Raw genomic sequence first — 45,882 nt, forward strand, 5'->3', positions numbered from 1 at the left:
AGTGACTGAATTGATTAATCTTTCTTGAACCCTATTAAAAGATAAGGTTTTTCTTAAAGTATAATCAACAGATAAGTTTATTAAAGAAGGTATTTTGTTAGAGGGATAATCTAACCAATCATCTGCAGAATAGCTAAATAAATTTGAATAGTAAATTAATTTTGTGTTAAATTCATCAAAAACATTTCTATTATTATTTATCTCAGTAATATTTACATCCAAACTAGAAGATTCACCTTTTTCAATAATAATTGATTTAAAAGTGGACCTTTTACCAAAATGTTGTCTAATAAAAATTTCATCATTTACTTTATAAACTATAATAATTACTGAAAATGGTGGATGATTACTAGCAATCAATTTTAATAATCGCGCAATTGAAGTTTTACCGGAACCATTTTCACCAATAAATCCAGTGACCTTTCCGAAATCCTTTTCAAAAATATTTACAATACTAATGTTATTTGTTATAGTATAATTATATTTATTATCTTCGATTTTATTAATTAATATCTTATAATCTGGAGTAAAAGGTATTGTATAATCTTTAAAGCAAATAAATTCCTCTACATAAACAGCTAATAATTCCATAACATTATATTTAATAATTTCATTCTACTTACTATCTTTAAAAATATCAAATAATTCTAATCATTGAAATCCTTCTTCTTTTGCTTGTTTTATAATCCTTAAGGCATTTTTAGCTTGTTTTGGGGTGATAGCTGCCTTTCTGTTAGCTAATACACCAAGGTTATAAGCAAGTTTTCTATCAAATGGAGTAAACCTATTATTTTCCTTTGCCCATTTGGAAAGTGCAAACCAAACTTCTGCATTAATTTTTCCAGCTTCTTCAATCATTTTTGACTCTTGAGGAGAAAGCTCTTGGCCTACCAAATCGTTTTCAAGGTAGTTATCACTTTCGCTTTTTATTTCTTCTCTAATCAAACTGACATCAATAAATTTATCTTTTAGAGTTAACCAACATTCTTGTTTCTTGCACCATTCTCCGATATTCATTCCAGCTTTTGATGGATTATTAATGTGCTTCCAAGCAATATCAATCATTTGATCAATCAAATTATTAAGAGGCTCAGATATAGCTTGATTTTCCCATATTGAATCAAGATTTAGCCTTTTGTTTGTTTTAAATGATAGCCAAGATAAAATATATGAAACCATATTTGCTTTATAACCGCCTAAATTTCTTTTTGCAACAATTCGATCAATTTCCCTAAACAGAATAGCTTTAGCAATAAGTCGTTGGTAATACTTTTTACTAACTTCATTTTTTTCGCTAGCTAATTCTTTTGTAAATATTTTAAAATTATTTTCTGCCCCTTTTCCTACATCATGAGGTCTCTGCCACCAGCTCATTTCATACTTAGACAAATCCGTTTTGGAAAACTTTTGCTTCTTTGGAAATTCTGAATCAAAGGCCTTTAATTCCTTGCCTGTCTTCCTTGATTTCTCATCAAGATATTGTCCTCTAGCTCTCTCATAAAACCATTTATTCGTAGCCTTTCCACCAGTTTTAGTAGGCACCCATTCTGTTCTTGAAAAATTTTCTATTGCAACATGATAGGAACTATTAGAACTGAAATCTGAATCCTTAATTATTGTTTGAAGGTTAGCATATCTTGAAATTTTAGGAACAATATCATCCATCTCTTCTTTTTGCTGTACAATAGAAATTTTCATTTGTACAAAAACCTTAGACAAATCAGAATCTTTTTCGGTAGATGTTGCATGAATAGATGCAGTCGTTTGTCCACCATTAACAACTTGCCAATTAATAATTCGAGTTATATAAGGTACATCACCTTCATAGTCAATCTCGATATCTTCCGCAGTTGTGGATATTCCATTATTATAAGCAAAAAACATATCAGGTGTATTCCTTATGGTATCTCTTATACCTTGATTAACCTTGGCCTTAAATTGCAAAAAAGTTCTAACATTTTTCTCTAGTAATCCTTGCTTATATGTATCGTATATATTTGCAAGTATCTTACCAGGCATTATTGCAAGATATACATCTACTTTTTCACTAACATTATCCATTTTTAAGCATTTGAGCTTATAATTATAATCGTTTAAAAAATCTATTTCAATTTTTTGTTTTCCGGATCGAATTAAATACTGTTGATATACTCTTTCAATATCCCATAGTTCAAAATCTAAGAAAACACCGTTTTTCTCAATGTCTTTAGGTACTACATTTGGTGAAGATTGGCCATTTGTTAACACAAAAATTCTTACATTTTTAACAGTGTCTTTAGTCTGTTCTATAACTTGCACTACATCAAAAATAGATGTAACCATATCGACACCTTTGGAATAAAGTTTGCCTTCTCTTGATAACCAGAAGAAACTTTCTAATTTGTTAAACGCTTCCTCAATATCTTTATCTGAAACTTTAACTAAACGTTGCTCACTTTTAAAGATTGTAACAAATAAATCAATTACTTCATTTTCTTCATCATAATTCCATGCATTTATTTTAACTCCTTTAATTTTGTAATGACATAATTCAGCAGCAATCACATCACCTGAATCAATAGCATATTCCATAATATCATTTGTTATGGAATCTTCCTGAGTTAGATTATCACTTTCTACCGAAATTAAAGCACCTTCTAAAAAATCAATCGCAAATTCTTGTAAGTCCATAGTTTATGTTATATATGATTAATAATATCTGTTTTAATCTCAAATGGTGAACATGCTGAAACAACAACCGAATATTTCAAATCACCAACTCCTTCAGGTAAATCACATTGTAATAACCTAGGAAATCCATCAACAACCTCAAAAAACTTCACATCAAATAGTGAAAAACTATTTAAATATTTGTCATTATGTAATTCATTATACCCATATTTAGCAAGTTTAATCTGAAAAAGATAGGATGCTATTGGATCATCTTGAATTTGAAAGTTTATTTCCTTAACAAATGCAGGCAATGTCTTATCTGGCATATTGTTATGTACATTAAAAGAAAACAATGAAATAAAAAGATGATCAAGACCGGTATTATCCAATTGCTTCTCAGAAGAAATATTAAATTTCTTATGTTGTTTACTTGATGTAGCCTTTACCTCTATTGCATTTGACAAAATTTGAAAGTCGTGATTTGTTCGATCAGAACCAGTCCAATATAACAATGAATTAGTAAATGAATACTTTTTAAATAAGTAATCCTTTAAAAAATGTAATTCTCCAATAAGGCCTTTTTGTCTTTCAATTGAAAGAATTTCATTTTCTTGTTTTTCAAAAAATATCTTCCATTCATTAAGAACATTTATAAGAGTACTATTTAAATTATTTCTATCATTTATTTTAATTATTTTATCGCAAATATCAGAAATAACCAATTCGAAAATATTATTTGTATTAGGTATTGACTGTGTAAACTTTATAAATTCTTTATTTACATATTCACCTAATGTAGTAGCTATTATTGAGATCTCAAGACCCCTAAATTTAGGCAAATTCTCAGTTAATATTTTATGATCATCTGTAATCTTAATATAAAACAACCTAGTTCCTTTTCCAAAATCAGTTGCAAGAAAAACAGGAAATACTCCGCTTGAAGGAATCTTTCTTGCTATTTGAGTTTTTTGAGTACTATTTTTGGATTCATCATTAATTGAATTCCAAATACTAAGATAATCAATCATATTCTGTCATTTCAAGTTCTTGATAAACGGAATTTATTACATAATTAATTGGTTTGGATAAAGCAGAAGTTGGCCAACTAATTGCAAATCCTACAGGTTGAAATGCAAAATCAACTTCTTGTTTTGTTTTATCATCCTTAAGTGCCAAAACATAAACAATTAGTAAAGGTCTATTCTTTCTTGGACTTTCACTTCTCGCTGCTTTATTTGAAATACTATTATCATGTATAAACTTTCTCTGAACTACATCAAAGTCTGAATACTCAAATTTTGGATCATGAACTCTCTGTACAAAATAACGATCAGAGCTTTTATTTGTGATGGTTCTTTCAGGTAAAACGATTTGTTTACCAGCAAAAGGGGTTATTTTACTATTTGTTTTTACATCTAACGAAACCAATACGACGTTCCAATGAAAAAACTCTGGAATACCATGTAGTCTTTGCAAATCGATATATTGATTAATTCGAATAGAATTTGCTTGTGGTAAACCTTTATATGTTTTGTAATCCTTAAGGAATTCTTGAATCTTGATAACAGAAATATCCAACCATACGTTTCTTTGTCCTAATTCTTTTTCAGAAGGTTCGCCTAAAGAGATTATAAATTCTTCGGTAATTTGGTAATTTGATTTTAAAATTTTATCATCAGAAGGGATTGTGGTAGTTTCGGTAAGTGTTCCTTGATAATTTAAACGCATTGACTCAGCAGCTCTCATTTTCATAACATTAGTTACTATCATATCAGGATGATCTTCTACTCGAAGTCCAAAATCTTTTGGAGTCAATTTTAAACGACTCATTTCAATAAATTCTGCCCTTAATGTTTCAAAAGCAGTTGCAACATGTCTATACCAATCAAAAAGTTCTCTAGTTGTATAAATCCTACACAAATCTTCAAAGCCACTTCTGTAACCAAACCATCTTCCCATCTGCATTAAGGTATCATACATGGATGTGCTTCTTGTAAAATAACTAATTGTCAATCCTTCTAAAGTTAATCCTCTAGAAAGTTTATCTCCACCAATAGCAATTACCCATAATCCAGTTTGAGATTTACTCTTATAATCTAACAAATCACCAACTGTACCATTTATGACCAAACAAGAAGGTTCGATTTTTCTAACAACTTTAGCTAATAGTGGTTGAATCTGGCTCCATTCAATGGTTTGATCAAGCATTATTTTTGTTGTAGTTTTAAAATCCCTTTCGAATAATTCATTCATTGCATTTAAAACATCAATTTCATTTTCTATAATAGAATTTCTAAGTTTAGTAAATTCTCCACCATCGCCATGAATAAGATTAGCAAGGGATTCTTGAACAGTGTTATATCTCGTACAATGAATTAGCATTGTATTATGTTTATTTTCCTGTCCCCTATACCAACGAATAGCCGATGAAATAACAAATGATTTTAATGCTTCCTTTAACGAATTTGGTAATTCTGTGGGTATGTAATCTGGTTTATGCCTTATAGGCATAAAAGTGTAATTATCCAGACCAGCTTCAAGTAATGGTTGACCAGCATCATTTACTTCTCTGAATATAGGTAAGCCATTCTCGATACCATCCTTTAATCCAAAAACTTCTTTTGGCCCCAGATAATTTGATGGTGCTCCTAAAGTTTTAATAAAAGCTGATGGGAATAAATCAAGTCCTAATTTATTATCCGTATCATGTCGAATAAAAATATTTGCAAATGGTGTTGCAGTATATCCAATATATACTTTTTGTCTAAAAAGATTAAGAATTCTTCTTATACAATCGTTAATTGCAGTAGGATCTAATTCTTCACCACCTTTATCTCTTTCAGCTCTGGTATTTACAGATGCTTGATCTGATTCGTCATCTATAACAAGTAATGGCAAATTGTTAAATTGATTAATTCCTTTATTTTTAACTGTAAAATCATCATCAAATATATTTATCCAGTGTTGAAAATAATCAATTAGATTATTTAAAATAGATTTATTCTTCTTAACGACGAAAATAATAGGTCGACTACTACTTGGAGCTGTACCTCTAGATTTTTTTATATTAAAATCACCTGTTTTATTTGGTTTAAGGTTAGATTCGGTAAAATAATCAATCGGAATGTAAACTTCTCCAGGAAGCGTTGACACACCTATTCTTTTTTGCTTCTCTTCAGGATTTGTATCTATACCCAATACTTCCTCATCAATTCTTTCTTGCGTTTGTTGTCGCAAATTTTCATGCATACCTGCTAATACAATAATAATCTTGTATCCTGAATCAATAGATTTATTAATTATACCCATGAAATTTGCAGTCTTACCAGATTGCACATAGCCAACTACCAGTCCCCTCCGATCAAATGGTCTATTAGGAATAATGGGATCTTCAATATCTTCCATTATTTCATCAGAAATTATATCAATTTTGTCAACCGAAGACTCTGCCCATCCTTTTATGTGAGTTAGATATTTTTTATAACGTTTCCAAAAACGAAAATTAATTTTATCATCTGCTTTTTTTGACCTGTACCAATCAATGTGACCTTCACTATCAGAAAGTGAATAATGCACTCCTTCTTCAACAATAATATTTACTTCTACTTCTAACTCTTTACGAATATAACTTTTAACTTCTTCCATTGATGAAAATGCTTTCCCTTGCAGGATAATATTTTCAGCAGAAAAAGGGACACAAACAGTTGAAATTGCTTCTGTGATAGCCTTATCGTAATCCATTACTTTTTTGAAAGATTCAAATAAGCTTCTAGCATTTGATTTAAGTTCGTTAAAATGAATCATTTTTTTAAGTTTAATTTCTGAAATACATCCATTGAATCAAGCTGCTTTTTTGCATCTTGTTCCGAACAACCTGCATCAACAATAACTGTCAATGCGTACTCATACATTTTTTCAAGTGCAGCATTATTATTCTGCAAAGGCGTTTCAATAATAGTGTCTGGATCTGAAAAGTCATTTACGATTAAATTTACTGGTATTGACTCAGCAATAAGCTTCATGTAATTTTTGAAAACATCAGCCTCATCTGAAAGATAATCTGAAATCAATTCAAATAGTGGATGTTTATCGTTTACATAATAATTTTTAATGCCATTTTTTTGCTTTACTAACCATAAATAAACTATATCTTTCTTTTGACCTTTCCTTCTGATATAGGCACCCCTAGTTGTATATATTTTAATAGATTTATCAATGGCATTAAGACAAATATTTTTAATTTGTTTCCTAATAACATCAGGAATTTTAGCTGAAGCTTTTTTTACATCAATCTGCCATTCGGAATCAAGAGTATTAGGAATATCAATACATATCCTACAAAGTCGTTGACTTTCTTTTTTTTTAAAATTCAAATCAAGCCAAGTGCCATCTGATATTAATCTTTTGTTACGATATAAAAATATGCCCTGATGCTCAGTCCAACCTTTAATAATTTGTAGATCTTTTCTTTCTTCAGGCGAAAGTTTAGATTCATGAGGAAGTACATATGGTTGAATTATTATTTGCTGATTATTAATTGAAAGTTGCTCTTCTTGTAATTCTTGAGAAGGAATTTCAATAGAAACATTAAAAGGATTTATAGCATTAATTTTTTCATTGTTTACAATTATAGAAATCTTCTTCTCTTCAATAAATCTGTGAAATATTAAGCCTAAATGCTTTCTTACATTATCAAATTTTCTATAAAAATGCTCCCTTTCAAATTTTATTTCATTGGCTTCAACTAACCTATCTAATTTCTCCCAAAGTACAATTGTTCCTTCATTTTCAAATGAAAAATCACCTACATTAACAACAGAATTTTTATCAGCACATTCTCTTAATAAAACCCAATCTTTTTTTTCTATAACTATATCTAAATCCCAACATCTAATAAAAACTTTACCGGACTTATTTCTTGTTTTGACTGTTAATCTTCTACACTGAGAAAAAGAAGCTGTTTTTAAGCCTAAACCAAACCGGCCTAAATCACTTGAATTCCTAACTTGCGTTGGACTAAAACTACCAATCTTCATTGCATTTAAAAGTTCCTTTTCAGTCATTCCTTTTCCATTATCCTCTATTCTGACATAGGATGAAAAAAGATCAATTCCATAAGTTATTGCTATTTTAGATGCTTTGGCAGTAATACTATTATCAATGATATCTGCAATTGCTGTTTCAACAGAATACCCAAATGATCTCGCAGACTGTAATAAATTTTCAGGTTCAGGTCTTACAATATCATATAAAGGAATCTGTTTTTTCATTATGTTATATTATTTCTTTTTACGAATAATTGTTTTCAAATCCTCAGCACCTAAATAAAAGTAATTCTTATGTAATACTTTGTGACAATTGCTACAAACAATAATAAAATCTTCCATTGAACTTGATTCAAGTACTGGCTCATCTTTCCATTCTTTACAATAATGTATTTCCATTATATCTTTACCCAATTCACCATAAAAAAAAGCTGAATCAAATCCACACACCTCACATTTCAAAGATTTAGTATTAGTAAACACCATCTCCTTTTTAACTTTTTCGAATAATGGATCTCTTTCTCGATTCTCATGAAACTTAAAAATAAATTCTGACTTATAATTGACTTTTGTTTCTTTAGCTTCAAGCTTATCCTCTTTCTTTAAATATAAAGTTCTAATTAAGTCTGCTTCTTTCTTTAATTTATCCCGATGACCATGAAATTCATTCCAAAGTTCTTTCTCTAGCCTTCCTCCATCTCGCATTCCTTTTCCTTTAAAATTCTGATCTGATTTTTTAAGATTTGCTAACTTTAATGACACACTATTTACACTCCTAAAAGAATCTTCATTAGAAACATCCAAATGAAAACTTAAATTTCTGAGATCTTTACTGAGTTGAATAATTTCAGGATTCCTTCCATGCATTTGCCCATAATCCATTCTGAAATATAAATCAAGTGCAAGTATTAATTCTTCTCTATTCCAATCCGGATTTTTCTTTTTTTCATTCATGTTTGTTAAGCTAATTAAATCTATTTTTTTTTCAATAATAAAGAGTTTAATTTCATCCCAAATATTTTCTCTACTTACAGAATTATACTTATTGAAAATACTTTTAGCTAATTGTGGTAACTTAATTGGTTTCCTGTTTAACTCTCGCCAACCATTCCTTGTTGAATTTTCAATATGCCCATCAAAAGCATCCCTGCAATTTTTTAAACTATTCGCAAATGATTTAATCGTTTTACTATCACCAAACCTATTATAAAATAAGCAATATGCATCTTTCCATTTTAAAGTCTTTAATTCAATTGGAGGAGAAGTTTCTTTACCCTCTTGGGTATTCCCATATTTTGAGAGAAAAAATGCCACTAGCCATATTTCTTTTGTTAAATTAGACATTTATTTGTTTTGGATTTTTAGATTAACAAATAAATAATGAAGCAATGCATACCCTGTATTAACGCTCAATGCATTTCCAGCCTGTTTATATAATTGATGCTCACTAACACCAGCTAAAATTGCATTTTGATAAAAAGACTTAGAAAATCCTTGTAATTGTAATGCTTCTTCTGGTGTTAAACGCCTAACTGGTTTTTTGAAAAGTATTTCTTTGGACGTATTCTTGTGTGATTTTCCTTTATTTATGAAGTCGTCGGAATAATAGTTATCTTGGCAAGCACGATGCATCTTTACCATCGTTGCAGTTAATGTTCTAGCTATTTCTAAGTCTATTTGTGAATTACTCTTAAAATTTTTTGATCCATCTGCAAGTATTGTATGCTTAATTTTTTCTGATAGATAATATTTTTTATCGACTTTCTTTTCTAGAATATCTAGTACATTTTTATAAGTATGTAATGAGTGATTCTTTATATTGTTAAAATTTTTAATAATAGCTTCTTCAGTTAATTCAATTTTTAATGGTTTCTTACTACAAACAAAATATATCCTAGCTCTTTTCTGGGGTAAACCGAAATGTTGGGAATCAAGAATCACATAATTAGTATATTTATATTTATGATCCTTAAAAAAATTTAGAATCTCATCCAGTGTATTTCCATTATCATGTTTTATTATATTTCTAACATTTTCTAAAATAAGAAACTCTGGCTTATTCTTTCTTAGTATTTTATCTATACTAAAAAGGATCTTGCCCCTTTCATCTTCCAATCCAAGTTTTTTACCTAACAAACTGAAAGATTGACATGGAAAACCACCTAATAATAAATCTAAATCACCTAACGATGCAATCTGTTTTTTATCTTCGACAAAACGAGTAATGTCTTGCATTCTAGTTTCGCCATTTAATTTATAATTACTGCAATATGTTTTTATTGCATGTTGATCAATTTCAGAAAAACCCGCGCACTTAAACTTCACTCTAGTGTCTTGTGAAATCAAGTCGGCTGCACTTCTGAAGCCACCTATTCCCGAAAATAATTCAGCGTATCTCATTCGTAGTATTTCATTAATTCTTTTGAAATTATTTCAGAAAGCTTTACTGGTACTGCATTACCAATTTGCTTATACCAATCATTTAAAGTTCCCCGAAAAAAATAACTATCAGGGAAGGTTTGTAAGCGTGCAGCCTCCCTAGGACTTAATCCTCTTGGCTGTTCAGGGTGAATGTACATATGACAATCATACTTCATATGAGAAGTTATTGTTTTTGAAACTTCATCACGCTTAAGTTTGTAATATTTATCTTTAAAAATATGATTACGATTTGTATAATTATTTAAATGCTGAATACTCTTATGAAGAGAATTCTCACCTTCAGGTAGTAATTGGAATATTTCTAAATCATTTGAATTATTATATCTCGATTTATGATTGAAAAGATAATCAATCTCAGTATTATTATTAATACCTTTTAAATATTTATTTTGTTTTACATTTTGTTTTTTGATAGTAAACCCGTGAAATTTACTATCATTTTCAGTATTTAGTTTAATCGGATTAGTTCCAATTATAGGTAAACCAAATAATGCATCAGAAAGTTTATATTGACTTTGTTTCTTTTGCCTTTGCAAAATATTATTTTCAACTTGCTTAATAAACATGAAATTTTTACCACCAACAAGGATATATCTTCTACGGCTCTGCGGAATATCAAAATTCTGAGCATCTAGTTCTAGAGAAATAAATGAATATTCTAGGTTTGTTTCATTTTGGATGTCTTCAATAATTTGCTTTTCTACTTTCTTCATTCCTCTTACGTTTTCCATTATAAAGAAGTCTGGCCTAATCAAACCTAAAAGCTTTACGTAATATTTGTAAAGAATATTTCTTTCATCCTCAATGAATCTTTTCGTTTTATTTTTACCTTCTAATTTAAAATTTCTCCTATTTGCCATTGAAAATCCCTGACATGGCGGGCCACCAGCCAGAATTTTTACATTTTTAAAATACTTTTCATACTTATCAAAATCATCAACTAAAGCTTTTATATCTCCATTATAAAAATGGCTGAGAGGTAACGTATGATTAAAATAATAAGTTTCAAGAGCTGCTGTATAATTATCATTAACAAAAGCCGGTTGAAATCCCGAATTTATAAGACCCTGACTTAAACCTCCTGCCCCACTAAAGAAATCCGCAAATAAATATTTGGACTTAGATTTTTGTTTTAATTCTGGTAAATATTTTTTAAAAAGTGGATGATTTGCACCATCATTTTTTCGTATAGTAAAATAAATATCGTTTAACTTATTGTATATTTTGTTATCTAATAATTCCAAATATTCAACTGGAATGCTTTCAATTTCTGATAAAATAATTTCTATTTTTTCATTTTTTAGAACAAATGTTAATTCTTTCGCAAGTTGTTGCGATTTCTTTCTAAAAGTTTTAAAATAATGTGTATAATAAAATTCAAGCATTAAATTACAAAATATTATTTTTAGTTTTTATTCTACACTTCAATGATTCGTATATTATATTTTCACTTTTCATATTTGGGTCTATTTTGTCAAATGTAATAAATTTATCCGAAACAATACATTAATTTATTATATTGATTTTCTTTTACTTATATGTATTTTCATCTAAATATCTACTCGAAATTGAGCAAATGTTGCAGATTTATTATTATATTTTTTTTGATTACAAATTCATTCTAAACAGCATTTATTTATACGATTCTATTTTAGCAAAACAAGTGCTATTATCCAACCCTCTTTTTAAATCTCTTGATTCTAATTTAAATTTTCGTAACCACTATTACTGTAACAGTGGTTACGAAGATAATTAAATTGAATACTTATTATAAATTTGCCCCATGTCTTTTCCTACCTTTTTATCTAAAAGCCTTGCATAAACCTGAGTCATTCTAATCGAACTGTGTCCAAGCATCTTTGAAACTGATTCAATAGGAACATCATTATTCAAAGTAACTGTTGTTGCGAAAGTATGCCTTCCCATATGCGAAGAAAGATTTTTATTTATTTCGCACAGATCTCCTATCTCCTTCAAATAAGCATTTATCTTTTGATTTGAATAAACAGGTAACAATTTATCCAAAATTGCACACTTAGGATTAGATTTATATTTATCGAGTATTAGTAAAGCAATCGGCAGCAAAGGAACATGACAAATAGTTCCTGTCTTTGTTCTACGAGTATGAATCCACATTTTATCTTCTTCGTCTTTTACAAGATTTTTAGAAGTAAGTTTAAATAAATCTGAATAAGCTAGTCCTGTAAAACAGCCAAATAAAAAAACATCCCTAACAAATTCCAGACGTTCAATTGTGAATTTCTTATTCATAATTTTAAAAAGTTCTTCTTCAGTCAGAAAATCCTTATCAACTTTTTTTAAACTATGCTTAATACTTGCGAAAGGATCCTTAGTAATCCAACCATTCAAAAAACATATTCTTATAATTTTTTTAAAATTCCGAATATATTTAACTGTTGTGTTATGATTACAATTTCTGGTAGTTTTTAAATATAATTCGAAACCACTAATAAAATCAGGGTTTATTTTCTTAAGAAATATATCTTCTTCATTATACTTTTGTTTTATATAGTTCTTAAGATGCAATAAACATGTTTCATACCTTTGAGATGTAGCTTTTGCAAAATCCTTACCAATCAATTTTTTGACAGACTCATTATGGTCCTTAAAAATGGGAACAATAGTTTTATCATCAGTATTAATTCCTAAATATGCATTTCTCAAACCTATTGCAGTTATATCTTTGTCCTTTTCATGCATTTCAACAACATAATCGTTAAATAGTCTCCTTACATATTCAATATATTTAATAGTTTCAGTAATTTCTTTTGATTTGTTAAGATTACAACTTTTAACAAAACTCCAAAGTTCGGGTTTTATTGATCTATAAACAGACATTTCAGTATGTTGTCTTTCAACGGTTATCCTTACCATTATTGCGGCTTCGCCATTTTTAAGCAATCTGTTTCTTCTTATATAAAACATTAATGAAATTTTTCTTCTTGACATAATTTTCCTCCTTATTTAATTTTAGAAACCTCTTATTGGTTTGTAGTTTGAATTAAGAAATTTTTCTATATCAGAAGCTTTAAAAAAATACTTGTGATTAATTTGCGTGTATGGAATTAAAAAGTTGTCTCTATATTGAAACAGCACTTTTTTTGAACAATTTAATATCTGAGTAGCCTCTTCGACATTCAACCATCGTTCATTTAATGGATAATTTGCCTTTTTTACAATTCCTTCGAATTTCAATTCCAATTGATCGATTTTATTTACTAACCGATTAATCATTTCTTCTTCAACTAATGTAACTTTCATAATAAATTAATTTTAATTAAACATAATTGGATCCACTTTGAACCCTGTTCAATGTTATTAATTTTAGGAATAATTAAAAAAGGCAATAGTTTAACTATTGCCAATTTTTATTAAGAATCGTTTATTTATCTGTTCCGTTCCACATTAAAATGGAACACCAAATTGAAGAACAAAGCTTGACTATCTCATTATCAACACAAAACTACTGTTCCACTTTTGTTCCACTGAAGTTGATGTACCATTTGTTCCATTCGTTCCATTTGTTCCAATTGTACCATTTGTCCCACTTGTACCATTTTGTACCACTATTTAAAAATGGAACACTTTCAAATATTTCTCCTTTCATACAGCTGATTTACTGCAATATAATTTAATTTATTACTGTTCCATTTTAAAAAGGACATGTTCCATCTGTTCCATTTGTTTCACCTTGAAAGGAATTTTCGTTTAAATTTTTTGTCCAACGGTGAATTGTAGTAACCGGGACACCTAATTGTTGAGAAATTTCACGAACAGATTTTCCTTCTCTACGAAGTTCACGAGCTGCTTCTTTCTGTTCTTCCTTCTGACTAGCCGGATCAAAATTTAAATGTTCATTTTCAGTAGTAAAAGTAAGAAGAGTAAATGTCAGTAAGCTATCTTTCTTGGCAATCTCACAACAAATTACATTATTACTATCATATACCACCTCACTGCTACGACTTTTTAGTTGTTTAATATATCTGATGTTGGTTCCCTGAACACTTTTACCAATAGTAGAAACACTATCGGCGAAATTACTTAAATGTTTACTACCAGCAAGATCATTTATAGTTATTGGATAACTCATACTACGCTTTGGAGTATGAGCTAACACTAAAATTGATAAATCAAAATCATTTTTTAAATCATTAAGGTTACGCATAACATCAAGTGCAACTTGAGTATCCTGTGTACTTTGTCCGTTTAAATAAGTTAGATTATCGATAATTAAAACATTAGCCTGATGCTCCTCAATATCAGCTTGCAATTTGTTAAATAATTTACCAGTAAAAGATCTGCCTGGATATTGCTTATCTAATTCTGTAAAATCAATCGTATCAATAAAAAAATAATTACTAAAAGAATATTCATTCCCAATGTCATCAGAATATCTTTTCCTGAATTGTCGATCAGAAAGTTCAAAATCGTAATACAATACTGTTAATGGTTCATGATGATTGTCTAAACATAATAATCCTCTCCCCTTACTAATCGCATCAGCCAAAGCTACAGCAAGTATACTTTTTCCAATGCCTGTATCAGCAAACATTAAGTGTAATTCATTACTATGCCATATCACCGAAAACAATTGTTTAACTTCTGGTTGATTCTTTGCATCAAATAAACGTTGTGCTGCATTTCGAATAGGCTTACAAATAATATTCACCGAATTCAATCCTTGATCAACATTAAATGATACTATATCACTATTTAATTTTTGCTTTGTTATAGGATCATATTTCATCATAATCGAAAAGGATTTATTTCAATGAAAGAATAATTATAACCTTTACTTGGTTTTGTATGCAATACTATTGTATGTGCAGTGAGTTGTGGATCTATTAATTCAAGCCTTTCTATTCTTCTTTCCAGGCTCTCCCAGGTCTCAAGATATTTGAGACCTGAAAGCCTGTTATAAAGATTAGTTAATTCAAGAATTAACTCGTTTTGTTTCTGGATATAAATATCACTAGCTCCTTCTTTTTGAACATAACGTCTAAGTCCATTTGATAGCTCAAGGATAATCCTTTCCAGTCCTGCAATTGCAGGTAAAACATCAGTCGCCATTATTCCTGCTTAATTTTAGCCAATAATTCTTCATTCGTGTACTTGCGACCTTTTTCAAGCCAGCCTAATAACTCAACTTTTCTAAAGAAGATTCTCTTTCCTCTCTTAAAATAAGGCAGTGTTTTTTTGGAAGTCATTGAATAAACAGTTTGCTTAGCCATTTTCAAGTAAATTGCTGCTTCATCAATATCCATAATTTCTGTGTTGTTCTTTTCATTTTCAGCCTCAGGGCTTTTAAAGTTTGCAAGAATTTCCTGATTCAATTGCATGTACTCTTCAACACTTAAAGAATACATTGGTCTGTTTTTGTCGATTTTCATATTCGTAAGATTTTTAATGAAACAATAAATATTTATTTGCAAATCTCCGGCAGTAAATTTTCATACTTGAGCAAAAATGAGCATGCTTGAATAAGAATGAGCAAAAGTGAGCAAGAATGAGCAAGACTGAACAAGCTTATTTTATAAACAATTGAATTATTTGAATATATAAAAATATCGGAAAATAATATCAAAATATTACATTGTGTTATATTCACTTACAAAACACTAAAACCATATAGATATAATTATCAGAACATCATATGATATAAAAGCAGTTACTCCTAGATTAAAGTAACTGCTTAAAATATTAAAATATTATATGAGAAATAAAACCTAAGAAACTCAAGGTTTATCGAGAAAACTATAAATTAGGTTTACCTGCCATTCACGCAACGCCCTTCTATCTAATTTTAATTCTTTTTCAATTGGTTTTATCCATTTTCGCAGAGTATTTGTGCAAATACCATATTCCGTGGCTAAAGCTGAAAAAGTTTTTACTTTGGCGGGCATAAAAAAAGTTTTTACAAATATAAATCAAGAAATCTATATTTGTATCCTTATGGCATGGTTTACCGCCGTTTACCGCCCTTTTCCACCCTCTCAATTTCATGTAATTATTAATCAACAACTTTCAAAACATGCATTTATTTTCACTAAAAGTCGTCATATAGCATAATGTTATATTAAAGCAAACATAAAAAATCACTCCAAATCATCATTTGACTTCAAACAACTTCAATAAATCGCAAATATTTGAAAAATTAACAAATGGCAAATAGATGCCAACAAGTGCCATTTAATTTTGAAAAACACTTTATTAACAACAGAAAATGAAAATTGTTGAAAAATAATATTTTAAACTTAATAACAATGACTTACCTATCTTGGCTCATCTAAAAACATTTAAATCTTTTTCACTTGCCATTCATGAAGTGCTCTTCGGGAAAGATTCAGGTCTTTTTCTATGGGTTTAATCCATTTTCTGAGTGTATTTCTGCATACACCATATTCCAATGCTAATTCTGAAAATGTTTTAACTTTTGCTGGCATAAAAAAAGTTTTCTACAAAAATAAATCAATAATCCGTAATTAATACTGTTTCAGATCAAAGCGTATCAATTTTCACATTTTTGCACATATCTTTTTTTATGTAATTATTAATCAATAACTTTTAAAATCTGATTATTTAACAGAATGTGGATATAATGAGCACGATGTTATAAGATAATTTATTTAAATATTAGCCATATAAATTTATGCATTTTCTAGGGATGTCTATATGCAGTTATTTATTTAATCGGAATGCTTTGTGTAGTTTATCTAGACAATAATGATCCTGAAATGGCACAAAAGTATTTTGAATATGGAATGACTGTAATTGATAATAATAAAGAATGTTCTAACAATGATATTGATTCATTTTTGGATCTCAAAATCGAAATCGATAATGAATTAGGAAAAAAGAAAAAATAGCTTAATAAACATTACAATAAATTTTTATTTGCTTCATCAAGCACGTTGTTTTCAAAACTATCTAAATAAATTTGTGTTGTTTTCTCAGATTTATGGCCCAGAGCTTCACTGATAATTGAAGTAGAAATTCCACTTTTTTTAAGTATTGTGGCATAAGAATGCCTTGCAACATAAGTTGTAAGCTCGATAGAAAGTTTTGCTTTTGCAGAAACAAATTTAAGATCTTCATTAGTTTGATATAAAACTTTATGTATTCTATTTCTTATAGTTTCTTCAGTTTTATGAATTTTGCTATATAGAATTGGAAATATATAATCATTTTCTCCTAAGCTAATTTTAGAATAGTGATCTAAAATATCTTGAGCTGGCTTTAAAATTCCAAGATTATATTGCTTACCTGTTTTAGCACGTTTATAAATTAACCTACCATTAATAACATTTTGCCAGGTCAATTGAGCTATATCAGTAAAGTTTATTCCGCTACAATAAAAACTAAATAGAAAATAATTAACTGAATCAAATACATCTGATTCAGGATGAAATCTATATTTCTCTATTTTCCTTAAATCTTCTCTTGAAATAGCACGTTTTACCGTTTCCAAATTAAACTTAGAAATTTTATAATCTCTGAATGGATATGTATCTCTTTCTGCCTCACCTTCTATTATAGCCTTATTATATACTGCCCTTAAAGTTCGCATATAATATGACATACTACTTTCTTTGACTCCCCTTGAAATCTTTCCATCTTTTACAGTATCATATACTTTTCTTTTATTCTTACTATCCTTACTATTCTTACTATCCTTACTATTCTTACTATTCTTACTATTCTTAATCTCAGTCCGAACTTTTACCTGTTTAACAACACTTTTCTCTCTATAATATTGCTCGTATTTCTGCAAAAATGAGACTGAAATATCTGAAAAACATAGCTCTTGTTTATTTGTAAAATTTCTTAACGAATTCTTAAGATCACCATAGACTGTTGCATTACCTAATCTATTTGCTGCCTTCAAATCTTTAATTATTTTTTCGATAAATGGAAACACTCCCATTGAACCCTGTTTCTTTTTAATTTTCTTCTGAACTTCGTTTAGGCTATAATAAGATTTCTTTTCATCTAATGATAATAAGAGTTTTTCCGCATCGATTCTTTTTTGCTTAATTACAATATCTAATAATTGTTTATTAGGATGTTTCTTTTTAGGCTCATTTTTCTCTAAATCCCACAAATCAATTGGACATGAATAACCTACAGAAACATACTTAACTTTTCTATTCATAATTATTCGTAACATTATTGGATGTTCACCATTTTTTAATACCTTTGAGGTATATAATAGAACTTTAAATGTTGCCATATCTGATTGTTAAGTTTAATATTGGTTTAAACATAGATTAAACAAATATATGAAAAATCGAAATAATAATCAATATATCAATAAACAAAAAATTCTTATAAAATTGATTTATAAGAATATATAAAAATATGAAAATTAAAACTGCTAGATTAAACATTTCTTCTAAGCTGTGGGTCAAGCGTTCGAATCGCTTCGGAATCACAAAATAAAATGCATAGAGCCTTTGAAAGAAGGCTTTTTTCATTTGTATTTATGAGCCAGATTTATCTGAGCGAATATTAACAAATGAAAAATAAATGACGAAGTCATTGTATTTTATTATGTGCTAATATCCCCCATTTGCAGATCACCGAAGGTAATCGCAAGCTAGTTTAAATAGTATGAATAGGAAATAAAACCCAGTTTGAACACCAAAGAAATAAAAAAGAAGGAATTTAAGTCCTGCTTTTTTGCTTTTGATGATTTTATTAAAATATTATTAAAAAAACTATAATTCATTATCCAGAATCATTCGCATTGACTTTTTAACAAAACACGACCATATTCGACCTGACTTTTTAACATTTTAAAGTATATTTTGCCTTGACTTTTTAACATTTATATTTATATTTGTTCAAATTTTACATATAATCACATGAATAGATACATATTACGCGAATTAGAAAAATGGAAGAAAGACCAGAAACGAAAATCGCTTCTACTTAGGGGTGCAAGACAAATTGGAAAAACATATATAATTCGTGAATTAGGCAAGCAATTCAAATACTTTTTAGAAGTAAATTTTGACTCAGAATCTGAAATAAGACAGTTTTTTGACGGTAACCTAAATCCAAATGAAATATGTACAAAACTTTCTGCTTATTATAACATACCAATTGTTGATGGAGAAACGCTTTTGTTTTTGGATGAGATACAAATTTGTAAACCTGCAATACAATCATTAAGATATTTTCACGAAAGAAGACCTAATTTACATGTTGTTGCCACTGGCTCTTTACTTGAGTTTGCTTTAGAAGAGATTCCATCATTTGGCGTTGGAAGAATAACATCATTGTTTATGTACCCAATGTCGTTTAATGAGTTTTTGGAAGCTGCTAAGCAAACAGGACTAATTAAAATGAAGAAAAAAGCTTCTCCTGAATCTTCTTTAGATGAAACGTTTCATAAGAACTTAACAGATTGGATTAAAAAATTTATGATAGTTGGAGGAATGCCTGAGGCTGTTAAAACTTTTATTGATACAGGAGATCTAATTCAAACACAAAGAATACTTGATAACATTATTATTTCGCTAGAAGACGATTTTGCAAAATATAAATCAAGAATAAATGTAGGACGATTAAAAGATGTATTCCGTTCAGTAATGAATCAATCTGGAAATAAATTTAACGTTTCAAAATCTTCTGAAAATGGTAACCAGGTTCAAAAAAACGAAGCACTTGAAATGCTTATTATGTCTGGACTTTGTTATAAAGTACTACATAGTTCTGCAAATGGATTACCACTTTCAATCGGAAAAAACTCTAAAATTTTTAAGGTTATTTTTTTTGATACAGGCATTATTCAACGTTCTTTAAAGCTAAAGATGGCCGATTTCATAACAGCTGAAAACCTTAATCAGATTAATAAAGGAAATATAGCCGAACAATATACAGGGATAGAACTCATAAAAAATTTATTTACTCATTCCAAACCAGAACTTTATTATTGGCACCGAGAAAAACGTAGTAGTAGCGCAGAAGTTGATTACTTACTTGAGCTAAATAACAAGATATTACCTGTAGAAGTAAAGTCTGGAACACAAGGCAAAATGCAAAGCCTACATATTTTTATGGAAAGTAAAAAAACAAATATTGGAATTCGTATTTCATTGGAAAATTTTTCAAAATATCAGAAAATTGAAGTTTTTCCTTTATATGCAATTGAAAGAATAATAGAAATAAACCAGAATTAAAACTCAATCTGAAAAATAAATGACGAAGTCATTGCATTTTATTTTGTGCTAATTTCCCCCTTTGCCAATCACCGAAGGTAATCGCAAATAAACGACAAAATAATCATCAAGATTTAATATCTAAAGCGCTCCCTCATCCTCAAAAGTATTGATACTTTTTCTTGGACCTTTTTTTCCTAAACCAAAATTATAACGAATATTAATTCCAATTCTGCGATTATCGGAATATCTGTCACCTGAGGTCTGAATAGCTCCTTGATTTAACTTAAACTCTGTAACCATTGTCCTTAAAACGTCTCTAACATTTACTGTTATGGTTAGGTTTTTGTTTAAAAGAGTCTGAGTAATTCCAACATTTAGTGCGCCAAAATTATTCAACTCATAAAATCCCTGTTGACCTTTTACCATCATAAAACCACTTAACGTTAATTTTGTTTGCCTTAAAAGGTTTAGTGAATGAAAGGTAAATAAACGCCAACTACCACGTTCATATGCAAATGGTTTTCCTTCGTAATAACCATTGTAATCGTTAAGATTATACTGTGCACCTAATGCAAAAAAATACTTTCCACCCGGAGGTATTCCTGCCATAGCCCTGAAATATGTTTCTTTGCTTGTTCCAAGATTATCATATGTCATTACTGCTATACTACTATTATTTTCATCACTGTAAACTACATTTGAAAAAATATCTTTCGTATAATTTTGTCCAACAGCAAATACTGGCATATCTTCAAAGCTAACATTAAACTCAATATTATCGGTAAACTGCGGTTTTAAATTAGGGTTTCCAGTTTCATACAAAAAAGGATCAATATATTTTTTATAAGGATTTAAATTCTGATAATCCGGACGTGTTATGGTTCTACGGTAAATAAGATATGATTTTAATTCAATTCCAAACATTCTGAAAAGTCTTCTGCTGATATATACATACGGAAAGAAATCTGCTCTGCTTATAATAAAATTGGTTTTTGAAGGAATAGTCTGGTTGCCTTTCATAAAAGTATGCTCCAGTCTGCAACCGGCTTTAATCATAATATCTGCAAAAATTGTTTTTGATGCTTGAAAATAAACAGCATTTATTCCTTCATTGTAATTAAAGGCATTTGTACGAATTGTATCAGGAATGCTAAAACCAACTGAATCACTAAAATAACCTGCTTTACTATTAAAGCTCTGCCATGAACTTTTTATTCCTGTTTCAATCTTTAATTTATGAGGTAATTGATAAGTTAAATCTGACTGAAAAAGAAAAAAATGTCTTTTCTGCGTATTTTCACCGTTACCCATAACATTATATAGAAATGGCAAACTATAATTTGAACTATATTCCTGCATGGAATTATTTGTTGATAAATTATAACTAAATTTAGTATCCAGGTCTGAACCTAAAGTATCTAATTTAGTATTAATTCCAAAATCCTGACTCAAATTAATAAGTTTAAAGTTATTTGTTATGAGGTCTTCACTTTCCGATAAATGCAGATAACTATAATCTTCTATATAAGTATTGGTACGAGAATCGGTATTCTTTTCAGTGTAGCTAATACGACCATCATAGCTTAAATTAGTATTTTTGCTAACATCATACCCAATACCAAAACCTAAATAACCCAGATTACTTTGTTGTCTGCTAACTGCAGCCTGATTTAAAGAGGTATCAGGTTTCAAATATCTAACAGAATTAAGATCTTCCTGTAAATCGTTTCGGTTAAAATTTGCATTAAAATAATAAGTGGTATTATTGCCACTGTTATTAAGGCTAAAACCGGCAAACCGATTACCGTATTTGCCCTGATTCATACCAAGATTAAAATTACCAAAGCGACCAATTTTCATTCCTTTCTTTAGAATAATGTTAATTATTCCTCCGGAAGTTGCCGCATCATATTTTGTTGAAGGAGTTCTTATCACTTCAATTTTCTCTATACTTCCCGGAGGAAGATTTCTAAGCAGACTCATAATATCCTGACTGCTTAATTTTTGTTCCCTTCCATTAACAAAGATCACAGCAGGAGTTGCACTTGTTAAATAAATTCCAGCTTCGTTATCTACAAATAAACCCGGAGTACTTTCTAAAACTTCCAGTGTATTAGTACTTATTCCTATCATTGGCTTCGGATCGATAATCATTTTATCTTCCTCTTGCCTTATTAATGGTTTTCCTGAAGATATTGTTACTTCTCCAAGTGATACTGCATTTTCTTTTAAGATATAATCAAAAGACCTGCTAACAGCCTTAACTGAAATTGTTTTTTCGATATTCTGAAAACCTATATATGATATTTTAACAATATATAAACCATCACTAATATTTTTAAATTCACTTATACCATTATCATTTGTTGTTCCAAGAAATTTTTTGGTAGAATCTGATACTGCTTTAAGTTGAATTGTAGCACCAAACAAAGGAGATTTTTGATTATCTTTAACTTTTATTGTAATATTCTGGCTAATGCTTATTTCGGGAAATGCAATAAATAAAATTGCAATAAATAGAACAAATAAAATATTTTTCTTCATTTAATATTAAAATATGTTATGCGAAAATAGAATAATTAATTGTAAGAAAATCCGGCTTAACATTTATTATAAATAAATATCACTTGGATAAATGATGTCGGTCAGAAATAACCCTTTTGCAGGTAAAGACATTGATGCTTTACATCTATCCTTACTCTCAATAATTTCGTATAGTTCCTCAATAGAAATTTTTCCTTTACCTACATCTAATAAAGTACCGGCAATTGCTCTTACCATGTTTCTTAAAAAACGATCGGCAGAAATTGTAAAAATTAAAATATCACCATGATTTGTCCATTCGGCCTTTGTTAACTTACAATTATTGGTTTTTGTATTAGTGTGCAATTTGCTAAAACTTGTAAAATCAGATACGCCAATTAATATTTTTGCAGCTTTATTCATTTCTTCAATATTGAGCTTTGAAAAATAATAAAATGAAAAATCATTTAAAAATGGATTTTTCTTCGTAGTAATTCTGTATTGATAAGTTCTATTAATAGCAGCAAACCGGGCATTTGCATCTGATTTTACTTTTCTTATTTTATGAAATACTATATCAAATGGTAAAAAGCTATTCATTTCTGATACAAACTCTTCTGTAATTAAAGCAGAAGTATCAAAATGAGCAACAAAAAATTCAGAATGAACTCCTGCATCAGTTCTTCCTGCACCTGTAACTTCGATGTTTTCACCCAGCTTTAAACTTAACTTTTCGTTAATGGTTTGCTGAACAGAAATGCCGTTTCGCTGAATCTGCCAGCCGGAATATCTTGTGCCCACAAAGGACAATTCTATGAAGTATCTGTTTATCAAGCTATAATACATTAACTAATTTTAACAAAATTATAACTTTATTAATTAAATGCTGACATAATTTTGGTGAATAATTTTTAACAGAAAAACAAGACAAGAAAAAATTAAATAATTATGAGTGTAACAGTTGACATTAAGGAACTTAACGAAAGAATACAACAAGAGAGTGCTTTCGTTGATTTAATTAACATGGAAATGAGTAAAGTGATTGTAGGGCAAAAGCATTTAATTGAAAGCCTTATGATATGTTTATTGTCTAATGGTCATGTTTTACTTGAAGGAGTTCCGGGATTAGCAAAAACACTTGCAATAAACACACTTGCAAATACCATTGATGCAAAATTCAGTCGTATTCAGTTTACTCCTGACCTTTTACCTGCCGATCTTATTGGAACTATGATTTATAGTCAGAAACAGGAAACATTTATTGTAAAAAAAGGACCTATATTCAGTAACTTTATTCTTGCAGATGAAATTAACCGTTCTCCTGCAAAAGTTCAGAGTGCTTTGTTAGAGGCAATGCAAGAGCGTCAGGTAACAATTGGCGAACAATCATATAAACTTGACGATCCTTTTATGGTTCTTGCAACACAAAACCCTATTGAACAGGAAGGAACCTATCCTTTACCAGAAGCACAACTCGACCGTTTTATGTTAAAGGTAATTATTACATATCCAAAAAAAGAAGAAGAACAATTAATTGTTCGCCAGAATCTTTCAAAACTTTTCCCGATTGCTAATGCAGTATTAAAAACAAAAGACATAATAAAAGCTCGTGATGTAGTTAAAGATGTTTACATGGACGAGAAAATTGAGCGATATATTCTGGATATTGTTTTTGCTACCCGCTTTCCTCAGGATTATAATTTAGAGAAATTCAAATCAATGATAAATTATGGAGCATCACCACGTGCAAGTATATATTTAGCATCTGCAGCAAAAGCATTTGCATTTATCAAGCGTCGTGGTTATGTAATTCCTGAAGATATTCGTGCAGTTTGTCATGATGTACTACGCCATCGTATAGGACTGACTTACGAAGCAGAAGCAGAAAACATAACAACAACAGATATTATTAATGAAATTCTTAATACTGTTGAAGTACCTTAATATAATATTATGAAAAATAACCTAAACATTACTATTCTACTATTCATCACATTCTTTTTAAATCTTACTTTAAGTGCTCAAAATATGGTTGGATTATCTAAGGATGAAGTGCAAAAACAAATGAATAAAAATTTCACAAAATTTGCAGCAAATTCATTTGGAATCAGTACTAATATCAACACTCTTAAATATGTTGATTCAAAAACTGACAGAACTCTAATCTTTTATTTTGGCAAAGATAACAAATGTCAATATTCAAAAATGATAGAAGACATGGATGTTATTGATACAAGAATTAAAGAATTTAATACCAAATTTAAACCAGCCGGGAATTTGCAATGGATTGAAACCAAAAACGGAAAAAACTATAAAATTAAAATAGAAAAAGAAGAATATATTTTTAACGTTATTATCTCTGATTAATTTTTTGAAAAGTGGAAGCTACTGATTTGTTGAAAAAAGTGAGGAAGATTGAGATTAAGACAAAAATGTTGTCTAATCAGGTGTTTGCAGGCGAATATCATAGCGCATTTAAAGGAAAAGGGATGACTTTTAGTGAAGTCAGAGAGTATCAGTTTGGCGATGATATAAGAAATATTGACTGGAATGTTACTGCAAGATTCAATCACCCTTATGTAAAAATATATGAAGAAGAAAGAGAGTTAACCGTAATGCTTTTGGTTGATGTTAGCGGATCAAAAGATTTTGGAACACAAGGTCAGTTAAAAAAGAATCTTATGGCTGAACTATGTGCTGTACTTTCCTTCTCTGCAATTTATAACAATGATAAAATTGGAATTATTTTTTTCTCGGATAAAGTCGAAAAATTTATTCCACCTCAAAAAGGGAAAAAACATATACTTAGAATTATCAGCGAACTGTTAAACTTTAAAGCACAAAATCAAGGAACTAATATTGGTGAGGCCATCAGATTTTTTACTAATGTTACAAAAAAACGTAGCACTGCCTTTATCATCTCTGACTTTATTGATAATGGTTTCGAAGAAGCAGTAAAAATCTCAAGCCGAAAACATGATTTAATCGCACTTCGTGTTTTTGATGAAAGAGAAACCAATATGCCATCAATTGGTTTAGCTTGTTTTAAAGATGCCGAAACCAATGAAATTCGCTGGGTTGATACATCTAGCAGTACTGTTCGTAACAATTATAAAAGCTGGTGGATTCAAAAAGATAAAGCACTTAACGAAATCTTTTTAAAATATGGAATTGATTCCTTAAAATTAAAAACCGATCAGGATTACGTTAAACCATTAATGAATCTGTTTAAAAGAAGGATTAATAAATAGAAGTTGATAAAATGAGAAGGATTCTTTTATTTGGAACATTGTTTATAATTTTTCCTGCAATTGTTTTCTCACAAATGATGACAATTGAGGCAAAACTCGATTCTAATAAATTCTTAATTGGTGATCAGATAAAACTTCATCTATTGGTTACAAAACCTAAAAGTGCTAACCTCAACTTTCCTGTATTACCGGATAGTTTAGCTGGAGGAGTTGAAATTATTGAAAGATTTAAAACCGATACAATTAGTAAAAACGGAGATTTAATTAAACTGGATCAATCCTATTTAATAACTTCATTTGATAGTGGAAAACATGCCATACCTCCTATACCATTTGAATTTTTACGAGATACTATAGTTGACACTCTCTTCACCGACTCTGTTTTCTTTTATGTTAACACCTTGCAGGTTGACACTACAAGAAAAACTATTTATGACATAAAAGCTCCAATTGACGAGCCTTTTAGCATAATGGAAATTTTAGGTTACATTATTTGGGGATTAGCCGGACTAATTGTCATTTTACTGGCATATTACGCTTACCGCAAATTCAGGAAAAAAGAACCATTAATTAAAATACCTCAAAAACCAGCTGAACTACCTCATGTAATTGCTTTAAGAGAGTTAGATAAATTAAAAGAGAAAAAATTATGGCAAAATAATTTAATTAAAAAATACCATACCGAACTTACCGATATAATCAGAAAATATATTGAAGCAAGATTTTTTATCCCTGCAATGGAAATGACAAGTTATGAAATTATCGAAGCTTTAGAACACGAAAAATATCTTTCAGGTGAGAACCATTCTGGATTGCGCCAGCTTCTTACACTTGCAGATTTTGTAAAATTCGCAAAAGCTCAGCCATTGCCTGATGAAAATGATTTAAGTATTAGACATGCATATCAGTTTGTAAATGAAACAAAACTTATTGAAAAAATACAGGAAGTAATAAGTCCTGAGAAACCAATAGAAGAAACGAAAGGAGGTACAAATGCCTAACTACGTTTTTGCAAATCCGGGATATTTATTATTACTTGTACTAATTATTCCAGTAATAGTATGGTATATATTTAAACAGAAAAAATCTGTTCCAACTATACAGTTATCAACACTACAAGGCTTTGGTGAGAAAAGAGTTTCTTTCAGAAACATTTTAAAACATGTTTTATTTGGATTCAGAATTTTATGTTTTTCATTTTTAATTCTTGCACTTGCTCGCCCACAATCTACAAATAGTTGGCAAAATGTTTCTACCGAAGGTATAGATATTATAATATCATTAGATATTTCTGGTAGTATGTTAGCTCAGGATTTTAAACCAGACAGATTAGAAGCAAGTAAAAGCATCGCTGCAGAATTTATCAATAGTCGTCCAAATGATAGAATGGGACTTGTTGTATTTAGTGGAAAAAGTTTTACTCAATGCCCTCTAACAACCGACCATGCTGTTCTTATAAATTTATTTAAAGGAATAAAATTCGGTTTAATTGATGATGGCACTGCAATAGGTGAAGGAATTGCAACTGCTGTTAACAGAATTAAAAACAGTAATGCCAAAAGTAAAACTATTATTCTGCTTACAGATGGAGTAAATAATGCAGGTTCGATAGCACCTGTTACTGCTGCCGAAATTGCTAAAACATATGGAATACGAATTTACACTATTGGTGTTGGAACTTTAGGTCAAGCTCCTTATCCATTTCAAACACCTTTTGGCACTCAAATTCAAATGATGAATGTTGAAATTGATGAACCAGTGCTAAAACAAATTGCTAAAATGACAGATGGTAAATATTTTCGTGCTACAAATAATGAGAAATTACGCGAAATTTATAAAGAAATTGATAAGCTTGAAAAAACAAAAATTGCTATAAAAGAATATAGAAAACATAAAGAAGAATTTTTTCCATTTTTATTAATTGCTTCACTTTTATTCTTCTTTGAATTGATTTTTAAATTAACATTATTGAAAAAAATACCATAATATGTTTAAGTTCGGTCACCCTGAAGTTTTGTATGGATTGCTTGCAGTTGCGCTGTTTGCAGGGTTATTTGTGCTAAATATATTTTTACGCAAAAAAGCTCTGAATAAATTCGGACAAAACTCGCTTATTAAATTTCTAATGCCTGATGTTGCTGGATGGCGAAGAAATTTAAAATTTATTCTTTTAATGGTCGCTTATGTATCCATTGTTTTTGGGTTAAGCGATCCTATGGTTGGCAGCAAATTGGATAATGTTAAACGCAAAGGTGTTGAGCTTGTTATTGCTCTTGATGTTTCTAACAGTATGTTAGCCGAAGATGTTTATCCAAGCAGACTGGAAGCATCTAAAATGGCAATTGAAAAATTAGTAGATAAATTAAGTAATGATAAAATCGGATTAATTGTTTTTGCCGGCGATGCATTTACACAATTACCCTTAACTGCCGATTATGTTTCAGCAAAAATGTTTCTTGAAGGCATATCAACTCAATCTGTTCCGATACAAGGCACAGACATTGGCAAAGCTATAGAAACAGGAATGAAATCGTTTAGCTCAATTGAAGGCGAAAAAAATAAAGTGCTCGTTATTATTTCTGATGGAGAAAATCATGAAGAAGGTGTTAATGAATTAGCTGCTGAAGCAGCAAAAAAAGGAATAATAATTCATACTATTGGAATGGGCCAACCACAGGGTGCACCAATTCCTATTACTGGAAAGTTCGGCAAACAAGATTTTAAGACAGATAAACAAGGTGCAATAATTATTACAAAAACAAATGATGCACTACTTGGACAAATTGCTTCAGCTGGTGGCGGTGTTTATGTTAGAGCAACAAACTCCCTTACAGTATTAAATGAAATTTTTGACAAGATTGATAAAATGAATAAAAAAGAAATAGAATCACAAATATTTTCAGATTACGAGCATCAATATCAATACTTTATTGCATTTGCAATTCTTTTATTATTAGCTGATTTTATGCTGATTGAAAGAAAAAGCAAAAGATTAAAAAACATTAATTTATTTAATAAAGTAGCATTATGAGAATAACATTATACATATTAATTGCATTCACCCTGTTTACAATTAACTCTTTAGCACAAACTGATAAAAAACAAATTAGAGAAGGTAATAAGTTTTATAACAATAAAAAATTCAGAGAATCTGAGGTTGCATACCAAAAAGCATTAAAAAAAGACCCGAAATCTTTTAAAGCAGGTTTTAACCTTGGTGATGCTTTATATAAGCAGGAAAAATTTGATGAAGCTACAAAACAATTTACAGAAGTTAGTTCAAAATCTGGCGATAAAACAAATTCATCAAAAGCTTTTCATAATCTAGGCAACTCATATTTATTACAAAATAAATTCGATGAAAGTATTAATGCATATAAAAATGCATTAAGGAATAATCCTAATGATAAAGCTACAAAATATAACCTTGCTTATGCTCAGGCAATGAAGAAAAAGCAAGAACAACAACAGCAGCAACAGCAACAGCAAAACAAAGAACAACAAAACAAAGAGCAACAGCAGCAGCAAAAACAACAAGAACAGAATAAAGACGACAAAAAGAAAGACGAACAACAACAACCAAAAGATCAACAAATGTCAAAAGAAGATGCTGATAGAATGTTGCAGGCTTTGCAGGACGAAGAAAAAAACACTCAGGAAAAAGCAAAGAAAATTCAGGCACAGCAAGGAAGAAAAAATGTTGAGAAAGATTGGTAAATTAAATAAAGTAAAAAGTTTAAAGTAAAACATCAAACAATGAACATAGAACAATTAACATCAAACCAATAACATCAAACATAGAATTAAAAGTCAATTATAAAAATGGTTAAATTAAAATCACATATTACATTATTAATAATATTGTTTATTCTCATAACAACTTATTTTAGTTATGCACAGGAAGTTCAGTTTACTGCTGCAACCAAAAGTTTTGTTACAGTTGGAGAGCAATTTAGGGTAATGTTTTCTGTTAATGCTAAAGCAACAACTCTAAAGCCACCATCAATGGAAGGTTTTACAGTATTAATGGGACCAAGCACTTCGACTAGCAGTAATATTCAGGTAATTAACGGACAAGTTTCTCAATCCGTAAATTATTCTTATACATTTGTATTGCAAGCTACAAAAGAAGGAAAATACACATTTGAACCTGCTGAAGTTATTGTAGATGGTAAAACATATAAATCAAATGCATTAACTATTGAAGTTTTAAAAGGAAATCCGAATAACAATCAACAGGGAAATCAGAATCAAAATCAGACAAATAATACCGGTACTGTTTCTAATGATGACATATTTGTTAGAGTTAATTTAAACAAAACAAATGTTACACAAGGTGAACAAATTGTTGCTACCATTTCAATATATACTAGATTAAATCTTGTAGGTTTTGAAGATATGAAATTTCCTTCATTCAAAGGATTCTGGAGCGATGATCTGGAAAATCCCACACAGGTAAATTTAAAACAAGAAAAATATAATGGAACTGTTTATCAGGTGGGAGTTCTTAAAAAGACTTTATTAACACCTCAGCATGCAGGAGATATTGTTATAGACCCATATGAATTAACCTGCGTTGTCCAACAAAAAGTAAATAGAAGTCGCCAAAGTTTTTTTGATGATTTTTTTGGAAGCTATCAAAATATTAAAAAGAAGCTTGTCAGTCCTGCTGTTACAGTTCATGTAAAAGGATTACCAGGAAATAAACCTGCTGGTTTTAGCGGTGCTGTAGGTAGTTTTAAATTAGAAGCAACATTAGATAATAAAAATCCGAAAACAAATGAAGCTATTTCTTATTCTTTAAAATTGTCTGGAAACGGTAATTTAAAACTAGCCGAAGTTCCTAAAATCAATTTCCCTTCAGACTTTGAACAATATGATCCAAAAACTACAAATAATGTGTCTCCTTCTGCTGCCGGCACATCGGGTTCCAAAATAATTAATTACTTATTAATACCAAGGCATCCAGGTGAATATAAAATACCTTCAGTAAATTTCAGTTACTACGACTTAACCAGTCAGAGCTATAAAACTCTTGAAACACCTGAATTCACAGTAAATGTAGATAAAGACACTAGCGCATCGTCACAATCTGCAATAGTTTCTGAGTTTACAAAAGAAGATGTTAAATTTTTAGGATCAGATATTCATTATATCAAACCAGTAATAAACGATCTTAAAGAAAAAAATAAATATTTAATTTCTGAACCCACATTTTATTTATCTTATCCATTTGCAATGGGTTTATTTATTTTTCTGATTATCTGGAGAAGAAAACAAATAAAACAAAATGCAGATATAGCTGCAACAAAGAACAGAAAAGCCAATAGTGTTGCTAAAAAGAGACTTATACTTGCCAGTAAATACTTAAAAGAAAATAATAAAGATTTATTCTACGAAGAACTTTCACGTGCATTATGGGGTTATATAAGCGATAAACTTATTATTCCTGTTGCAGAGCTGTCTAAAGATAAAGCAAACGAAGAACTTCAAAAGAAAAATATTTCAACAGAAACTATTTCTCAAATAAACGGAATTATTGATAATTGTGAGTTTGCAAGATATTCCCCTGTATCAGACAATACACAAATGAACGATATTTATAACAACGCAACAGAACTAATTGGCAAACTCGAACAAAACCTTAGATAATATGAAGAAGATTCTTATAATAATATTTACCGTTTTTGTTTCTTTTGGAAGCTTTGCTTTATCTACTACTGCTGCATTAGATTCTGCAACCTCAGCATATAAAAGAGGTGAATTTGAGAAATCGGTTAAAGTTTATGAAACCCTTCTTTCAGAAGGCATGGAGTCGGCAACATTATACTACAATTTAGGTAATTCATATTTCAGATTAAAAAATATTCCTCAGGCTATATTAAACTTTGAACGGGCAAAACTTCTCTCCCCTGAAGATGAAGATATAAATTTCAATTTAGCTCTTGCATCAGGTTTTATTGTAGATAAAGTAAATCCTATTCCAGAATTCTTCGTTTATACATGGATAAAATCGGTAATAAATTTATTTACTGTCAATCAATGGTCAGTTATAAGTTTATCATTATTTATTATTTCTCTTTTGTTAATTATTACGTTCCTTTTTTCTGGTAAAGTTTCAATGAGAAAAATGTTTTTCTGGCTTGGTATATTATTCTTTTTAGTATCAGTATTATCAACCGTTATAGCTTTAAAAAGCCGTTCGTTTATTGTTAACCATAATGCAGCAATTGTTATGCAGGCTGTTTCTACTGCTAAGAGTTCGCCAAATGATAACAGCACCGACTTATTTATAATTCACGAAGGAACAAAAGTCACAATAACCGAAGAACTCGATGACTGGACAGAAATAAAATTAGCAGATGGAAGTGTAGGCTGGATTAAATCAAAAGATATTGAAAAGATTTAATTAACAGATGCTTTAAAACTTGTACAAATAAAATTGTCTGATTTTCTTGAATTTACTTCTTCAACAATTAGAGTAACATTATTACCTTCAAGAACTGGTTTAATTAATGTATTATCAAAAATAATTGTAGCATCTGTTGGAATTTTATATCCATCAATTGTTTTTATAGTGTCAACATAAGTTTCGCAGTATACTTCACCAGCCATAAATGTACCTTTCATACCAATAATTTCATGACCTTTAGCCCATATTACTCTACCGTCGTTACCAGTAGCTCTTAAACCAATTGCAGCAATAGCACCAATAACACCATTATTTTTCTTTCCTGAATCTTCTTTTAAAAAATCGTTTTTCTTAATAAGTGCCAGTGCATCCTTTAAAGTTACAATTTTATTTTTAGCAGTTTTTGCAAATTCTATTACCTCATCAGAAACCAATTCGAGTTTTGCAAAAACAATTGCAGGTTGTGCTACTTTCTCACTATTTCTAAATACAAATTCTTTACAAAATTCAACTAACCCATCATAATTACATGCCGAAACTTCTATGCATGCAGAATTATTTCGGTTTGTATAAGCAATCTCTTTTGATAAAAAAAGTTGATGCCTTGTAATATTTAATACTTTACCAAGGTTTTGTATTTCAATTTGCTTACCTAGTTCTCTTGTAAGAAATCCTGTTCCTTTGGAAGTTTTACTATCAGTATCGTCAATGCCAATAAGAACAACGTTTTTGGGCATAATAAGAATAATTTGGTTAGTGCAAAGGTAAAGCTCTTTTTAGCGAGTTAAACTATATTTTGGCGAAAATACAAAAACAAGTGATAAAGAAAATAATTATTTATTTTTAATAAACTTCTTAAACTCCACAATGATATCTTCTACAGCAATATCAACTTTTTGATGAAGTTTATCCCAAGCTTCAACAATTTTTTTTGCTTCATCAGTTAATGTCGATGTTCCTCCACAGTCACCTCCCCTTTTTCTATCAATAAGCTGAATACCTAAGAGACTTTCAGCATTTTTAATATCGCCCCATGCTTTTCTGTAGCTAACTTTTAATTCACTAGCAGCAGCAACTAAAGAATTTGTTTTCTCTATATGTTTTAATAATGCAATTTTTCCTTCTCCAAGAATGCCTTCACCAGTTGCATCATCGAGCCATATTTTATACTCTACTCTAAAATTGTTAAGCTTGTGTGATTTCATTTAGAAAAATATATTTTCAATTAACTTTAAGTACTTTAGACACTTTAGTCACTTTTAGTACTTATTATTTATAATAACAAATATAACTAGTTTCTTCTTCAACCTTTAACTGAAATTTTTTATTTGCCTCAATGGTAAAAGTTTCTCCGTTTTTAAAGTCTTTCCAATTACTGTTATCTGGTAATTTAACTGTAAGTTTTCCAGAAACAACTGTCATAAACTCTTTCGAAGATGTTCCAAATTCATATTCTCCAGGAGCCATAACACCTAATGTTGCAGGACCTTCTTTAGGATTAAAAGCAATTGATTTTACTTTTCCGTCAAAATACTCGTTTGTTTTAAACATAATTTTTTGTTTTTGAGTTAAAAAATTAGCCACAGACTACAGAAAATAATCTGTTAATCTGTGGCTTTATTTTAATGTAATTTATTATACTGTTTTTTCGGTTACAATTGCATCTACAAGATGTTTATAACTTTCATAACGCCATTTTGCATTTTCCTCAGCAGCTTTAAATAATTCAGCAGCTTCTTTTGGGAATAAACGTTTTAATGAGTTATAACGAACTTCAGAACTTAAGAAATCCTGGAATTTAGACCAATCAGGCTCTTTTGAATCTAGTTTAAATGGATTCTTACCTTCTTTTTCTAACATTGGATTGTAACGGAACATGCTCCAATAACCTGCTGCAACAGCAAGTTTTTCCTGAATCTGAGTTTTACCCATTCCGGCAACAATACCATGATTAATACATGGTGCATAAGCAATAATAATTGATGGTCCTTTGTATGCTTCAGCTTCTTTTAAAGCACGGAAGAATTGACCATTATCTGCTCCCATTGCAACCTGAGCAACATAAACATAACCATAACTCATTGCAATCATTCCAAGATCTTTCTTGCGAATTTTCTTTCCTGATGCAGCAAATTTAGCAATTGCTCCTGTTGGTGTAGATTTTGAAGATTGACCTCCGGTATTTGAATAAACTTCGGTATCAACAACTAAAATATTAACATCTTCGCCAGAAGCAATAACATGATCTAATCCACCAAAACCAATATCATAAGCCCAGCCATCACCACCAATAATCCACACTGATTTTTTAATCATGTATTGTTTTAAATCAACAATCTCTTTAGCTAAAGCATTTTTATCTTTCTCTAATAAAGGTAATACTTTATTTGATGCAGCTTCTGAACCTTCAGCACTATCTTTATTGTTAATCCATTCCTGACAAGCAGCATTCAAATCAGCATTTTTAGATTCAGCAATTAATCTGGTCATTCTATCGGCAATTCTTTCACGTATTTTATCAATACCTGAAGCCATACCAAAACCATATTCTGCGTTATCTTCAAATAGTGAATTTGCCCATGCTACTCCATGACCACTTTCGCGATTAATTCTGTATGGTGTTGCAGGAGCTGATCCACCATAAATTGATGAACAACCTGTAGCATTTGCTACTATCATTCTTTCGCCATAAAGTTGAGTTATTAATTTAATATAAGGTGTTTCGCCACAACCTGCACATGCGCCTGAGAATTCAAATAATGGTTGTGCAAACTGACTACTCTTAAATGTTTTAAATTTATCAACTTTCTTATATGTTACTTTATGCTCAAAATAATTCCAACGATCTACTTCAGCCATTTGTGTACCTAAAGGTTTCATCATTAATGCAACTGCTCCTTCAACTTTACGTCCAGGACAAATGTTTGCACAATTACCGCAACCTGTACAATCAAGTACACTTACCTGAATTCTGAAATTATATTGCTCAAAATCTTTACCTGTAGCTTTTAAAATCTGTGTTCCGGCAGGCATATTTTTAGTCTCAGCTTCTGTCATTAAGAATGGACGAATACAAGCGTGAGGGCAAACATAAGCACACTGGTTACACTGAATACAATTTTCAGGAATCCACTCAGGAACGTTTACTGCAATACCACGTTTTTCATATTCTGTTGTTCCGGCTGGGAAAGTTCCATCTTCGCGACCTAAAAATGCACTTACAGGTAAATCATCACCTTTCATTGCATTTACAGGGAAAACTATATTTTTAATAAAATCAGGTAAATGTGAATTATCAACATTATCTTTTCCATCAAGCTTTTTCCATTCTGCAGGAACTTCAATCTTAACAGGGCATCCACCTCTGTCTACAGATTTATAATTCATTTCAACAATCTTATCACCTTTGCTGCCATAAGATTTCTTAATAGCATATTTCATTGCTTCAACAGCTTTATCATAAGGAATTACTTCTGAAATTCTGAAGAAAGCAGCTTGTAAAATAGTATTAGTTCTGTTGCCTAATCCAATTTGTTCGGCAATTACTGTAGCATTAATGGTATAAAACTGAATATCATTATCAGCCATATATTTTTTCATAGAATTTGGAAGACGTTTTTTAGTTTCTTCTTCGTCCCAAATACTATTTAATAAGAATGTACCACCTTTTTTCAAACCTTTTAACATATCATATTTGTCAAGGTATGAAGGTACATGGCAAGCTACAAAATCAGGAGTATTTACTAAATATGGCGAACGGATTGGCTGATCACCAAAACGTAAATGCGAAGTTGTTATACCACCGGATTTTTTACTATCATAAGCAAAATAAGCTTGTGCATATTTATCTGTAGCCTCAGCAATAATTTTAATAGAGTTTTTGTTTGCACCAACTGTACCATCTGAGCCTAATCCATAAAATTTACCCTGAAATGTTCCTTTTGGAGCTAAATCTATTTCAGGAACCATTGGAAGTGAATGGAAAGTTACATCATCAACTATACCTACTGTAAAATGATTTTTTGGTTCTTTCATTTTCAAGTTATCGAAAACTGAAATCATCATTGCAGGTGTGGTATCTTTTGAACTTAAACCATAACGACCACCAATAATCATAGGACGGTTTTCTTTTTCGTAGAAAATATCTTTTACATCAAGATACAACGGATCACCATTAGCACCTGGTTCTTTAGTACGATCAAGAACAGTAATTCTCTTTACAGTTTTTGGAAGTACTTTAAAGAAATATTTTGCAGAGAATGGACGATATAAATGAACTGAAATAACGCCAACTTTTTCGCCTTTTGATACTAAATAATCAACTGCTTCTGCTAATGTTTCGGTAATCGAACCCATAGCAATAACGATATTTTCAGCATCTGGAGCACCATGATAAGTAAATGGATGATATTCTCTTCCAACTACCTTTGAAATTGCATTCATGTATTGTTCTACCATATCCGGAACTGCATCATAAAATTTATTTGCAGCCTCACGAGATTGGAAATAAATATCAGGATTCTGAGCTGTACCACGCGTTACAGGGTGCTCAGGATTTAATGCTCTGTGGCGGAAATCAGAAATTAATTTTCTATCTAATAATGGTTCAATATCACTATTATCTAAATATTCTATTTTCTGAATTTCGTGTGATGTTCTGAATCCATCAAAAAAGTGAAGAAATGGTACTCTGGTTTTTAATGTAGCCAAATGTGCTACAGGTGCCAAATCCATTACTTGCTGAACAGAGCCTGTTGCCAACATTGCAAAACCTGTATTTCTGGTTGCCATAACGTCGCTATGATCACCAAAAATTGATAATGCCTGAGCAGCTAATGCTCTTGCACTAACATGAAATACACATGGTAATAATTCACCGGCAATTTTATACATATTAGGAATCATCAACAACAATCCCTGTGATGCTGTAAAAGTTGTACAAAGCGCACCAGATTGCAAAGCGCCATGAACTGCACCAGCAGCACCAGCCTCAGATTGCATTTCAGCAACTTTTACGGTTTCACCGAATAAATTTTTTCTACCTTCTGTTGCCCATTCGTCAACATTTTCAGCCATGTTTGAAGATGGTGTAATAGGATAAATACAAGCCAACTCGCTAAACATGTATGCCACATGCGCAGCCGCATGGTTTCCGTCACATGTAATAACTTTTTTTGTTTTCGTCATTTCAAATATTTTAAATATTTATATTACAACAAGTTAATTCAATAAAAATTAAAGTTCTAAATTAAATCTTTTAATAGATTTATTATATGATAAATTGCTGTTTTTTTTACAAAAACCGTAATTTATAATAAATCCAAAGATTGTAAAAACCTTGAAAAGATTGAAACTAAATAAGGTAAAAAAATCGAAATCTGTTACTAAACAGATTATTCTTCATTCATTGTAATCAAGAACTCTTCGTTTGATTTTGTTCTTGCCAGCCTGTCCTTAAAGAATTGCATAGCTTCAACAGGATTCATATCAGCAAGATAATTTCTCAAAACCCATATTTTATTTAACACATCTCTGCCATGTAAAAGTTCTTCACGACGGGTACTTGAAGCAAGTATATCAACTGCAGGGAATATCCTTTTATTAGATAATTTTCTGTCAAGCTGAAGTTCCATATTTCCGGTTCCTTTAAATTCTTCGAAAATAACTTCATCCATTTTCGAACCGGTTTCTGTTAATGCCGTTGAAATTATTGTAAGCGAACCTCCACCTTCAATATTTCTGGCAGCTCCAAAAAAGCGTTTTGGTTTATGTAAAGCATTTGAGTCAACACCACCGGTTAAAACTTTTCCTGATGCAGGAGCAACTGTATTATAAGCTCTCGCCAAACGGGTAATAGAATCTAAAAGAATAACAACATCATGTCCACATTCTACCATTCTTTTTGCTTTTTCCAAAACAATGTTTGCAATACGAACATGTTTTTCTGCAGGCTCATCAAATGTAGAAGCAATAACCTCAGCTTTTACGTTTCTTGCCATATCGGTTACTTCTTCAGGTCTTTCATCAACCAAAAGTATAATTAAAAATACTTCCGGATGGTTTGAAGCTATTGCATTTGCAATTTCCTGTAATAAAACTGTTTTACCTGTTTTTGGTTGAGCAACTATTAATCCACGCTGTCCTTTTCCTATAGGAGCAAACATATCTACAATTCTTGTAGATATTGTTGACCTTGGACCGTTAGCTAAGTCAAATTTTTCGTCAGGAAACAATGGAGTTAAATGATCGAAAGGAATTCTATCTCTAACCATTTCAGGCGAACGCCCGTTAATTTCCTCGATCTTTACCAATGGAAAATATTTTTCTCCCTCACGTGGAGGACGAAGTGTTCCTTTTATAGTATCACCGGTCTTTAAGCCAAATAGTTTTATTTGCGATTGTGATACATAAACATCATCGGGTGAGCTTAAATAATTATAATCAGCAGATCTCAAAAAACCATAACCATCTGGCATAATTTCAATTACCCCAACTGTTGAAACAATACCGTCGAAGTCATATACTTTATCATATTGACGACGCTCAACATTATTATTATATGGTTTATTTATTCCCTGATTCCGTAACTGAGGTCTGTTATTTTGTGAACCGTTTTCACCTTCTGTTTTACCATCTTGTCCTTCCTGCTGATCTCCGTTGTCAGAAGTTTCTTTATTCTCTCCATTATCATTATTGCTAAGTTGACTTCTTTTTATTAAAATCAGCCTTTTAGTTTCATTAGCTTCTTCAACAGTAGGCTTTTCTACTTCTACTGTTTTTTCCTCTTCAGATATCTTTTCTTCATCTGTTATTTTTTCTTCATCAGATAGATCTACTTTTATTTCTGCAGCTTTTTCAACAATTTCATTTTCAGCAATAATTGCAGGACTGATATAATCATCTTCTACCATAAGTTCAGAAGGAATTACCTCATCACTCATAGGTTTTGCTCTCGAAAAAAGTTCAGGTTCAATAACTTTACGTTTTCTCTTTGGCTTATCACCATTTTCTTTAGTTACAGAAACTGATTCTTCGGCAACAGGTGCATTTTCATTTTGTAAATCAGATTCAACAATTTTCCGAATTAGTTCTTCTTTTCTAAGAGTTTCGTAATTGTTTACTTGTAAAGCTTTAGCAAGTTCGCGCAATTCGGGAACAAGCTTTTTGCTCAGCTCAATAGCATTAAACATGTCAAATAATTTAAAAAAACATTGATATTAATTTACCGGATTGGTATTGCCAGAATTTTTGGCAGATATAATAACGAATTAAGTGTGCAAGTATAAGGATAAATGATGAAACTACAAATTTTAATAAAGTAATTTTTGAAAATTATTTTAAATGAGTGACAATTAACTATTAATAACAACTTTCAGAATATTGTTATCATTCAGACAATTGCAGCACGGTTTTTGCAAAGAAAATTGTTAATAAATTCATATGTTAGTAAACTATAATTAGTATATGTAACATTTGAAAATTAAGTTCGTAATTATTGTTTGAAATCAAATTAATAAAAAATGAGACAACTAAAAATTACCAGGCAGGTAACTAATCGCGACACTCCATCTCTTGATAAATACTTGCACGAGATTGGAAAGGTTGAATTAATTACTGCCGACGAGGAAGTTGAGCTTGCGCGAAAAATTAAACTGGGCGATCAAAAGGCGTTAACAAAATTAGTTAATTCTAATTTACGTTTTGTAGTTTCCGTATCAAAGCAATACCAAAATCAAGGATTAAGCTTACCTGATTTAATTAATGAGGGAAATTTGGGTTTAATTAAAGCAGCTTTAAGGTTCGACGAAACAAGAGGTTTTAAATTTATTTCTTATGCAGTATGGTGGATTCGGCAGTCAATTCTGCAGGCTTTAGCAGAACAGGCTCGTATTGTAAGATTACCATTAAATAAAATTGGCTCAATTAATAAAATTAACAAATCATTTTCAAAATTAGAGCAACAATACGAACGCGAACCTACTGCCGACGAAATTGCAACTGATCTGGACATCGGTCAAAAAGAAGTAAAAGAATTTCTTAAAAGTTCAGGAAGGCACGTTTCAATGGATGCTCCATTAAATTCTGAAGACGATGGAGATATGTATGACGTTCTTTCATCTAATGACGAAGAATTACCTGATAGTGATTTAATTTCAATGTCATTAAGAATGGAAATTGAAAGAATTCTTACTACACTTTCTCCACGCGAATCCGATATTGTTAGACTTTACTTTGGTTTAAGCGGCAAACACGCATACTCTTTAGAAGAAATTGGCGAAGAGTTTGGATTAACCAGAGAAAGAGTAAGACAAATTAAAGAAAAAGCAATCAGAAGACTAAAACACACTTCAAAATCAAAACTTTTGAAATCGTATTTAGGTAACTAACAACAAGGAAACCATTATTAAAGAGGAAATTCAATTTGAGTTTCCTCTTTTTTTTGGAAAAATTTAAAATATGGTGTCATTCATAGCAAAGCGAAGAACAGTTTCTAGCGAAGCTAAAACTAGTTTGGATTTTGAACCAGATCCTTCGTTTCGTTTCACTTCTCCGCCGCGGCGGACTGGATGACAAAATAGACTACAATAGCCACAATTAAATCTTTTGATTAAATTATTAATTTATCTAATTTTGTTAAAAAAAATCATGATTGCTCCTTCCCTGTTATCGGCAAATTTTACAATCTTAAATGATGAAATTAAAATGCTTAACCAAAGCTATGCCGATTGGATTCACCTTGATATAATGGATGGTGTTTTTGTACCGAATATAACTTTTGGTTTTCCGGTTATAAAACAAATAAAGAAAATTGCAACAAAACCACTTGATGTTCATTTAATGATTGTTCAGCCTGAACGCTATTTAAAAGAATTTAAAGAAACAGGTGCTGATATTCTTACTGTTCATTACGAAGCATCAGTTCATTTACACCGAACATTAGAAGCAATAAAAGCTTTAGGAATGAAAGCCGGAGTTTCATTAAACCCTCACTCACCTGTTAGTTTGCTTAATAATGTAATTGAAATTGCAGATTTGGTTTTACTAATGTCAGTGAACCCTGGCTTTGGCGGACAAAAATTTATTTCTGAAACATACCAGAAAATTTCAGATACTAAAGAACTTATTCTGAAAAAGAATTCAAAATGCCTTATTGAAATTGACGGCGGAGTTGATATTAATAATGCCGAGAAACTTTATAACACAGGTGCTGATATTCTTGTTGCCGGTAATGCTGTTTTTTCTGCATCAGATCCAAAGCAGATGATTAAAGATATTAGTGCTAAGAAAAAATAAGAAAATGAAATCCATTTCATTTTTCATTTTAGTTTTTTGCTTGTCTGTAATTAATTTATTTGCCCAACCTACTATTGGATTAATTCAAAATTCTGGTGGCACTTCTGACGGTTATACTCTTTTTTCGCCAACTGCTTACACACAATCATACCTTATTGATAATTGCGGAAAATTAGTTCACGAATGGAGTGGTTCGCATAATACAGGTTTAGCAACCTATCTTTCGTACAATGGAAATTTAATTAGAACAGGACTTGTTCCCGGATCATATTATGCTGTTGGCGGAAAAGGTGGTGCAATTGAAATTATTGACTGGAATGATAGTATTATATGGTCATATCAGTATTATGCAGCTACGTATTGTTTGCATCACGATATTTGCGAATTACCAAACGGTAACATTCTTGCATTAGCATGGGAAAGAAAAACTACAACTGCAGCAACTAATAGCGGAAGAGACCCTGCTTTACTCAGCGGTGATTTATGGTCGGAAAAAATAATTGAAATTCAACCTACTTTTCCATCAGGCGGAAATATTGTTTGGGAATGGCATTTATGGGATCACCTTGTACAAAATTACAGTTCTACAAAACCAAACTACGGAGTGATTGAAGACCATCCCGAATTACTTAATTTAAATTATTTAGGAACAGGATTAAATTATACCGAATGGCAGCATTTCAATTCTATTGACTACAATGCCGAGCACGACCAGATTTTAATTTCTTCACGTTATATGTGCGAAATTTATATTATCGACCATAGCACTACAACTGCCGAAGCTGCAGGTCATACCGGTGGTGTTTCGGGAAAAGGCGGAGATTTTTTATATCGTTGGGGAAATCCCGAAGCATATAACCGTGGCACTGTTGCAGACAGAAAACTATTTGATCAACATTGTGCAAAATGGATTACAGATTTCTTACTAGACTCTAATAAAATTATTATTTTTAATAATGGTGTTAACAGACCCGGTGGAAATATTTCTTCTGTTGATATAATGTTACCACCAAAAGATTCTTTGGGAAATTATTTTATTGATACTTCAAATACTTTTGGACCGGATACAACAGATTGGACTTATACTTCAGCAGGAATGTATGCTGTAAGAGTTTCTGGTGCACAAAGATTAAATAATGGAAACACTTTAATTACTCTTGGACCACAAGCAGATATTTTTGAAATTGATAACAATAAAAATAAAATCTGGGAATATATCGGGCCAGTAGATAATAACGGACCAGCTGATCAGGGAACAAATTTAATTTCTAATTCTTTTTTTAAAGCATTAAGATATAATCCCGATTTCCCGGGTTTTACAGGACACGACTTAACCCCAGAACTACCAATAGAAGTTAACCCATTACCTTATGAATGCAGTACAACAAATATTAAAATAATTAATAACAAAGAAAATAATATTTCAGTTTTTCCTAACCCAGGCTCAGATAAGATTTATATAAAAGGATTAGTAACCTCTTACAGTTATAAAATATATGATATTACTGGGAAAATATTAATTACCGGAAATTCTAACAACGAGCAGAATATTAACATCTCAAAACTAACAGATGGAATTTATTTTATTAAAATTAATTCGGATAATATAGTTGAGACTTTTAAAATTATTAAAAATGGTAATTAATAAAAATTTGATTTGTCATTCATATACTACATACGTTAGCTGTCTATTTATTATGATGTTATACATATAAACTAGTTAGCGTTAATTATTAGAAATAATAAAATAACTTAAATATAAATATTCATGAAATACATTTTAATTTGTTTATTCTTTTTTTTTAATTTATTTCTTTCGGTAGGACAGGTAAAAGTTGGTGACAATGGAATTGGATTCTATCATGCAGCTATTAATCCGCAATATTCGTTGATTGACACTAGTTCAGATGATCCCGATTTTACTATAATTGATTTAGATTTAAATGGAGATAGTATAAATGATATTTCATTGGGTACCAAATGGGAGTGGGTTCCTATTCCTCACTCAGGTGGTTTTTATTTTGTTAAATGGGGCCAATTGTTTTTAAATCCTAAGATTAATATAGTCATTAATAATAATAGCTTTTATGCAGATACAATGAGATATCATGATACTATTAATTCTGCAACTAATATGTGGAGTACTAGCAACACTGTTGGTATTTATTTTAGTATGAATAATGCCACATTTATTGATCAATGGATTGGGCAATTAGATAAATATGTTGGCTTCAAAATGCTTTCATCGACAAATGATACTGTTTATGGTTGGTTAAGAATATATGTTCCTAATTATGACAAAATTATAATAAGTGAATTTGCTTGTCAATCAAATTATTCAACAGACACAACAATTAATATTGGTATAAATGAAAATTCCATTGAGCCCTTTAATATTTTTCCAATTCCTTTCGAGAATTATATAATTTGTGAAACAAATAAAAAGATTGAGAAAGTTGAATTATTTTCAGTAGATGGAAGATTAATCTCTGGCTATAATAATCCTGAAAAAAGAATTTCAACGTTAAATTTGAATAGAGGTATTTATATTATTGTTGTTCATCTTGCAAATAACACATTAATTCGCAGAAAAATAATTAAAAATAACTAACGCTAACACTATGTTAGAATTTAGCAGGCTGTTATGGGCAACTTGACACAAATAACAAAATTCAAACATTTTAGCGGTTTGACCCCGAAGGGGCAAGCACAACTGCAAGTAAATGCACGTCGTTCCGTAGCTTCAAACGTTAACCATCATATGTGTGAAAAAACAAAATTGTAGGACAACAAATAATTATAAAATGAAAAGAATAAATTTATCAGTTATTTTTTTGATTCTTGTTTTAAATGCCTTTAGTCAAAATGCTAATAATGCCGATTCTATTTCTAAATTATATAATGAATGGCGTTTACAATATAATGAGACGATTGATTCTAAATATCAACCATCGATTGAACATGGAAAAGATAGGCTTATATTTTCTAAAGACTACAAAATAAAATATAAATCAGGTTCACATCTATTGACAGGTACTTGGCACTTCTCAAGAAAAGATAGTTCCTTGGAGATTAATGGAGAAAAAGGTGAGAAAATTCATTGCAAATTGATTTCATTAAAAGACAGCTTATTAATCTTAGAAACTGTATATCCGAATATTGGAAGTGTTAAAATGCACTCTGTACCTGTTAATTATATGGGTGATATTATTTCCCCTATACTTATAAGCGAACGTACTTTAAGCACAGACAAATACAAATTTCAAATTCAATTCCCATATGATCCTATTACTCTTAAATCATCATCAACTAATCTTTGTAAAGTTTCTGGATTCCAATTTGAATATGCTGATACAACAAGCAATAATTTGCAATTTGGTGCAATTCTTTTTGATTATCAAAATGGAGTAAACTCAAATTATAGAATGTATGATCTTAGTAACTTTGTTAAAGAATATGAAATGCGGTCTAATGTAAAATATTTAACATTAGATACAATTGTCATTTCCGACAAGAAAGCTATAAAAGTAACTTATTATAATAAAATAGGATTAATAAGTGAAAATGTTTTAACAACAATGGTATTTATTATTCTTCCGAATAGTTGTTTAAATTTATATGTAACTTCTCGGTCTGAATTGTATGGGAAAAAAGAAAGGGAAAATTATTTTAATGCTGTAAAAATAAAATAACTGCAAATAATTAAAAAAAACTGCAAGTTTAGACTTTTTTTAATAAATATATTTCAACTTGACGACTACGAAATAACTTACAATATGCAATTTGACAGAATTATAATATTACAATACATACGAATGGCTAACACCACCCACAATAACAACGAGCAGTAATGGGCAACTTGACAATTTTAACATTAAATAAAATTCTTAATAGCATGACACTGACTGCATAATAATATCCACCAAATCAAACATTGAACCGATATCTATGATATCTCCAAATATTTATTTAATATTTTTTTAAGCTGCCAAATTAAGTTTAACATATGGTGTTCCTCTTTTAACTACAGCCACAATGCGATTAAGAAGTTTATTACGAACAGCATTTATGGTTGA

39 protein-coding genes are annotated in these 45,882 nt (G+C 30.3%); 16 read left to right on the plus strand and 23 right to left on the minus strand.

Features of this window, described 5'->3' with window-relative positions; all coding sequences use genetic code 11:
• From HY951_02630 to HY951_02700, 15 genes are all read right to left on the minus strand, one after another.
• Positions 1 to 591, minus strand: a 591-nt coding sequence (locus tag HY951_02630) for a hypothetical protein (protein MBI5538925.1), incomplete at its 3' end; no start/stop codon positions are given.
• A 60-nt stretch (positions 592 to 651) separates the two neighbouring features.
• On the minus strand, positions 652 to 2,670 hold the full coding sequence (locus tag HY951_02635; protein MBI5538926.1) for an AIPR family protein: 2,019 nt from the start codon (positions 2,668 to 2,670) through the stop codon (positions 652 to 654).
• A gap of 8 nt (positions 2,671 to 2,678) precedes the next feature.
• Complete coding sequence (locus HY951_02640; protein MBI5538927.1) at positions 2,679 to 3,680, minus strand: PD-(D/E)XK motif protein; 1,002 nt, start codon at positions 3,678 to 3,680, stop codon at positions 2,679 to 2,681.
• The gene (locus tag HY951_02645) at positions 3,673 to 6,456 is read right to left on the minus strand and encodes a Z1 domain-containing protein (protein MBI5538928.1); all 2,784 of its coding nucleotides are present in this window, start codon (positions 6,454 to 6,456) and stop codon (positions 3,673 to 3,675) included. The genes HY951_02640 and HY951_02645 overlap by 8 nt, the downstream gene beginning before the upstream one ends.
• Positions 6,453 to 7,922, minus strand: a complete 1,470-nt coding sequence (locus HY951_02650; GenBank protein MBI5538929.1) for an ATP-binding protein — start codon at positions 7,920 to 7,922, stop codon at positions 6,453 to 6,455. The genes HY951_02645 and HY951_02650 overlap by 4 nt, the downstream gene beginning before the upstream one ends.
• A gap of 9 nt (positions 7,923 to 7,931) precedes the next feature.
• A complete protein-coding gene (locus tag HY951_02655) occupies positions 7,932 to 9,041 on the minus strand; it encodes a hypothetical protein (GenBank protein ID MBI5538930.1) in 1,110 nt (369 codons plus the stop codon).
• Entirely contained in the window at positions 9,042 to 10,097 is a 1,056-nt protein-coding gene (gene dcm, locus HY951_02660) for a DNA (cytosine-5-)-methyltransferase (protein MBI5538931.1), read from the minus strand.
• Positions 10,094 to 11,524: a DNA cytosine methyltransferase gene (locus tag HY951_02665; protein MBI5538932.1), complete on the minus strand. Its 1,431-nt coding sequence runs from the start codon at positions 11,522 to 11,524 to the stop codon at positions 10,094 to 10,096. Before HY951_02665 ends, dcm begins: the two co-directional genes overlap by 4 nt.
• Before the next feature lie 367 nt (positions 11,525 to 11,891).
• Positions 11,892 to 13,109, minus strand: a complete 1,218-nt coding sequence (locus HY951_02670) for a site-specific integrase (protein ID MBI5538933.1) — start codon at positions 13,107 to 13,109, stop codon at positions 11,892 to 11,894.
• A 21-nt stretch (positions 13,110 to 13,130) separates the two neighbouring features.
• Positions 13,131 to 13,421 carry a helix-turn-helix domain-containing protein gene (locus HY951_02675; GenBank protein MBI5538934.1) on the minus strand — a complete coding sequence of 97 codons (291 nt, stop codon included), beginning with the start codon at positions 13,419 to 13,421 and terminating at the stop codon, positions 13,131 to 13,133.
• Between the two features lie 391 nt (positions 13,422 to 13,812).
• Entirely contained in the window at positions 13,813 to 14,910 is a 1,098-nt protein-coding gene (locus HY951_02680) for an AAA family ATPase (protein ID MBI5538935.1), read from the minus strand.
• On the minus strand, positions 14,907 to 15,230 hold the full coding sequence (locus HY951_02685) for a hypothetical protein (GenBank protein MBI5538936.1): 324 nt from the start codon (positions 15,228 to 15,230) through the stop codon (positions 14,907 to 14,909). Before HY951_02685 ends, HY951_02680 begins: the two co-directional genes overlap by 4 nt.
• Positions 15,230 to 15,550, minus strand: coding sequence for a helix-turn-helix domain-containing protein (locus HY951_02690; protein ID MBI5538937.1), 321 nt, complete (start codon positions 15,548 to 15,550; stop codon positions 15,230 to 15,232). The genes HY951_02685 and HY951_02690 overlap by 1 nt, the downstream gene beginning before the upstream one ends.
• Before the next feature lie 345 nt (positions 15,551 to 15,895).
• The gene (locus tag HY951_02695; GenBank protein MBI5538938.1) at positions 15,896 to 16,063 is read right to left on the minus strand and encodes a hypothetical protein; all 168 of its coding nucleotides are present in this window, start codon (positions 16,061 to 16,063) and stop codon (positions 15,896 to 15,898) included.
• A 393-nt stretch (positions 16,064 to 16,456) separates the two neighbouring features.
• A complete protein-coding gene (locus HY951_02700) occupies positions 16,457 to 16,603 on the minus strand; it encodes a hypothetical protein (protein ID MBI5538939.1) in 147 nt (48 codons plus the stop codon).
• A gap of 252 nt (positions 16,604 to 16,855) precedes the next feature.
• On the opposite strand from HY951_02700, the gene HY951_02705 reads away from it, so the two are divergent.
• Positions 16,856 to 17,026 carry a hypothetical protein gene (locus HY951_02705; protein ID MBI5538940.1) on the plus strand — a complete coding sequence of 57 codons (171 nt, stop codon included), beginning with the start codon at positions 16,856 to 16,858 and terminating at the stop codon, positions 17,024 to 17,026.
• An 11-nt stretch (positions 17,027 to 17,037) separates the two neighbouring features.
• On the opposite strand, the gene HY951_02710 is transcribed toward HY951_02705, so the two are convergent.
• Entirely contained in the window at positions 17,038 to 18,390 is a 1,353-nt protein-coding gene (locus tag HY951_02710; GenBank protein MBI5538941.1) for a site-specific integrase, read from the minus strand.
• 634 nt (positions 18,391 to 19,024) lie between these two features.
• Between HY951_02710 and HY951_02715 the strand changes: the two genes are divergently transcribed.
• On the plus strand, positions 19,025 to 20,344 hold the full coding sequence (locus HY951_02715; GenBank protein MBI5538942.1) for an ATP-binding protein: 1,320 nt from the start codon (positions 19,025 to 19,027) through the stop codon (positions 20,342 to 20,344).
• Positions 20,345 to 20,464: 120 nt separating this feature from the next.
• On the opposite strand, the gene HY951_02720 is transcribed toward HY951_02715, so the two are convergent.
• Complete coding sequence (locus HY951_02720) at positions 20,465 to 22,870, minus strand: outer membrane beta-barrel protein (protein ID MBI5538943.1); 2,406 nt, start codon at positions 22,868 to 22,870, stop codon at positions 20,465 to 20,467.
• Between the two features lie 66 nt (positions 22,871 to 22,936).
• The gene (gene truA / locus HY951_02725) at positions 22,937 to 23,695 is read right to left on the minus strand and encodes a tRNA pseudouridine(38-40) synthase TruA (GenBank protein MBI5538944.1); all 759 of its coding nucleotides are present in this window, start codon (positions 23,693 to 23,695) and stop codon (positions 22,937 to 22,939) included.
• Between the two features lie 102 nt (positions 23,696 to 23,797).
• Between truA and HY951_02730 the strand changes: the two genes are divergently transcribed.
• From HY951_02730 to HY951_02770, 9 genes are all read left to right on the plus strand, one after another.
• Positions 23,798 to 24,793, plus strand: coding sequence for an AAA family ATPase (locus HY951_02730; GenBank protein ID MBI5538945.1), 996 nt, complete (start codon positions 23,798 to 23,800; stop codon positions 24,791 to 24,793).
• A gap of 9 nt (positions 24,794 to 24,802) precedes the next feature.
• Positions 24,803 to 25,216, plus strand: coding sequence for a hypothetical protein (locus tag HY951_02735; protein MBI5538946.1), 414 nt, complete (start codon positions 24,803 to 24,805; stop codon positions 25,214 to 25,216).
• 11 nt (positions 25,217 to 25,227) lie between these two features.
• Positions 25,228 to 26,100 carry a DUF58 domain-containing protein gene (locus tag HY951_02740; GenBank protein ID MBI5538947.1) on the plus strand — a complete coding sequence of 291 codons (873 nt, stop codon included), beginning with the start codon at positions 25,228 to 25,230 and terminating at the stop codon, positions 26,098 to 26,100.
• A gap of 11 nt (positions 26,101 to 26,111) precedes the next feature.
• Complete coding sequence (locus HY951_02745) at positions 26,112 to 27,101, plus strand: hypothetical protein (protein MBI5538948.1); 990 nt, start codon at positions 26,112 to 26,114, stop codon at positions 27,099 to 27,101.
• Positions 27,094 to 28,086 (plus strand): VWA domain-containing protein, encoded by a 993-nt coding sequence (locus HY951_02750; GenBank protein MBI5538949.1) that lies wholly within the window; start codon positions 27,094 to 27,096, stop codon positions 28,084 to 28,086. Before HY951_02745 ends, HY951_02750 begins: the two co-directional genes overlap by 8 nt.
• A 1-nt stretch (position 28,087) precedes the next feature.
• Positions 28,088 to 29,131, plus strand: a complete 1,044-nt coding sequence (locus HY951_02755; protein ID MBI5538950.1) for a VWA domain-containing protein — start codon at positions 28,088 to 28,090, stop codon at positions 29,129 to 29,131.
• A complete protein-coding gene (locus HY951_02760) occupies positions 29,128 to 29,817 on the plus strand; it encodes a tetratricopeptide repeat protein (GenBank protein ID MBI5538951.1) in 690 nt (229 codons plus the stop codon). The genes HY951_02755 and HY951_02760 overlap by 4 nt, the downstream gene beginning before the upstream one ends.
• Before the next feature lie 105 nt (positions 29,818 to 29,922).
• Positions 29,923 to 31,752 (plus strand): protein BatD, encoded by a 1,830-nt coding sequence (locus HY951_02765; protein MBI5538952.1) that lies wholly within the window; start codon positions 29,923 to 29,925, stop codon positions 31,750 to 31,752.
• Between the two features lies 1 nt (position 31,753).
• A complete protein-coding gene (locus HY951_02770; protein ID MBI5538953.1) occupies positions 31,754 to 32,509 on the plus strand; it encodes a tetratricopeptide repeat protein in 756 nt (251 codons plus the stop codon).
• Here the strand turns inward: HY951_02770 and HY951_02775 are convergent.
• From HY951_02775 to rho, 5 genes are all read right to left on the minus strand, one after another.
• Positions 32,506 to 33,249 carry a hypothetical protein gene (locus tag HY951_02775; protein MBI5538954.1) on the minus strand — a complete coding sequence of 248 codons (744 nt, stop codon included), beginning with the start codon at positions 33,247 to 33,249 and terminating at the stop codon, positions 32,506 to 32,508. The genes HY951_02770 and HY951_02775 overlap by 4 nt on opposite strands.
• 96 nt (positions 33,250 to 33,345) lie before the next feature.
• Positions 33,346 to 33,717 carry a LysR family transcriptional regulator gene (locus tag HY951_02780; GenBank protein MBI5538955.1) on the minus strand — a complete coding sequence of 124 codons (372 nt, stop codon included), beginning with the start codon at positions 33,715 to 33,717 and terminating at the stop codon, positions 33,346 to 33,348.
• A 64-nt stretch (positions 33,718 to 33,781) separates the two neighbouring features.
• Positions 33,782 to 34,063 carry a pyrimidine/purine nucleoside phosphorylase gene (locus HY951_02785; protein ID MBI5538956.1) on the minus strand — a complete coding sequence of 94 codons (282 nt, stop codon included), beginning with the start codon at positions 34,061 to 34,063 and terminating at the stop codon, positions 33,782 to 33,784.
• 84 nt (positions 34,064 to 34,147) lie between these two features.
• Complete coding sequence (gene nifJ, locus HY951_02790; GenBank protein MBI5538957.1) at positions 34,148 to 37,699, minus strand: pyruvate:ferredoxin (flavodoxin) oxidoreductase; 3,552 nt, start codon at positions 37,697 to 37,699, stop codon at positions 34,148 to 34,150.
• A 206-nt stretch (positions 37,700 to 37,905) separates the two neighbouring features.
• Positions 37,906 to 39,702, minus strand: a complete 1,797-nt coding sequence (gene rho, locus HY951_02795) for a transcription termination factor Rho (GenBank protein MBI5538958.1) — start codon at positions 39,700 to 39,702, stop codon at positions 37,906 to 37,908.
• A 330-nt stretch (positions 39,703 to 40,032) separates the two neighbouring features.
• Here rho and HY951_02800 point away from each other — a divergent pair, with 330 nt between their 5' ends.
• The 5 genes from HY951_02800 (at position 40,033) to HY951_02820 (ending at position 45,498) form a co-directional block, all read left to right on the plus strand.
• On the plus strand, positions 40,033 to 40,899 hold the full coding sequence (locus HY951_02800; GenBank protein MBI5538959.1) for an RNA polymerase sigma factor RpoD/SigA: 867 nt from the start codon (positions 40,033 to 40,035) through the stop codon (positions 40,897 to 40,899).
• Positions 40,900 to 41,158: 259 nt separating this feature from the next.
• A complete protein-coding gene (locus HY951_02805; GenBank protein MBI5538960.1) occupies positions 41,159 to 41,806 on the plus strand; it encodes a ribulose-phosphate 3-epimerase in 648 nt (215 codons plus the stop codon).
• A 4-nt stretch (positions 41,807 to 41,810) separates the two neighbouring features.
• Positions 41,811 to 43,451, plus strand: a complete 1,641-nt coding sequence (locus tag HY951_02810) for an aryl-sulfate sulfotransferase (protein MBI5538961.1) — start codon at positions 41,811 to 41,813, stop codon at positions 43,449 to 43,451.
• Between the two features lie 123 nt (positions 43,452 to 43,574).
• On the plus strand, positions 43,575 to 44,417 hold the full coding sequence (locus HY951_02815; GenBank protein MBI5538962.1) for a T9SS type A sorting domain-containing protein: 843 nt from the start codon (positions 43,575 to 43,577) through the stop codon (positions 44,415 to 44,417).
• A 193-nt stretch (positions 44,418 to 44,610) separates the two neighbouring features.
• Positions 44,611 to 45,498, plus strand: a complete 888-nt coding sequence (locus tag HY951_02820; protein MBI5538963.1) for a hypothetical protein — start codon at positions 44,611 to 44,613, stop codon at positions 45,496 to 45,498.
• Positions 45,499 to 45,882 lie beyond the last annotated feature (384 nt).

It is taken from the genome of Bacteroidia bacterium (assembly GCA_016218155.1).
GTDB lineage: Bacteria > Bacteroidota > Bacteroidia > Bacteroidales > GWA2-32-17 > GWA2-32-17.

Coding starts and splice junctions, on each gene's coding strand:
- HY951_02720 (MBI5538943.1), bottom strand. CDS start 22,870: ATGAAGAAAAATATTTTATTTGTTCTATTTATTGCAATTTTATTTATT.
- HY951_02685 (MBI5538936.1), bottom strand. CDS start 15,230: ATGGCGACTGATGTTTTACCTGCAATTGCAGGACTGGAAAGGATTATC.
- HY951_02750 (MBI5538949.1), top strand. CDS start 27,094: ATGCCTAACTACGTTTTTGCAAATCCGGGATATTTATTATTACTTGTA.
- nifJ (MBI5538957.1), bottom strand. CDS start 37,699: ATGACGAAAACAAAAAAAGTTATTACATGTGACGGAAACCATGCGGCT.
- dcm (MBI5538931.1), bottom strand. CDS start 10,097: ATGAGATACGCTGAATTATTTTCGGGAATAGGTGGCTTCAGAAGTGCA.
- HY951_02645 (MBI5538928.1), bottom strand. CDS start 6,456: ATGATTCATTTTAACGAACTTAAATCAAATGCTAGAAGCTTATTTGAA.
- HY951_02785 (MBI5538956.1), bottom strand. CDS start 34,063: ATGTTTAAAACAAACGAGTATTTTGACGGAAAAGTAAAATCAATTGCT.
- HY951_02815 (MBI5538962.1), top strand. CDS start 43,575: ATGAAATACATTTTAATTTGTTTATTCTTTTTTTTTAATTTATTTCTT.
- HY951_02680 (MBI5538935.1), bottom strand. CDS start 14,910: ATGATGAAATATGATCCTATAACAAAGCAAAAATTAAATAGTGATATA.
- HY951_02810 (MBI5538961.1), top strand. CDS start 41,811: ATGAAATCCATTTCATTTTTCATTTTAGTTTTTTGCTTGTCTGTAATT.
- HY951_02700 (MBI5538939.1), bottom strand. CDS start 16,603: ATGCCAGCAAAAGTTAAAACATTTTCAGAATTAGCATTGGAATATGGT.
- HY951_02670 (MBI5538933.1), bottom strand. CDS start 13,109: ATGTCAAGAAGAAAAATTTCATTAATGTTTTATATAAGAAGAAACAGA.
- HY951_02730 (MBI5538945.1), top strand. CDS start 23,798: ATGAGTGTAACAGTTGACATTAAGGAACTTAACGAAAGAATACAACAA.
- HY951_02705 (MBI5538940.1), top strand. CDS start 16,856: ATGCTTTGTGTAGTTTATCTAGACAATAATGATCCTGAAATGGCACAA.
- rho (MBI5538958.1), bottom strand. CDS start 39,702: ATGTTTAATGCTATTGAGCTGAGCAAAAAGCTTGTTCCCGAATTGCGC.
- HY951_02775 (MBI5538954.1), bottom strand. CDS start 33,249: ATGCCCAAAAACGTTGTTCTTATTGGCATTGACGATACTGATAGTAAA.
- HY951_02675 (MBI5538934.1), bottom strand. CDS start 13,421: ATGAAAGTTACATTAGTTGAAGAAGAAATGATTAATCGGTTAGTAAAT.
- HY951_02805 (MBI5538960.1), top strand. CDS start 41,159: ATGATTGCTCCTTCCCTGTTATCGGCAAATTTTACAATCTTAAATGAT.
- HY951_02735 (MBI5538946.1), top strand. CDS start 24,803: ATGAAAAATAACCTAAACATTACTATTCTACTATTCATCACATTCTTT.
- HY951_02800 (MBI5538959.1), top strand. CDS start 40,033: ATGAGACAACTAAAAATTACCAGGCAGGTAACTAATCGCGACACTCCA.
- HY951_02770 (MBI5538953.1), top strand. CDS start 31,754: ATGAAGAAGATTCTTATAATAATATTTACCGTTTTTGTTTCTTTTGGA.
- truA (MBI5538944.1), bottom strand. CDS start 23,695: ATGTATTATAGCTTGATAAACAGATACTTCATAGAATTGTCCTTTGTG.
- HY951_02780 (MBI5538955.1), bottom strand. CDS start 33,717: ATGAAATCACACAAGCTTAACAATTTTAGAGTAGAGTATAAAATATGG.
- HY951_02665 (MBI5538932.1), bottom strand. CDS start 11,524: ATGCTTGAATTTTATTATACACATTATTTTAAAACTTTTAGAAAGAAA.
- HY951_02635 (MBI5538926.1), bottom strand. CDS start 2,670: ATGGACTTACAAGAATTTGCGATTGATTTTTTAGAAGGTGCTTTAATT.
- HY951_02745 (MBI5538948.1), top strand. CDS start 26,112: ATGAGAAGGATTCTTTTATTTGGAACATTGTTTATAATTTTTCCTGCA.
- HY951_02655 (MBI5538930.1), bottom strand. CDS start 9,041: ATGTCTAATTTAACAAAAGAAATATGGCTAGTGGCATTTTTTCTCTCA.
- HY951_02710 (MBI5538941.1), bottom strand. CDS start 18,390: ATGGCAACATTTAAAGTTCTATTATATACCTCAAAGGTATTAAAAAAT.
- HY951_02650 (MBI5538929.1), bottom strand. CDS start 7,922: ATGAAAAAACAGATTCCTTTATATGATATTGTAAGACCTGAACCTGAA.
- HY951_02765 (MBI5538952.1), top strand. CDS start 29,923: ATGGTTAAATTAAAATCACATATTACATTATTAATAATATTGTTTATT.
- HY951_02715 (MBI5538942.1), top strand. CDS start 19,025: ATGAATAGATACATATTACGCGAATTAGAAAAATGGAAGAAAGACCAG.
- HY951_02690 (MBI5538937.1), bottom strand. CDS start 15,550: ATGAAAATCGACAAAAACAGACCAATGTATTCTTTAAGTGTTGAAGAG.
- HY951_02760 (MBI5538951.1), top strand. CDS start 29,128: ATGAGAATAACATTATACATATTAATTGCATTCACCCTGTTTACAATT.
- HY951_02640 (MBI5538927.1), bottom strand. CDS start 3,680: ATGATTGATTATCTTAGTATTTGGAATTCAATTAATGATGAATCCAAA.
- HY951_02820 (MBI5538963.1), top strand. CDS start 44,611: ATGAAAAGAATAAATTTATCAGTTATTTTTTTGATTCTTGTTTTAAAT.
- HY951_02755 (MBI5538950.1), top strand. CDS start 28,088: ATGTTTAAGTTCGGTCACCCTGAAGTTTTGTATGGATTGCTTGCAGTT.
- HY951_02695 (MBI5538938.1), bottom strand. CDS start 16,063: ATGCCCGCCAAAGTAAAAACTTTTTCAGCTTTAGCCACGGAATATGGT.